At 31.3% G+C, this 57671-nt stretch carries 55 protein-coding genes, 4 tRNA genes, 1 rRNA gene and 1 other annotated feature (1 of these 61 running past the window's edge); of the genes, 30 read left to right on the top strand and 30 right to left on the bottom strand.

The annotated features are described in order from the left end of the window. From B8965_RS04520 to dnaA, 26 genes are all read right to left on the bottom strand, one after another. Positions 1 to 380: ribosomal RNA gene (locus B8965_RS04520) — 16S ribosomal RNA — on the bottom strand; the annotation flags it as partial. A gap of 450 nt (positions 381 to 830) precedes the next feature. Then, a complete protein-coding gene (locus B8965_RS04525; RefSeq protein WP_084052674.1) occupies positions 831 to 1298 on the bottom strand; it encodes a ferritin-like domain-containing protein in 468 nt (155 codons plus the stop codon). A gap of 247 nt (positions 1299 to 1545) precedes the next feature. Then, positions 1546 to 2007 carry a tRNA adenosine(34) deaminase TadA gene (tadA, locus tag B8965_RS04530; RefSeq protein WP_084052675.1) on the bottom strand — a complete coding sequence of 154 codons (462 nt, stop codon included), beginning with the start codon at positions 2005 to 2007 and terminating at the stop codon, positions 1546 to 1548. Between the two features lie 60 nt (positions 2008 to 2067). Then, a tRNA-Arg gene (locus B8965_RS04535) sits at positions 2068 to 2144 on the bottom strand. Between the two features lie 326 nt (positions 2145 to 2470). After that, on the bottom strand, positions 2471 to 3232 hold the full coding sequence (locus B8965_RS04540; RefSeq protein WP_084052676.1) for a sulfite exporter TauE/SafE family protein: 762 nt from the start codon (positions 3230 to 3232) through the stop codon (positions 2471 to 2473). 215 nt (positions 3233 to 3447) lie between these two features. After that, positions 3448 to 4626 (bottom strand): tryptophan synthase subunit beta, encoded by a 1179-nt coding sequence (gene trpB / locus B8965_RS04545; protein WP_084052677.1) that lies wholly within the window; start codon positions 4624 to 4626, stop codon positions 3448 to 3450. A 142-nt stretch (positions 4627 to 4768) separates the two neighbouring features. Beyond that, positions 4769 to 5446 carry a deoxyribose-phosphate aldolase gene (gene deoC / locus B8965_RS04550; protein WP_084052765.1) on the bottom strand — a complete coding sequence of 226 codons (678 nt, stop codon included), beginning with the start codon at positions 5444 to 5446 and terminating at the stop codon, positions 4769 to 4771. 61 nt (positions 5447 to 5507) lie between these two features. Next, positions 5508 to 6812 carry a pyrimidine-nucleoside phosphorylase gene (locus B8965_RS04555; protein WP_084052678.1) on the bottom strand — a complete coding sequence of 435 codons (1305 nt, stop codon included), beginning with the start codon at positions 6810 to 6812 and terminating at the stop codon, positions 5508 to 5510. Between the two features lie 67 nt (positions 6813 to 6879). Next, the gene (locus B8965_RS04560; RefSeq protein WP_207651166.1) at positions 6880 to 7362 is read right to left on the bottom strand and encodes a CBO0543 family protein; all 483 of its coding nucleotides are present in this window, start codon (positions 7360 to 7362) and stop codon (positions 6880 to 6882) included. Positions 7363 to 7405: 43 nt separating this feature from the next. Next, the gene (locus tag B8965_RS04565; protein WP_084052680.1) at positions 7406 to 8011 is read right to left on the bottom strand and encodes a hypothetical protein; all 606 of its coding nucleotides are present in this window, start codon (positions 8009 to 8011) and stop codon (positions 7406 to 7408) included. Between the two features lie 15 nt (positions 8012 to 8026). Next, positions 8027 to 9337 carry a hypothetical protein gene (locus B8965_RS04570; protein ID WP_084052681.1) on the bottom strand — a complete coding sequence of 437 codons (1311 nt, stop codon included), beginning with the start codon at positions 9335 to 9337 and terminating at the stop codon, positions 8027 to 8029. 181 nt (positions 9338 to 9518) lie between these two features. Beyond that, entirely contained in the window at positions 9519 to 9959 is a 441-nt protein-coding gene (locus B8965_RS04575; protein ID WP_084052682.1) for a universal stress protein, read from the bottom strand. 255 nt (positions 9960 to 10214) lie between these two features. Further along, a tRNA-Arg gene (locus B8965_RS04580) sits at positions 10215 to 10291 on the bottom strand. Between the two features lie 5 nt (positions 10292 to 10296). Then, positions 10297 to 10390: transfer RNA gene (locus B8965_RS04585), tRNA-Ser, on the bottom strand. 40 nt (positions 10391 to 10430) lie between these two features. Further along, a tRNA-Ser gene (locus tag B8965_RS04590) sits at positions 10431 to 10520 on the bottom strand. Positions 10521 to 10664: 144 nt separating this feature from the next. Then, positions 10665 to 11933: a serine--tRNA ligase gene (serS, locus tag B8965_RS04595; protein WP_084052683.1), complete on the bottom strand. Its 1269-nt coding sequence runs from the start codon at positions 11931 to 11933 to the stop codon at positions 10665 to 10667. 78 nt (positions 11934 to 12011) lie between these two features. Next, positions 12012 to 13592 carry a phosphoglycerate dehydrogenase gene (gene serA, locus B8965_RS04600; RefSeq protein WP_084052684.1) on the bottom strand — a complete coding sequence of 527 codons (1581 nt, stop codon included), beginning with the start codon at positions 13590 to 13592 and terminating at the stop codon, positions 12012 to 12014. Next, positions 13593 to 14753, bottom strand: coding sequence for a pyridoxal-phosphate-dependent aminotransferase family protein (locus B8965_RS04605; protein WP_084052685.1), 1161 nt, complete (start codon positions 14751 to 14753; stop codon positions 13593 to 13595). A 110-nt stretch (positions 14754 to 14863) separates the two neighbouring features. Continuing rightward, positions 14864 to 15084, bottom strand: a binding site (T-box leader). A 67-nt stretch (positions 15085 to 15151) separates the two neighbouring features. Next, positions 15152 to 15715 (bottom strand): pyridoxal 5'-phosphate synthase glutaminase subunit PdxT, encoded by a 564-nt coding sequence (gene pdxT, locus B8965_RS04610; protein ID WP_084052686.1) that lies wholly within the window; start codon positions 15713 to 15715, stop codon positions 15152 to 15154. Between the two features lie 116 nt (positions 15716 to 15831). Continuing rightward, positions 15832 to 17025, bottom strand: coding sequence for an acetate/propionate family kinase (locus tag B8965_RS04615; protein ID WP_084052687.1), 1194 nt, complete (start codon positions 17023 to 17025; stop codon positions 15832 to 15834). Positions 17026 to 17128: 103 nt separating this feature from the next. Beyond that, the gene (gyrA, locus tag B8965_RS04620; RefSeq protein ID WP_278336333.1) at positions 17129 to 19549 is read right to left on the bottom strand and encodes a DNA gyrase subunit A; all 2421 of its coding nucleotides are present in this window, start codon (positions 19547 to 19549) and stop codon (positions 17129 to 17131) included. Between the two features lie 88 nt (positions 19550 to 19637). Next, on the bottom strand, positions 19638 to 21563 hold the full coding sequence (gyrB, locus tag B8965_RS04625; RefSeq protein ID WP_084052688.1) for a DNA topoisomerase (ATP-hydrolyzing) subunit B: 1926 nt from the start codon (positions 21561 to 21563) through the stop codon (positions 19638 to 19640). 133 nt (positions 21564 to 21696) lie between these two features. Further along, positions 21697 to 21951 (bottom strand): extracellular matrix regulator RemB, encoded by a 255-nt coding sequence (gene remB / locus B8965_RS04630; protein ID WP_084052689.1) that lies wholly within the window; start codon positions 21949 to 21951, stop codon positions 21697 to 21699. A gap of 12 nt (positions 21952 to 21963) precedes the next feature. Continuing rightward, positions 21964 to 23085: a DNA replication/repair protein RecF gene (gene recF / locus B8965_RS04635; protein ID WP_159446269.1), complete on the bottom strand. Its 1122-nt coding sequence runs from the start codon at positions 23083 to 23085 to the stop codon at positions 21964 to 21966. A 23-nt stretch (positions 23086 to 23108) separates the two neighbouring features. Beyond that, entirely contained in the window at positions 23109 to 24218 is a 1110-nt protein-coding gene (gene dnaN, locus B8965_RS04640) for a DNA polymerase III subunit beta (protein ID WP_159446270.1), read from the bottom strand. Between the two features lie 335 nt (positions 24219 to 24553). After that, positions 24554 to 26062, bottom strand: coding sequence for a chromosomal replication initiator protein DnaA (dnaA, locus tag B8965_RS04645; RefSeq protein ID WP_084052692.1), 1509 nt, complete (start codon positions 26060 to 26062; stop codon positions 24554 to 24556). A gap of 423 nt (positions 26063 to 26485) precedes the next feature. Between dnaA and rpmH the strand changes: the two genes are divergently transcribed. The 14 genes from rpmH (at position 26486) to B8965_RS04715 (ending at position 37277) form a co-directional block, all read left to right on the top strand. After that, positions 26486 to 26620 (top strand): 50S ribosomal protein L34, encoded by a 135-nt coding sequence (rpmH, locus tag B8965_RS04650; RefSeq protein ID WP_084052693.1) that lies wholly within the window; start codon positions 26486 to 26488, stop codon positions 26618 to 26620. Positions 26621 to 26662: 42 nt separating this feature from the next. Beyond that, the gene (gene rnpA / locus B8965_RS04655) at positions 26663 to 27007 is read left to right on the top strand and encodes a ribonuclease P protein component (RefSeq protein WP_159446271.1); all 345 of its coding nucleotides are present in this window, start codon (positions 26663 to 26665) and stop codon (positions 27005 to 27007) included. Then, the gene (gene yidD / locus B8965_RS04660) at positions 26997 to 27221 is read left to right on the top strand and encodes a membrane protein insertion efficiency factor YidD (RefSeq protein ID WP_143334220.1); all 225 of its coding nucleotides are present in this window, start codon (positions 26997 to 26999) and stop codon (positions 27219 to 27221) included. Before rnpA ends, yidD begins: the two co-directional genes overlap by 11 nt. A gap of 13 nt (positions 27222 to 27234) precedes the next feature. Then, positions 27235 to 27930 carry a YidC/Oxa1 family membrane protein insertase gene (locus B8965_RS04665; protein WP_242941928.1) on the top strand — a complete coding sequence of 232 codons (696 nt, stop codon included), beginning with the start codon at positions 27235 to 27237 and terminating at the stop codon, positions 27928 to 27930. Beyond that, positions 27927 to 28556 carry an RNA-binding cell elongation regulator Jag/EloR gene (gene jag / locus B8965_RS04670; protein ID WP_084052697.1) on the top strand — a complete coding sequence of 210 codons (630 nt, stop codon included), beginning with the start codon at positions 27927 to 27929 and terminating at the stop codon, positions 28554 to 28556. The genes B8965_RS04665 and jag overlap by 4 nt, the downstream gene beginning before the upstream one ends. Before the next feature lie 145 nt (positions 28557 to 28701). Beyond that, positions 28702 to 29424, top strand: a complete 723-nt coding sequence (locus tag B8965_RS04675; protein WP_200805876.1) for a lysophospholipid acyltransferase family protein — start codon at positions 28702 to 28704, stop codon at positions 29422 to 29424. Positions 29425 to 29441: 17 nt separating this feature from the next. Beyond that, complete coding sequence (gene mnmE, locus B8965_RS04680; protein WP_084052698.1) at positions 29442 to 30818, top strand: tRNA uridine-5-carboxymethylaminomethyl(34) synthesis GTPase MnmE; 1377 nt, start codon at positions 29442 to 29444, stop codon at positions 30816 to 30818. Between the two features lie 10 nt (positions 30819 to 30828). Then, a complete protein-coding gene (gene mnmG, locus B8965_RS04685) occupies positions 30829 to 32712 on the top strand; it encodes a tRNA uridine-5-carboxymethylaminomethyl(34) synthesis enzyme MnmG (protein ID WP_084052699.1) in 1884 nt (627 codons plus the stop codon). A 4-nt stretch (positions 32713 to 32716) separates the two neighbouring features. Continuing rightward, entirely contained in the window at positions 32717 to 33433 is a 717-nt protein-coding gene (rsmG, locus tag B8965_RS04690) for a 16S rRNA (guanine(527)-N(7))-methyltransferase RsmG (RefSeq protein ID WP_084052700.1), read from the top strand. A gap of 70 nt (positions 33434 to 33503) precedes the next feature. Beyond that, complete coding sequence (noc, locus tag B8965_RS04695; protein ID WP_084052701.1) at positions 33504 to 34343, top strand: nucleoid occlusion protein; 840 nt, start codon at positions 33504 to 33506, stop codon at positions 34341 to 34343. Between the two features lie 210 nt (positions 34344 to 34553). Continuing rightward, positions 34554 to 35330 carry a ParA family protein gene (locus B8965_RS04700; protein WP_084052702.1) on the top strand — a complete coding sequence of 259 codons (777 nt, stop codon included), beginning with the start codon at positions 34554 to 34556 and terminating at the stop codon, positions 35328 to 35330. Continuing rightward, positions 35308 to 36183 carry a ParB/RepB/Spo0J family partition protein gene (locus tag B8965_RS04705; RefSeq protein WP_084052703.1) on the top strand — a complete coding sequence of 292 codons (876 nt, stop codon included), beginning with the start codon at positions 35308 to 35310 and terminating at the stop codon, positions 36181 to 36183. Before B8965_RS04700 ends, B8965_RS04705 begins: the two co-directional genes overlap by 23 nt. Positions 36184 to 36276: 93 nt before the next feature. Then, positions 36277 to 36975: a DUF554 domain-containing protein gene (locus B8965_RS04710; protein WP_084052704.1), complete on the top strand. Its 699-nt coding sequence runs from the start codon at positions 36277 to 36279 to the stop codon at positions 36973 to 36975. A 68-nt stretch (positions 36976 to 37043) separates the two neighbouring features. Next, positions 37044 to 37277: a YkuS family protein gene (locus B8965_RS04715; protein WP_084052705.1), complete on the top strand. Its 234-nt coding sequence runs from the start codon at positions 37044 to 37046 to the stop codon at positions 37275 to 37277. A gap of 171 nt (positions 37278 to 37448) precedes the next feature. Here the strand turns inward: B8965_RS04715 and yyaC are convergent, their stop codons facing one another. Next, entirely contained in the window at positions 37449 to 38039 is a 591-nt protein-coding gene (yyaC, locus tag B8965_RS04720) for a spore protease YyaC (RefSeq protein ID WP_084052706.1), read from the bottom strand. A gap of 251 nt (positions 38040 to 38290) precedes the next feature. Here yyaC and B8965_RS04725 point away from each other — a divergent pair, with 251 nt between their 5' ends. Beyond that, positions 38291 to 39232, top strand: coding sequence for a YkvI family membrane protein (locus B8965_RS04725; protein WP_084052707.1), 942 nt, complete (start codon positions 38291 to 38293; stop codon positions 39230 to 39232). Here B8965_RS04725 and B8965_RS04730 read toward each other — a convergent pair. Further along, positions 39209 to 40102 (bottom strand): LysR family transcriptional regulator, encoded by an 894-nt coding sequence (locus B8965_RS04730; RefSeq protein WP_084052708.1) that lies wholly within the window; start codon positions 40100 to 40102, stop codon positions 39209 to 39211. The two genes, B8965_RS04725 and B8965_RS04730, sit on opposite strands and share 24 nt — an antisense overlap. A gap of 288 nt (positions 40103 to 40390) precedes the next feature. On the opposite strand from B8965_RS04730, the gene B8965_RS04735 reads away from it, so the two are divergent. The 11 genes from B8965_RS04735 to B8965_RS04785 all read left to right on the top strand — a co-directional run bounded on the left by B8965_RS04735 (position 40391) and on the right by B8965_RS04785 (position 53206). Continuing rightward, the gene (locus tag B8965_RS04735) at positions 40391 to 41236 is read left to right on the top strand and encodes a fumarate hydratase (protein WP_084052709.1); all 846 of its coding nucleotides are present in this window, start codon (positions 40391 to 40393) and stop codon (positions 41234 to 41236) included. A gap of 15 nt (positions 41237 to 41251) precedes the next feature. Then, complete coding sequence (locus B8965_RS04740) at positions 41252 to 41812, top strand: Fe-S-containing hydro-lyase (protein ID WP_084052710.1); 561 nt, start codon at positions 41252 to 41254, stop codon at positions 41810 to 41812. Positions 41813 to 42205: 393 nt separating this feature from the next. Continuing rightward, a complete protein-coding gene (locus tag B8965_RS04745) occupies positions 42206 to 43912 on the top strand; it encodes an FAD-binding protein (RefSeq protein WP_242941929.1) in 1707 nt (568 codons plus the stop codon). Next, entirely contained in the window at positions 43913 to 44854 is a 942-nt protein-coding gene (locus B8965_RS04750) for a succinate dehydrogenase/fumarate reductase iron-sulfur subunit (protein WP_084052711.1), read from the top strand. Then, on the top strand, positions 44854 to 45726 hold the full coding sequence (locus tag B8965_RS04755; protein ID WP_084052712.1) for a CoB--CoM heterodisulfide reductase iron-sulfur subunit B family protein: 873 nt from the start codon (positions 44854 to 44856) through the stop codon (positions 45724 to 45726). The genes B8965_RS04750 and B8965_RS04755 overlap by 1 nt, the downstream gene beginning before the upstream one ends. Before the next feature lie 115 nt (positions 45727 to 45841). Continuing rightward, positions 45842 to 47977, top strand: a complete 2136-nt coding sequence (locus tag B8965_RS04760; protein WP_084052713.1) for an EAL domain-containing protein — start codon at positions 45842 to 45844, stop codon at positions 47975 to 47977. A 197-nt stretch (positions 47978 to 48174) separates the two neighbouring features. After that, complete coding sequence (locus B8965_RS04765; RefSeq protein ID WP_084052714.1) at positions 48175 to 49362, top strand: quaternary amine ABC transporter ATP-binding protein; 1188 nt, start codon at positions 48175 to 48177, stop codon at positions 49360 to 49362. Continuing rightward, on the top strand, positions 49362 to 50204 hold the full coding sequence (locus tag B8965_RS04770) for an ABC transporter permease (protein ID WP_084052715.1): 843 nt from the start codon (positions 49362 to 49364) through the stop codon (positions 50202 to 50204). Before B8965_RS04765 ends, B8965_RS04770 begins: the two co-directional genes overlap by 1 nt. A 16-nt stretch (positions 50205 to 50220) precedes the next feature. Next, positions 50221 to 51102 (top strand): glycine betaine ABC transporter substrate-binding protein, encoded by an 882-nt coding sequence (locus B8965_RS04775; RefSeq protein ID WP_084052716.1) that lies wholly within the window; start codon positions 50221 to 50223, stop codon positions 51100 to 51102. Between the two features lie 125 nt (positions 51103 to 51227). Continuing rightward, on the top strand, positions 51228 to 52091 hold the full coding sequence (locus tag B8965_RS04780; protein ID WP_084052717.1) for a glycine betaine ABC transporter substrate-binding protein: 864 nt from the start codon (positions 51228 to 51230) through the stop codon (positions 52089 to 52091). Between the two features lie 245 nt (positions 52092 to 52336). Further along, positions 52337 to 53206, top strand: coding sequence for a glycine betaine ABC transporter substrate-binding protein (locus B8965_RS04785; protein ID WP_084052718.1), 870 nt, complete (start codon positions 52337 to 52339; stop codon positions 53204 to 53206). Positions 53207 to 53391: 185 nt separating this feature from the next. Here the strand turns inward: B8965_RS04785 and B8965_RS12590 are convergent, their stop codons facing one another. Together B8965_RS12590 and B8965_RS04795 are read right to left on the bottom strand one after the other, a co-directional pair. Then, the gene (locus B8965_RS12590; protein WP_084052719.1) at positions 53392 to 53853 is read right to left on the bottom strand and encodes a hypothetical protein; all 462 of its coding nucleotides are present in this window, start codon (positions 53851 to 53853) and stop codon (positions 53392 to 53394) included. A gap of 4 nt (positions 53854 to 53857) precedes the next feature. Next, the gene (locus B8965_RS04795) at positions 53858 to 54223 is read right to left on the bottom strand and encodes a GntR family transcriptional regulator (RefSeq protein WP_084052720.1); all 366 of its coding nucleotides are present in this window, start codon (positions 54221 to 54223) and stop codon (positions 53858 to 53860) included. A 338-nt stretch (positions 54224 to 54561) separates the two neighbouring features. On the opposite strand from B8965_RS04795, the gene B8965_RS04800 reads away from it, so the two are divergent. The 4 genes in view from B8965_RS04800 to B8965_RS04815 are tightly spaced (at most 15 nt apart) and all read left to right on the top strand, a layout consistent with a single transcriptional unit that may run on beyond the window. Next, positions 54562 to 55299: a CvpA family protein gene (locus tag B8965_RS04800; RefSeq protein ID WP_084052721.1), complete on the top strand. Its 738-nt coding sequence runs from the start codon at positions 54562 to 54564 to the stop codon at positions 55297 to 55299. Between the two features lie 15 nt (positions 55300 to 55314). Beyond that, positions 55315 to 56274 (top strand): tRNA modification radical SAM protein MnmL/YtqA, encoded by a 960-nt coding sequence (gene mnmL / locus B8965_RS04805; protein ID WP_084052722.1) that lies wholly within the window; start codon positions 55315 to 55317, stop codon positions 56272 to 56274. Beyond that, complete coding sequence (locus B8965_RS04810; protein WP_084052723.1) at positions 56274 to 57170, top strand: HEAT repeat domain-containing protein; 897 nt, start codon at positions 56274 to 56276, stop codon at positions 57168 to 57170. Before mnmL ends, B8965_RS04810 begins: the two co-directional genes overlap by 1 nt. Before the next feature lie 6 nt (positions 57171 to 57176). Further along, positions 57177 to 57671: the 5' portion of a mechanosensitive ion channel family protein gene (locus B8965_RS04815; protein ID WP_084052724.1), read on the top strand. 396 nt of this gene lie beyond the right edge of the window; 495 of the gene's 891 nt are visible here — the first part of the coding sequence; it begins with the start codon at positions 57177 to 57179; the stop codon falls past the right edge of the window.

Consider the following 57671-nt stretch of genomic DNA (forward strand, 5'->3'; position numbering starts at 1 on the left):
TGCTGCCTCCCGGTAGGAGTCCTGGGCCGTGTCTCAGTCCCAGTGTGGCCGTTCACCCTCTCAGGCCGGCTACTGATCGTCGCCTTGGTGAGCCATTACCTCACCAACTAGCTAATCAGACGCGGGTCCATCCATAAGCGATAGCATTGTAAAGAGGCCATCTTTACTTAATCTACCATGCGGTAAATTAAGCTTATTCGGTATTAGCACCGGTTTCCCGGAGTTATCCCCAACTTATGGGCAGGTTACCCACGCGTTACTCACCCGTCCGCCACTAACTTTTAGTATTTAGTAAACTAAAAACTAAAAGTCCGTTCGACTTGCATGTGTTAGGCATGCCGCCAGCGTTCGTCCTGAGCCAGGATCAAACTCTCCATTAATATCCTGCAAGCTCAAAACCAACTTTTGGCTTTGTTATTTATCCGTTTGTTACTTGTGGTCTGTTTCTTTATAACTGTTTGATTTTCAAAGAACAACTTGTTTTGTGTCGCTTGTTGGCGACATTTAATATCTTACCACTTACAAATTTCTCTGTCAATATCTTTTTTTCGATATTGTTTTGTGCATTTTTTCTATGCCCACTTGGCACTCAAATAATATATCATGATTATCATATCCATGCAAGTACTTTTTATACATTTTAAATTATTATATTCTCAAAATAAAAAACCATAGATAAATTAGAATCATTGCATCCTCTAGATACAATTAAAACTAATCTTCTCTATGGTTACATTAGTAGTAACTTTATATACCTAATAAACTTAATTCACTTAATAAACCTAGTTTACTAAATAAGCTATTGTCTTCATTTAAACTTACATATAAAACTATATTTGTGCTCTTAGTCTCGCTAGTGTACGAATATGTGCATGTTCTTGGTTAATTAAATCATCAATTGTATTTTGATTATGATCAGTAACTACACGACGAAGCTCACTAAAGAATAAAATAGAATCCTTTTCAAAACTCATTGCTAAATCAATAGCTTCTCTAGGGCTAGAAACCTTCCCAGCTAAAGCTTTTACATCAGTATTTTTGATAAACACATGGCTATCAACTAATGCTTTCATGTATTCTTCAAATTCTCCTTCATAAGCTTCTGGAGTTTCAACATTACTTACACCTTCCATTAAAGCAGTGAAATCAACAATATGTTGTGCTTCAGCCTTTGCTAAACCAGTGAAAATTTCTTTCACTTTTGCATCTTCTGATAGTTCAGCCACCGTATTGTAAAATATTTCACCATTTTTTTCAACTTGTACTGCAAAGTTTAATACTTCTATTGCTTTAAACATCTTAACGCCTCCTTATTTTCTAACTTCATAATATTCATAGTTATATTATACTATACATGATATTTTATTTCCTCCCATATATTTCATAAATATGCGAATCATCAAGAAATAACTATCTAAAAAACTAATTTTAAGGATTATCTTGATTCATATTTATATTTCGATAACCTCATTCCTTCATTATTTAATTCCTTAATTGCTCCTTAAATAAAAAAACCACCTCAATTATGAGATGGAGCAAATTTATCTATTTCTTTTTTCGTTCTCTTAAAGTTTTGAAAAATCCCTTTATAAGATTTTCACATTCTTCTTTTTGTATACCTGCGATTATTCTAACCTGATGATTAAAACCAGGAAACTGTAATAAATTTATTTGGCTCCCTGCTGAACCAAATTTAGGCTCATCAGCTCCATACACTACAGTTTCTATTCTACTATTAATTAAAGCACCTGCGCACATAGGACAAGGTTCTATTGTTACATAAATCAAAGCTCCATTTAACCTCCATGTCCCTAACCCCTGACCGGCATTTCTTAAAGCCATAATTTCAGCATGAGCAGTTGCATCATTATTCGTTTCACATAAATTATGACCCCTGCCTATTATTTCTCCTTCTCTAACTATAACCGCTCCTATTGGAACTTCATTTTTTGCTAAAGCCTTTTTTGCTTCAATTAATGCTTCATTCATAAAATATTCATGATTCATATTATCACCACTTAAAAAGGCCTTACAAATTAATGTAAGACCTTAAGATTATTATAATAATGGTGTTCCCGGCGGGATTCGAACCCACGGCCTATCGCTTAGGAGGCGATCGCTCTATCCTGCTGAGCTACGGAAACACAACACTAAAATAATACTATACTTTAAATAATAATACTAGTATTTCTTCAAATTTTTTCAATTACCTATTCCCAAGTTTAAATACTTATCTTCTCAATATTAATATCCTTAAATAATTAATATTCTTAAATAATTAATATTCTTAAATAATTAATATCTTTATAATTAAATATTCTTATATGTTAATAATATAATATTTTACCCATGAATTAGCTTAAGATTTCAATATATTATCTTAAACACTTCTGAATAGATTAGTAATATCATAAATCCTTACCAATTTTCTTAATCTCTTAATTTCTTAGTCTCTTAGTTTCTTAGTCTCTTATAGAATATTCAACCACATCTTAATAGCCGAACCAGAAATTAATAACGCTAATAGTAATTTTAAGGTTTTTGCTGGTACTTTGTTACTAATCTTACTACCTAAGTTTGCTCCTGGGATAGCCCCTATAATTATTGCAAGCGATAAAAACCACATAATTTGCCCGGTTAAAACCTTTCCTGCAAATCCAGCTACAGCTGAAAAAAATACAATTCCCAGAGAACTACCAATTGTAACACGTAAAGGTATTTTTAAAATATATAACATAACTGGAACTAATAAAAATGATCCTCCAGCTCCAATTAATCCTGCTAAAATTCCTACTACAGCAGCGGATAAGACTGCTAAAGGTTTGTTAAATACTACTTCTTCTGAATTAACTTCTTTTTTAGGTATAAACATCATAATAGCAGCTATCAATGCAAGGCTGGCAAACACAATTTGTAATGTAGTTTCATCAACATACTTTGAACCCATTCCACCAATAAACGATGCAACAATGATACTTGATCCCATCCACATAACTAAATCCGTATTTACGGTTTTATTAGATTTATGGACAAGAGCTGCTGTACCCGTGGCAACTAAAACCTGTACTATTGAAATTGCCGCAGATTCTTGCATACTGAGACCCGTTAATCCAAACAATGGAGGTATAAAATAAAGCATTGGAACAATTATAATAGCTCCTCCTATACCTACTAAACCAGATATGAATGCACCTATAAACCCAATAAATAAAATGGTTATAAATAAATCCATATTTCTTAACCTCCCTTATACAATCTATTCTAAAAAAACACTACTTAAAATTTATAAAAAAATGATACCTTAAAGTCTAAGATATCATTTTTTATTAGGTCTTTTATTCTCTACTATTAAAGATATATTAAACAATCATTTTTAAGACTTTATCTATTCAAATTTCCTTCAATATTATAAAGGTTAATTTTAAATATTTACACTTTGAAAAATAATCATTTATTTAATATTTCAAATACCTGCTGTACATCTTTATCTCCCCTACCTGAGAGATTAACAATGATTATTTGATCTTTACTCATTGTAGGAGCTATCTTCATCGCATAACTAATCGCATGGGCACTTTCTAAGGCTGGTATGATTCCTTCTAATTTTGAAAGCTCCTTAAAAGCATCTAGTGCTTCCATATCAGTTGCTGTTACATATTCAGCCCTGCCACTTGCTTTTAAATAACTATGTTCTGGACCCACTCCAGGATAATCTAATCCAGCAGCTATACAATAAGTAGGTAAAGGTTCTCCCTTTTCATCAGCTAAAACATAACATTTGAAACCATGTAAGGTGCCTGGTGTCCCCATCGTCATGCTTGCCGCATGTTCACCTGTTTCTAAACCTTTTCCTGCTGGTTCAACTCCGATAATTTTTACACCTTTATCTTTTACAAAAGGAGAAAATAATCCTATCGCATTACTTCCACCACCTACACAAGCAATAATGCAATCAGGTAATCTTCCTTCCTTTTCTAAAATTTGTTCTTTAGCTTCTCGCCCAATTATGGATTGAAAGTATTTTACTATTTCAGGATAAGGATGTGGACCTACTGCAGACCCTAAAACATAATAAGTATTATCACTATTTGCAACTAAATCATTTAAGGCTTCATCCACAGCATCTTTTAAAGTTCTAGTTCCAGTTTTAACTGAAACTACTTTTGCTCCTAGTAATTCCATACGAAAAACATTTAAACTTTGACGCTTTGTGTCTACTTCACCCATGTAGATAACACATTCTAAACCAAAAAGGGCTGCTGCTGTTGCAGTTGCTACACCATGTTGACCTGCACCAGTTTCTGCAATAATCCGCTTAAAACCCATCTTTTTAGCTAATAATACTTGACCTAAAACATTATTAATCTTATGTGAACCTGTATGATTTAGTTCTTCTCTTTTTAAGTAAATTTTAGCTCCACCCAATTTTTCCGACAGCTTCTGTGCATAGTATAAAGGATTAGGGCGTCCCACATATTCTTTTAAATAATAATCTAACTCGCTGTGAAAATCATCATCTTCTTTACATGCATAAAATACTTCTTCTACCTTTTTTAATACTTCTTTCATTTCATTTGGGACAAAAGACCCCCCAAATTCTCCAAAAAAGCCTCTTTCTAAACTCATCTAAACTCAGCTCCTTCTATATTTATCTATTCTTTAGAGATTTCTATTCTTTCTTTAAATATTAAATTTAAGGACTAACTTTTAATATTTAAAGACTAGGTATATTATAGTCCAAAAATTAGCTAATTTTCAATACTTCTTACTAATTTTTTAAGACTTCTTTAATAATTTCAATACCCTTACTTGCACCAATCCTATTTGCTCCTGCTTTTATCATTCGGAAGGCATCTTCATAATTTTTGATACCTCCTGATGCTTTTACTCCTATTTCTGGGCCAACTGCTTTACGCATTAATTGAATATCTTCTGCTGTTGCTCCCCCACCAGAAAAACCTGTGGATGTTTTAACAAAATCTGCTCCAGCTTTAACGGCTAACCTACAAGCCCGTATTCTTTCTTCCTCGGTTAATAAGGCAGTTTCTATAATTACTTTTACAATTACCTGACCTTGGGCCTTTTTTACTACAGATTTTATATCTTCTAATACCAAAGTATCTTCTTTATCTTTTAAGGATCCAATATTAATAACCATATCAATTTCTTTTGCCCCATCTAGGATAGCTCGCTCAGCTTCAAATGCTTTTACTTCCGAATTTGTAGCTCCTAAAGGAAAACCAATAACCGTACACACTTTAACCTCAGTTCCTTTTAAAACATCGTGAGCAGTCTTTACCCAAGTTGGATTTACACACACAGAGGCAAAATTATATTTTAAGGCTTCTTTAGAAAGTTTGATAATATCTTCTCTTTGGGCATCAGGCTTTAATAAAGTATGATCAATCATTTTAGGCAAATTATTGTTTATAGCATCTTTATTCATTAAATCTTTATTCTTTAAACTATCACTCATCAAATATCCTCCTTTAAATTACGGTATGACCTTACTCTTTTATCACATCTATGATAAGAGGGGGAGGATTAACAGGTTTTAAATTAAAATTATAAGAATCATAAATCATATCAATTGCTTGATTTACATTTTCCTGATTACTATGTATAGTTGCTAATACTTCTCCTTTTTGCACCTGATCACCTATTTTTTTATGTAAGATAATTCCGACCGCTAAATCAATAATAGAATCTTTTGTTTTTCTACCTGCACCTAATATACTTGCTACAATACCTATTTTATCTGACTTAATTTCGTTAACATAACCTTTTTCTCTAGATTTTACTTCTGTTTGATATTTAGCCTCGGGTAACTTACTAGGATTATCGACAACCTGAGAATCTCCTCCTTGAGCGGTGATAAACGTTTTAAATTTTTCTAAGGCTTTTCCTGTATTAATAGCATCTTCTAGCATAGTATATGCTTCTTCTATATTTTGTGCTTTATTTGCCAAAATTAGCATCTGACTTCCTAAATTTAAACATAATTCATAAAGATCTTTGGGTCCCTTACCCTTTAAAGTATCAATAGCTTCTTTTACTTCTAAAGAATTTCCAATCGCATAACCTAAGGGTTGGTTCATATCTGAAATAACAGCAATAGTTTTACGTCCTACTTCATCACCTATTTCTACCATTGCGCGAGCTAGACTTTTAGCATCCTCTATATTTTTCATAAAAGCTCCACTACCAACCTTTACATCTAAAACAATAGCATCTGCCCCTGAGGCAATTTTTTTACTCATAATTGAGCTTGCTATTAAAGGAATTGAAGGAACCGTTGCTGTTACATCTCGTAGAGCATAGAACCTTTTATCCGCAGGGGTTAAATTTCCAGTTTGCCCCACAAGGGCTATTTTATTATTATTTATTAGTTCAATGAATTTTTCCTGCTCTAATTCAACATTAAAACCTGGAATAGATTCTAATTTGTCAATAGTTCCTCCAGTATGTCCTAGGCCCCTACCCGACATTTTTGCTACAGGTATTCCTAATGATGCTACTAAAGGAGCTAAAATTAAGGTAGTTGTATCTCCTACACCACCTGTGCTATGTTTATCTACTTTTATTCCTTCTATATCACTTAAATTAACCTGATCCCCAGTCTCCACCATAGCCATCGTAAAATGAGCTCTTTCTTTTTTAGTCATATCCTTAAAATAGACAGCCATTAAAAAAGCAGAAACTTGATAGTCTGGTATTTCTCCACTAGTAAAACCTTGGATGATAAAGTCAATTTCAGCCTTTGTTAACGAAAGGCCATCTCTTTTCTTTTCTATTAAATCAACCATTCTCATAAAAGATCATCCTTTAAAATAAGATTTACTATATAGTTTTCGCATTTTTTATTTAATTCCTGCTAGTTTAGGATAAATTTTCTTTTTCACTATAATGTCTAATAACGGCTATTACTCCTCTAATAAAGAGAAAACTCAAAGTTAAGCTAAAATAAGTAATATAGATATTCCAATTAAGATAATTAATTAAGTCGGTATTTCTTTCAAACCACCATTCTAAAAGGGTAATAGGTAGACTTAGTAAAAAAGCCTTTACAATAATCATGGGCACTTTATCATGATAGGTCATTTGATTAAATAATACTCCTAAAGTAGGATAGGCAAAAAAATCAAATAAAATAGCAGGTTTAAACACATGTGGTAAAAAACGCACAGGGTATTCGATTAATTTATACGTAATTACAAAACAATCTAAAATAGCTGCATTAAAAGCCCTAATAAAATAAATCAGCAGCCAATCTTTTAAAGGAGGCTTACGTAATAAAAATGCAAATAAACCTAGCGACAAAATTAAAAAAAACCAATTAATCATCATTTCCATATTATACATCTACCCTTTGTATATTATTATCATTCCTGAGTATCTTGAAATTTTATTTATCCTTTTGTTTTGCTAAAAATTCATCTCTAATCGTTCCGTACATATAAAAATCCACTAAACCTTCCAGCATCTCAGGCTGAAAGTAGTCTCGGTTAATGTTCTTCAATAATTTACAATTTGCCGTTAAAATAAAAATTTTTTCTTCATAAGGGTTACCAAATTTATCTAGATAATATTTATCTACGCATAAGCGAATTTCTTTCACCTCAGGGAAAGTATCTAGCACGGTATACAATAAAAACAAACTATTATCCCAAAGTATTTCCTCCAAGGATTGTTCTTTTTCTTGTCTATTTTTACAAATAAAGTTAACCTTTATACAATCCTTTTCAATTTCAGCACTTTTGACAATTTCTAAACTTTGTAATGCTTTTAAGCCACCTTCTAGCTTATAAGAATCTAAAATATCCTTATTTTTTTGCTGTTTTAATTCTTGCTTGGTTGAACACTCTTTAGGCAATTTGAATCCTGCCTTAGCATCTATTTTTTTAAAATTGTCGGGAACCTGATATAAAGCACCCGAACAACCAGTTAAACTAAAAAGCACTGTAATTAACAACAGGTTTATGATTATTTTAGCCCTACTTTTTGCTAACATTAGATCACCTTTTCATTATGTTAATAAACTTTGCAATTCCTCTTTATTTACTACACCTACATATGGAACATTTTTTTCCATAAATATTTTAGTCACATAATCATGTTGCTCTCTGCTATTAACCCTGGCAATGATTAATACTTCTCCTTCTACAGGATTACTTCCCTTGATAGGATCCCAGTTTAATTTTGCCCTTATCCAGCCTACTAGATAAGCATCGATAAGATAACCAATTAAAGCACCTAATAAAAAACCAGCTAAACCTATAGCAATAGGTCCTCCCGGAATTAAAGCCCCACCCCACATCGTACCAAAGAGCATTAATACTGTAGCTCCACAAATAGCCCCATTAAAATTACTTATGCCATCTGACTTACGAATACTATCGCCTGTTTCTCTTTTTTTATTGGTTAAACGATCTAAAAAGATAATTTCATGCTTATCAATTCCATGAATCTTAAATGAATTAATAATTAATTCCAAGCTAATGCTTTGTTTACTTTTGCCCACTAAAAAGGTAAAACTATTGTCCTTATTTTCTTGAGTAGTAGAGGAAGGTAAATTATCTAAGGACTTCCTTCCTTTTTTCTTGCCATAAGTATATCTTTGTTCTTCAATAATTAATTTATTAGTTTCAATAGTATGCACATAGCTATCCCAAATACAAAATCCCCAAATAGAAGGCAAAAAAAGTAACCACTCCCAATTGACATTTTGCAAATAAATTTCTTTCCCTAATACAAATTTTTGCACTAAATGACCAGTTTGAGAATAATAATTGATTGCGATACTCCAGCCTAATAAAATAAACCCTTTAATAATCTGGCCAATATATACATGTCCCATGCCCCCTAAAATTGTAGACAGAAAAACAGTAAAAAAGGGCTCACGTTGATTTAAGAAAGTCATCCCAAATAAGGAGTTATGCATTTTTTGAAAATAGCGATATTCTTGCGCCTCTTCTAGTTCACAGATTTTATTTTGTTCAATAGATAATAAATAAGAATCATAAATAGCAAAAATCCAGACTGCTATATAAAATAAACCCCACCGTTCATTAAACACATCATTGGCTTTATCAAAATTACCGATAAAAGTATAATAAATGGATAAGTTAATACGTGCCTTTAGATTAAGTAAAATTTCTCCAAACATAAATAAGAAACCTTTTAAATATGAACCTAAAGTTAAATGACCAAACCCTGGTAGTGCTGCTGACCACCATGCGATAGCCCATGGGTTAGTTCTATGTGAATATTTCACACCAAAGGCATCTATATACATTTTAGTATAACGAACATCCTCTTTTTTGATTTTATTTAACACAAGATCCCTCCCTAGTAAATATTATTTTCCAAATCACAATTAGTTATTCCACCATTTACTAGAGATAAGTTTTATCTATTAAAAAATGTTAAAAAGTAAAATTAATTTGCTTTAATTGTAGGCACAAAAAAAGGGTTATCCCAAATAAAGTTATTTTGAGACAACCCTTTTACTTTTACTATTATTTAGCTGGTGCTGATCTTACTACTAATACCGGAACCTTTGAGTGATGTACTACTTTATTAGTTACGCTACCAATTAGGAATCTCTTCGTTGCTGACATTCCATGTGTACACATGATAATAAAATCACACTCTTCTTTTTCCGCTATATCTAAAACCTTTGCTGCTGGATTTCCAAAAGCAGTTAAAGTAGTAATTTTAAGATCTAAACCTTCAAACATTTCTCTGGCCTTATCTAAAACTACATTTTTAACTTGATTGTCATATCCTTTAGCATTTTCTTTAATAGCTTCTTCTTCAATTAGCGTAAATGGAATTTCTGGATCCTGAACATTACAGATAACTATTTCAGCTCCATATTTTGAAGCTAAATCCTTTGCCATTTCAAAAGAACATAATTGTAAACCGTTATTATCAATTGGTAATAATATTTTATTCATATATTTTCCCCCTTTAAAATATTGTATTGTGCAGATATTTAGATATATTATTTATATATATTTCTCTATATTTTTTTATATCCCTTTTTTTAAAAATAATTTTTAAATAAAATATACTTAACTAAGCTATATCGTGCAATCTTATATTTTCATTATTTATCCTCTTTTAATGAAATGATATCTTATAATAAAATTAAATAAAAAAAGAGTATAAAACCTAAATATAGATTTTACACTCTTAAATATTTTACGTAATGGCGCGCCCGGCAGGATTCGAACCTGCGACCTTCAGATTCGTAGTCTGCTACTCTATCCAGCTGAGCCACGGGCGCACAAATGGCGGAGAGAGAGGGATTTGAACCCTCGATACGGGTTTAAGCCCATATAATCCCTTAGCAGGGGACCGCCTTCGGCCACTCGGCCATCTCTCCGTGTTTTGTAACTTATGAAATTAAATCAACAATAAATAAATGGCGGAGAGGGTGGGATTCGAACCCACGGAACCCGTAAAGGTTCAACGATTTTCAAGACCGCCTCCTTCAACCGCTCGGACACCCCTCCAAAACATTTAATTGTTGAATGCAAGATTAATATTACCATGAGATCATATAGCATGTCAACTATATTTTGAAAAGTTTTTTTAAATTTATTTATAAAAGGGTAAAAGGTAGCTTTAAATGTTAATTCTAAAGCTACCTTTTCTCACTATTTAATAAATTCTAACCCACCTAAATAAGGTCTTAATACTGTAGGTACTTTAATAGAACCATCTGCTTGCTGATAATTTTCCATAATAGCAGAGGTAGTACGACCTATAGCTACACCTGAGCCATTTAAGGTATGCACAAATCTAGGCTTTCCACCTTCACTTTTAAAACGGATATTAGCTCTTCTTGCTTGGAAATCTTCAAAATTACTACATGATGAAATTTCCCTATAACCATTAAAGCTTGGCATCCATACTTCTAAGTCATATGTTTTAGCTGCAGAAAAACCAATATCCCCCGTAGCTAAAGTCATTACACGATATGGTAATTCTAATAGCTGTAATATTTTTTCTGCATTTGCTGTTAGTTTTTCTAATTCTTCATAAGATTTATCAGGATGACTAAACTTTACTAATTCTACTTTATTAAACTGATGCTGACGAATTAAGCCTTTAGTATCCCTGCCATAAGCTCCTGCTTCTTTACGAAAACATGGGCTATATGCACAATATAAAAATGGCAGATCTTCTTCTTTTAAAATTTCTTCCCGATGATAATTTGTCACAGGTACTTCTGCAGTCGGAATTAAAAAATAATCAGTATCATTTAATTTAAATGCATCTTCTTCAAATTTAGGTAATTGTCCTGTTCCTTCCATGCTATGTCTATTCACCATAAAAGGAGGTAATATTTCACTGTAACCATGCTCAAGGGTATGAGTATCAAGCATAAAATTAATTAAAGCTCTTTCTAATCTTGCTCCTACACCTTTATAAAAGACAAAACGTGCTCCTGTAACCTTTGCTGCTCTTTCAAAATCTAATATGCCTAGATTTTCACCAATTTCCCAATGCGGTTTAGGTTCAAACGAAAATTCCGGTACATTTCCCCATTTTCTTTCTTCGCGGTTTGCACTTTCATCTGCTCCAACTGGTAAACTTTCATGAGGTATATTTGGTATGTACATTAAGAAATTGGTCATTTTTTCTTCAAGGGATCTTTCTTCTTCATCTAACGTTTTGATTTTTTCCCCGACAAGTCCCATTTCTTCGACCATGGCGCTCGCATCTTGTCCTTGTCTTTTTAAATTACCTATTTCTTTGGATACTGTATTACGCTGATTTTTTAGCTGTTCTACTTCAGTTAATAATTCTCTTCTTTTTTCATCTAAAGCTAAAAATTCCTGTAAATCAACATTCATTCCTCTTTTTTTTAAAGCTTCTTGTAATACTTCTGGATTAGATCTTACAAATTTTATATCTAACATAAAAATTGCCCTCCGATTTTTGCTATTCATTTTTCCTTAAAAGAAAGGGAGAAAAATCTCCCTTATCTAAAATATATTTTACAGGCAAACATAGCGAACGTCAAAGATACCTTCTGCTGTACACATAGCCTCTAAAGCTTCGGTTGGAACAGAGTGATCAATACTAATAATCATGATTGCTACCCCACCAATTTCTTTTCTTCCTACCTGCATTCCAGCAACGTTTACATCGTATTTTCCTAAGATATTACCAATATGACCAATCATACCTGGTTTGTCATTATGTGGAACGATTAACATATGTTTAGTAGGAGTAGTATCCATTGAGTAATTATCTAATTGTACAAGCTTTGCTTCCCCATTACTAAAGATAGTACCTGCTAAATTATGAACTACCCCGCTACCTTCAACTTCTAAAGTAATTAAGTTTGCATAGTTCTTTAATGATTCTGTTTTAATTTCTTCTACTTTAATTCCTCTATTTTTAGCCACAATAGGTGCATTTACATAGTTTACAGAATCAGCTAGTACTGGTCTTAATAAACCTTTTAAAATAGTATTTGTTAAAGTTGTTAAATCATACTTAGCTAAATTACCATTATAGTTAATTTTGATTTTTTCAATAGGTTTGTCCATTATTTGCGCGATGAATTTACCCAAAGTTTCTGAAAGACCAATATAAGGTCCTAATTCATTAATTAATTCTTGGCTAATGCTTGGAATATTAACAGCATTTTTAACTGGTTCACCTTTTAATACTTTTAAGACTTCTTCAGCTACGTCTTTAGCTACTGAAAATTGCGCTTCTTCAGTAGAAGCACCTAAATGTGGAGTAGCTATTACTTCTGGTAATTCTAATAATGGATTATCAATTGCTGGCTCTTTTAAAAATACGTCGATAGCGGCACCTTTTACTTTGCCTGCTTTAATTGCATCATAAAGAGCAGGTTCATCAATAATTCCACCACGAGCACAGTTTAATATTCTTACGCCATCTTTCATCATTGCAATTGTCTCAGCATTAATCATACCCATAGTTTCTTCAGTTTTTGGTAAATGAACGGTAATAAAATCACTTGCTGCAAATAATTCTTTTAAATCCATTACCTCTATATCTAATTCCACAGATCTTTCTTTATTAACATAAGGATCATATCCTACTACATTCATTTGAAAAGCTTTAGCTCTTTGAGCAACTTGACGACCAATTTTACCCAAACCTACTACACCTAATGTTTTATTTCTAAGTTCAACCCCAGTAAATGCTTTTCTATCCCATACCTTTTCTTGTAGTTTAAAATAAGCTTGTGGGATATTACGAGCTAGGGCAAGCATCATTCCTATAGTATGCTCAGTCGCGGCAATTGTATTACCATCTGGAGCATTTACAACTACTATTCCCTTTAAGGTAGCAGCATCTAAATCAATATTATCTACCCCTACCCCTGCTCTACCGATTACTTTTAAATTAGTAGCACTATCAATAATTGCTTTAGTTATTTTCGTTGCACTTCTTACTAAAATTGCATCATATTCTGGTGCTATTGCGATTATCTCTTCTTCAGTACTTTTATATTTATGCACAATCTCCATGGTAGGATCTTCATATAGTGCCTCTAAACCTTCTTGTTCAATTGGATCACATACTAATACTCTCATTTACATTTCCCCCTTTAAATTAAGTATAACCTCTTGAGCTGCCTTTACGCCTTGGCCTAACTCTAATTTGTATCCTAATTTATATAAAGCCATTTCTAAATCAGCTATAACTGTTAATAAATCAGTTTCTTGCACATATCCCATATGACCTATACGGAATATTTTCCCTTTCAACTCGTCTTGTCCACCTGCAAGTAAAACATTAAATTCATTTAGCATAATATTATTAATGTCTTTCCACGCAATATTTTCAGGAACCATTACTGCTGTTACTCCTGGAGAAGCACTTTGTTCATCTTTTACTAAAACATCTAAGCCCATAGCCTTTACAGCTTCTCTAATTATTTTTTTAAACTTTAATTGTTGCTTGAATTTTGATTCTAAACCTTGTTCTAAAATAATATCTAAGGCCTCTTTTAATCCTAAAATTAAATTAGTTGCTGGAGTAAATGGTGTTGTATCCTGGGCATAATTCTTTTTAGCAGCACGTAAATCAAAATAAAAGTTAAAGCTCGTGCAATTTTCATTTACTTTCCATGCTTTTTCACTAACAGTTATAAATGCAAGTCCTGGAGGAAGCATAAAAGCTTTTTGACTACCTGCAACAACTACATCAGCACCTATTTCATCTACTGGTAAATCTGCAACCGCCATTCCAGAAATACTATCCACAATTAACAGTGCTTCATGATCACCCATTGCTTGTTTAATTGCTTTAACATTATTTACAACTGCAGTTGAAGTTTCATTATGCTGTACAAAAACTGCTTTAATGTCCGGATTTTTAGCTAACATATTTTTAACGTCTTCAGGATTTGCAGATGTTCCTGCTTCATAATCTACTCTAATTACTTCAGCGCCTACTCTTTGATTAATCTTAACAAATCTATCTCCAAATTTACCATTAACCAAAACTAAGACCTTATCATCACGATTAATAAAATTAACTACTGCTGCTTCCATAGCTCCAGAACCAGATGAGGTTAAGATATAAACATCTTGCTCAGTTTGAAAAACCTTTTTTAAGTTATCAGCAACATCCTTGATAATTGCACTAAACTCCTTTGATCTATGTCCCATACTTGGAGCAGACATTGCCCGTAAAACTCTTGGCGGAACCATTGTTGGACCAGGAATTAATAATAATTGCTTTTCATACATAATTAATCTCTCCCTTAATTTTTAATTTTTACGAATGTTTTTTTATAATTAATGACTAAATGTACATATTTTATGTGTAAATTAAAGACAAAAAAACCCGTCCCAAAAAAAATAGGGACGAGTTATATACCCGCGTTGCCACCCTGATTAAATAATAGACATAGGTCTACTACTCCTCTCAGCTACACGATAACGGTCATGTAATCCGGTTGTATTCATCATACTCCACTCCAGGGCGGAAATTCCTTAAAATCCTAATTATTGGTTCGCACCATCCACCAATTCTCTGAAAAAGGTTTTTTAAGTACTTGTTCCCCTTCACCGTGTTTACTTATTTAGCTTAAAAGGATTTTACTATATATTTCTTGATGTTGTCAATAAATTATTAATAACTTTATTTAATAGCTATCTTTTATCATGTTTAGAAAATAACGATAAAATGTTTCTTCGTTTAAGGGAAAAAAAGAACAAGCTAGAAAATTACCTTGCCTTACCATAATAATCTTATCTTCCGTAGTACATAAAATACCCACATTAGGACTTAGTTCTTGCACAACAGGAGCATTGATAAATTTGGCTAAAAAAGGTTTATATCCAAGGGCACATATTTTTAATAATTTACTAAATTCTTTTCTTTTATAAAAAAACCCATTTTTTCTTACTTTTATATCCATGAAGCCCAAGGAAAATTCTTTGCTATTACTTATTTCTCGAGCTAAAATTAGCATACCAGCTCCTATACCTAAAATAGGTAAATCTTGTTTAGCCTTTTCATTTATTTTTTCTATAAGACCCTTTCTTTTTATAAATCTACTTAGAAAAACATTATCTTCCCCTACTATTATTAAACCTTGTATTTTCTCAAAATCAAGTGGATCTGATATTTTTAATATATTTCCCCCTAAATTTTCTATTAACTTTAAATCTACATAATGGAAATCACCTATTACTCCAATTATCATTTTTATCAATCCTAATTAGCATAATATTGGAAATTTGTTTATATATTATATTAATATTTTCTATAAAGTTTACAAAAAAAAGAAGATAATCATTAGAGATTATCTTCTTTCAATAATTATTTTGTAAGTTCTAAAGTATCACGAGCAATTACTATTTCTTCATTTGTTGGAATTACAAAAGTACGAACTCTAGCTCTTGCTTTAGATACGTCTTTTTCTTTTCCACGCATATTATTTTCTTCTTCATCCACTTCAATACCGAAGAATTCTAATCCTTTACAAATGCTTGCGCGCATTCCAGGAGCATTTTCTCCTACGCCTGCAGTAAATACAACCGCGTCAACTCCGCCAATTGCACCAATATATGCACCTATGTATTTTCTTACTACATAAGTAAAGTGATCTAAAGCAAGCTGTGCACGATGATTTCCTTCTTCTGCTGCTTTTTCAATATCTCTAAAGTCACTACTTACTCCAGAAATACCTAATACACCTGATTTTTTATTTAAAATTTCTAAAGCTTGGTCTATGTTGATATCTTCTTTACCCATTAATACTTGGATAACTGCCGGGTCAATATCTCCAGAACGAGTACCCATAGTTAAACCTTCTAATGGAGTAATACCCATGCTTGTTTCTATACATTTACCATTTTTAATTGCAGCTAGACTAGCACCATTACCTAAATGGCAAGAAACAATATTTACTTCTTCAACATTTTTTCCTAACATAAATGCTGCTCTTTCAGTGATATATTTATGAGAAGTACCATGGAAACCATATTTACGAATTTTATATTTTTCATAATATTCATATGGGATACTATAAATATAAGCATGTTCAGGAATAGTTTGGTGAAAAGCTGTATCAAATGTAGCTACTTGAGGTACATTTGGCATAATATTTTGGCAAGATTTAATTCCCATAATATTTGCTGGCATATGTAAAGGTCCTAAATCTATTAATTCTTCAATTGTTTTCATAGTTTCGTCAGTAATTAATACTGATTTATCAAAGTATTCTCCACCATGTAATACACGATGACCTACTGCATCAATTTCATCCATGCTTTTTACAACGCCATGTTTTTCATCTACTAAAGCATCTAAAACTAATTTAATAGCTACTTCATGGTTTTCCATTTTTTGCTCTACAATAAATTTATCTTTTCCCTCAGGTTTATGGGTTAAGATTGATCCATCCATACCAATTCTTTCTATAAGTCCAGAAGCTAAAACGCTCTCATCAACCATATTAATGAGTTGGTATTTTAAGGAAGAACTACCACAGTTTATAACAAAGACTTTCATTTACTTACCCCCTAAATAATTTTTCACTATTATATAATTTAACACAGTTATTACACTAGAACAAGTTTACAAATTAGATTAATTATAAAATTAACAGATTAATTTAATTAACAACTCTTGCAATAGCCATTACTTCATCATCTTCTCCGATATTCATCAAATGTACACCTTGAGTAGTTCTACTCATAGAAGAAACTTCACTTACTTTTAGTCTGATAATAATTCCTCTTTTAGAAATTAACATTATTTCTTCTTCATCTCTAACTATCTTAGTACCTACAAGGAGGCCATTTTTATCAGTTTTTCTCATGGTGATAATACCCTTACCACCTCTATTTTGACTACGATATTCACTTATAGGTGTTTTCTTTCCATAGCCATTATCAGAAACAACTAAGACAGAGCCACCTTCTCTTACTCTTTCCATACTAATAACAAAGTCATCCTGTAAGCTGATACCTTTTACTCCTCTAGTTGTTCTGCCCATTGCTCTTACATCTTCTTCATTAAATCTTATCGCCATCCCTTTACGAGTGCTAAGGATCATATCTTGGCTACCGTCAGTTAATTGAACTCCTACTAATTCATCATTATCATCTAAACTAATAGCAATAATTCCATCTTTCCTCTGAGAATCATATTGACTTAAATCAGTTTTCTTTACTATTCCATTACTAGTAGCAGCAATTAAATACCAATTTGGTGTATATGTTTTAATTGGAATAACAGCTGTGATTTTTTCATCACCTGTTATATTTAAGAGGTTTATAATTGCCATTCCTTTTGCCTGTCTACTTGATTCTGGTATTTCATATACTTTCTTTCTGTATACTTTACCTTTATTAGTAAAGAATAAAAGATAATGATGTGTAGTTGTAGTAAATAACATTTCTACAAAGTCTTCTTCTCTAGTGGTCATAGCCGTTATGCCTTTGCCACCTCTTCTTTGACTTTTGTAGTTATCCATCAGCATTCTTTTTACGTAACCATTATGGCTAATGGTTATAATTACATCTTCTTCAGCTATTAAATCTTCCATGTTTGCATTATCTTCATCTATGCCGATTTCAGATAAACGCTCGTCAGAATATTTACTTTTAATTAATGTAATTTCTTCTTTAATAATATTTAATACCATATTTTCATCGCTTAAAACACTTCTTAAATATTCTATTTTCTTAACTAATTCTGCATATTCTTCATCTAACTTTTCTCTTTCAAGACCAGTTAATCTTTGCAGTCTCATATCTAAAATAGCTTGAGCCTGTTTATCAGAAAGAACAAACTTATTAATTAAATTTTGTTTAGCTTCTTCTGCATTTTTAGAAGCCCTTATAGTTTTAATAACTTCATCGATATTATCTAAAGCAATTTTTAAACCCTCTATGATATGAGCCCTAGCTTCAGCTCGCTCTAAATCAAATTTAGTTCTACGTACAATTACATCTTTTTGATGCTCTAAATAATGGTATAAAACATCTTTTAAAGTTAAAACCTTTGGTGAACCATTTACAACTGCTAACATAATAATGCTAAAAGTATCTTGTAATTGCGTAAACTTATATAATTGATTTAAAATAACCTGAGGATTTGCATCTCTCCTTAATTCAACTACAATACGCATACCTGTACGATCAGATTCATCTCGTAAATCCGTAATACCATCTATCTTTTTATCGCGTACTAAATCTGCTATTTTTTCAATTAATCTAGCCTTATTTACTAAATATGGAATTTCAGTAACAACAATGCGTATCTTACTATTACTCATTGTTTCCATATGAGTTCTAGCTCTAACCTTTACAGATCCTCTACCGGTTGTATACGCTGATTTTATTCCTTCTCTTCCCATAATTACTGATCCTGTTGGGAAGTCTGGACCTTTAACATACTCACATAATTCTTCATTAGTAATTTCGGAATTATCAATTAAAGCAGTAACCCCATCAATTACTTCACCTAAATTATGAGGTGGTATATTAGTTGCCATCCCTACTGCAATACCCGATGACCCATTTACTAAAAGATTTGGGTAACGAGATGGTAAGACAACTGGTTCTTCTAAAGATTCATCATAGTTAGGAATATAATCAATTGTATTTTTTTCAATATCATTTAATAATTCTAGGGATAACTTTGTCATACGAACTTCTGTATAACGCATTGCTGCAGCTGAGTCACCATCGACAGAACCAAAGTTACCATGACCATCTACTAAAGGATAGCGGGTAGAAAATGTCTGAGCCATACGAACCATAGCATCATAAACTGCTGTATCACCATGCGGATGATACTTAGCTAAAACATCCCCAACAACGTGGGCAGACTTTTTATGAGGTTTGTCTGAAGTCATACCATTTTTGTACATTGAATATAAAATACGCCTATGCACAGGTTTTAAACCATCCCTAACATCAGGAAGGGCTCTACCTACAATTACACTCATTGCATAGTCAATATATGACTTTCTCATTTCATCTTCAATATCTATGGGTACTATCCGACCATGATTAAAGTTTTCCAAGCTTGTTTACTCCTTTCAAAACATCATTTTAAATCATCTTATATGCCAAAATATAAAACCCGGTTAACATAAAACCAGGTTTAAAATCTTATATATCTAAGTTTTTAACATACTTAGCATTTTCATGGATAAATTCCCGTCTCGGCTCTACTTTATCTCCCATTAGAATGGTGAATATTTCATCTGCCTTAATCGCATCCTCTAAATTTACCCTTAAAATAGTCCTAGTCTCAGGATCCATTGTCGTTTCCCACAATTGAGTTGGATTCATTTCCCCTAAACCTTTATACCGCTGAATAGAGCTATTGTCTCTACCTTTTTCTTTAAAATATTCTTCCATATCCTCATCATTATAAAAATATGTTTCTTCTTTTCTTTTCTTAACTTTATATAAAGGCGGTTGAGCTATATATACATACCCATGTTCAATTAAAGGTTTCATATACCTATAAAAGAAAGTAAGTAAAAGTGTCCGAATATGAGCTCCATCGACATCAGCATCTGTCATAATGATAACTTTATGATATCTTGCCTTTTCAATATTAAATTCAGTACTAATTCCTGTTCCCATAGCTGTAATCATTGCTCTAATTTCGTCATTTTTAAGAATCTTATCAAGTCTTGCTTTTTCTACATTTAATATTTTACCCTTTAAAGGTAAAATAGCTTGGAACTTTCTATCCCTACCTTGTTTAGCAGAACCACCTGCTGAGTCCCCTTCGACTATGTATACTTCGCAAAATGCAGGATCTTTATAAGAGCAATCGGCTAGCTTACCAGGAAGAGTAGTGCTTTCAAGGACACTTTTTCTTCTAGTTAATTCTCTTGCCTTTTTAGCTGCTTCCCTCGCTCTATATGCTCTTAGAGATTTTTCTACTATTTTCTTAGCAACCGATGGATTTTCTTCTAAGAAAAAGGTTGTTTCAGTACTCACGGCGTTATCCACGATTCCACGTACTTCACCATTACCTAATTTTGTTTTTGTTTGCCCTTCAAACTGAGGCTCTGGCAATTTTATACTAATAACAGCAGTAACACCTTCTCTAATATCTTCACCAGCTAAATTAGGATCATTTGATTTTAAAATATTATATTTTCTTGCATAATCATTAATTACCCTAGTTAAAGCTGTTTTAAACCCTGACTCATGTGTACCACCTTCATGAGTATTAATATTATTAGCATATGAAAGTATATTTTCACTATATCCATCGTTAAATTGAATAGCCATTTCCACAATAACATCATCTCTAGTAGTTTCAAAATAGACTACTTCTTCATGGATCAGGTCTTTATTTTTATTTAAATATCTTACAAAGTCCTTGATTCCACCATCGTGTACAAATGTTTCTTCTATATTATTTCGTTCATCCACCAAGGTAATGGTTAAACCTTTATTTAAAAATGATAATTCCCTTAATCGTTGAGCCAAAGTTTTAAAATCATAAATAAGATCATCAAAAATTTCTGAATCAGGTTTAAAGAATATTTTTGTCCCATTATTTGTAGAACTACCAATAACCTTTAATTCACTTACTGTTTTTCCCTTTTCATATCTTTGATGAAATATTTTACCCTCACGGCTAACTTCTACTTCCAAAAACTCAGACAGAGCATTAACAACAGAGACACCTACTCCGTGCAATCCTCCTGATACTTTATAACCATTTCCACCAAATTTTCCTCCAGCATGTAAAGTAGTTAACACTAGTTCCACCGCAGGTAATCCCATTTTAGGATGAATACCTACTGGTATTCCCCTACCTTCATCAAAGACAGTAATACTATTATCTTCATGAATAATAGCATGAATTTTATGCCCGAAACCTGCTAAAAATTCATCTATACTATTATCAATAACTTCGTAAACTAAATGATGTAAGCCTCTGCTACTAGTACTACCGATGTACATACCAGGTCTTTTCCGAACTGCTTCTAAACCTTCTAGTACTTGTATTTCATCAGCTGTATATTTTTTTATTTCATCTACCACTATATTACTCTCCTTTGTCATCTTGACTCTATAAAAACAGATTAAAATATCTTAATTTAATAGACCTAAGGACATGATAATCCTATAATAGGATACCATAAAATTCTTATGTCCACAATTTACTGTAAAATAAACATAAATAATGACCAATAATTTACTTTAATTCAAAAGCTTTATTAAATCTCTTATTTAAGGTTACTGAAGAAATTGGAGAAAGGTAAACAAACTTAGAGGTAATAATAAAAGTTTTTACTTTTTCGTCTGATCCAACTTGCTTAATCAAATTATCAAGGCTAGCTAGTTCTAAATATTCTTTAGTAGTCTTAGCCCTAGTAGTTGTATTTTTATCAAAAATTCCTATAATATCCTTTTTGGGGATAACTATATCCTCACCAATATGTAAAAACAAATTAAGACCTCCTTAGTTTTGCTTAATTTTACCTTTCTCAATTAAAAATATTTTACTCTTTTCTATCTTTTGATTAATCATTTCGATATTTGCTCCGGTAACAAAGGTTTGGATATTTTTTTCTTTAATTAAGTTTAATAGATATTCTCTCCTAGAATCATCTAATTCAGACATCACATCGTCTAATAATAATACGGGATATTCCCCATTTATTAAAAAAAATAATTGGATTTCAGCTAACTTTAAAGATAAAACTGCTGTTCTTTGTTGTCCTTGGGAACCATAATTTTTTAATTCTTGATTATTAATATAAAAAGTTAAATCATCTCTATGAGGTCCCATTAAACTACTTGCCCTTTTAATTTCTTCATGAGTAATTTCCTGTAAACTATTTCTAAAAACTGTTTCAATTTCTCCAAGATCCAAGGTTGCTCTTTTTAAAACTAAGGAACTATATGTGATATTTAGTGATTCTTTATCATTCGTAATTATTTTTTGAATTTTATTAGCTAAAGGGACTAATTTTTTCAAAAATTCCATTCTCTTTTGGATAATTCTGCTACCATAAGAAATTAATTGATTATCCCATAATTCCAAAAGATCTTTATTTTGTTTTTTAAACTTAATTTCTTTTAAAAGATTATTACGCTGAGTTAAGACCTTATAATAATTTTTAAGGTCATCATAATACAATCTATCTAATTGACTAATCTCTATATCAATATATCTCCTGCGCTCACTAGGTCCTTCTTTAATTATTTTTAAATCTTCTGGAGAAAAAATTATTACATGTAAATAACCAAATAAGCTAGATATTTTTTTATATTTTACACCATTAATTTTCAGTAATTTATTTTTTTTCTGATCATAATAAATATCAAGTTCATTACTTCTATTACTTCTTATCGTATTTATTTGTCCTTTTATCCGAAAAAAATCCTGCTTAAAATAAATTAACTCCTTATCCTTAGCCCCTCTAAATGTTTTACCAATGGCTAAATAATAAATGGCTTCGATAAGATTTGTTTTTCCTTGAGCATTATCTCCTACGATAAGATTAATATTTTCACTAAAATTAATATCTAAAGAAGTATAATTTCTATAATTTTCGAGAATTAGCTTATTTATTATCAAATCCTCTACACCCCAACATATATTTAGACAACTCTAATAGGCAATATAACATAAATGAAATTATCATGATTACCGGGCTTTACGATAGCGGGGCTTAAAGATCCAGTTAAATTAAAATCAAGATCTTCAGTATCCATAACTTTTAAAACGTCTAATAAATATTTAGCATTAAATGCAATTGTCATTGGTTCTCCTTCATCAAGTACCGATATCTTTTCTTCTACCTTACCCAATTCTGACTGTGATGTTACTTGTAAGGTTCCATTTTCGATATGTAGATTGATTACACTCGTACCATCTTTTTCATTACTAAATAAATTAGCACGTTCCACAGTATGCTGGAGACTTTTAGTTTTAATTTTTAGGAATGTTTTAGGATCGTTTGGAATAACCTGACGATAGTTAGGAAATTTACCATCGATCAATCTACTGATAATTTTTGTATCTTCTGTTTCAAAGCATATTTGTTTGGTATTGCCATTAATTTTTATTAATTCTTCTTCATCTTTTGTAATTCTATTTACTTCACTTAAGGTTTTTCCTGGAATAATAACATTGATTGCTTGATCATTTAAAACATTTACCTTTCCAGAACGAAGAGCTAAACGGTGAGTATCAGTTGTGATTATTTTTAAATGATCATTTTCTATTTCAAATAAAGCACCTGTAAAAATAGGCCTAGTATCATCGGAAGTAGTAGCAAAGATAGTTTGTTTAATCATGTTTTTTAAGACATTAGGATTTATTTCAAAGGCATAATCTCCTTCAAAATCAGGGATTAAAGGAAATTCATCTCCTGGCCATCCTTTTAAAACTACTTCTGAATCATCATATTTAATCTCTACCCCTGTTATTTCAGGGAGATAATTAATAGTGATTTTTGTATCTGGTAATTTACGAACTAATTCAGATAAATGTCTAGCTGGTAAAACTATTTCACCATCTTCAATTGCTTCTATAGGAACATGACATTCAATACCAATTTCTAAATCAGTAGCTGTAAAATATAAACGATTATTTTCTACTTTAAATTTAATTCCTGATAATGTTGGAATTGTATTTTTTGTAGAAATAGCTTTTTGAACTGTTTGAATTCCATATAAAAGATTCTCTTTTGAAATAGTTATTTTCAAATTTATCATCCTTTCAGAAAAAAGTGTGTATATATTTTATTAATCATCATAGATATATAAATATAGTAGTAATAGTAGTAGTAGCTGTGGAAATGTGGAAAAGCATCTTAAACTGAGTTATCAACAAGTTTAACTGATGTTCATAACCCTGTGGGCGAATTTCTGACTTTATCCACATATACACAGGAAAAATAATTATCCACATTGTTCTACATGATACTAACATATTATCAATAATCTTATCCACATTTAATCTTAAATATAGAAAAAAATAAAAAGCAAATTTGCAGAAAAAAAGTACTCAGGATAGATAAATTGTTTATCCTGAGTACTTTTTATTTACCTTGTAAATTATCTTTAATTTTCTTAATTGTTTCTTTAAGTCCATGTTCTGTTTTTATTTCGCTATTTATCTTGTCGTAAGAATGAATAACTGTAGTATGATCTCTGCCTCCAAATATTTCACCAATCTTAGGGAGAGATAAATCAGTTAATTCCCTACATAAATACATGGCAATTTGTCTTGGAAATACTACATTTTTTGTTCTTTTTTTAGCTTTTAAGTCTTCTACACGAATGGCGAAAGTACTAGCAACGACTTCTTGAATTAATTCTCCTGTAATTGGTCTTGGCTTATCTTCAGGAATTATATTTTTTAAAGCTTCAATTGCTAAATCTAAATCTACTTTTCTATTATTCAAAGAAGCATAAGCCATTATCCTTACTAATGCCCCTTCTAATTCTCTAATATTGGACTTAATTTTATCAGCCATATAAAGGGTCACATCATCAGGTACATCCATTTTTTCGATTTGAGCTTTTTTTCTTAAAATTGCAATTCTCGTTTCTAAATCAGGAGCCTGAATGTCTGTAATTAGCCCCCACTCAAATCTGGTACGTAATCTTTCTTCTAAAGTAGGTATTTCTTTAGGTGGTCGATCACTTGAAATAATTATTTGACGATTAGCTTCATGTAAAGCGTTAAATGTATGGAAAAACTCTTCTTGAGTTCTTTCTTTTTTGGCTAAAAATTGAATATCATCTATTAATAAAACATCAATATTACGGTATTTATTACGAAAATTAGCCGTTTTATCATCTTTTATTCCATCAATTAATTCATTAGTAAACTTTTCGCTAGTAACATAGACAACCTTAGCGTTTTTATTATTTTTTATTACATAATGGCCGATAGCATGCATTAAATGTGTTTTTCCTAGTCCTACACCACCATAAATAAATAAAGGATTATAGGCTTTAGCTACAGATTCGGCAACAGCCAAACTTGCAGCATGCGCAAATTTATTACTATTACCTACAACAAAAGTATCAAAGGTATATTTAGGATTTAAGTGTTTTTCTAATAATGTATCACTATCTGAATAGTCAGTTTGATAATTATGTTGGTAATTGTTTTGATGTTTTTTGTTTGGCTCAAATTTATTTTCATATTCCGAAATTTTGTCCATTTCCTGTTCTTCTCGCATTTGTTGAAGCCTTTGTGTTTCTTCTAATTGATCTAAATCATTTAAATTAGGATCTGGAGTGTTACTTAAATTTTCAGAAATGATATCAATTTCATTTTCTTTATTTGAAAAGGTTACAAAGTTAATTTTTACGGGATGTTCTAATATTTTCTCTAAATTATTTTTAATTAAGCCTATATAACTTTTTTCGAGCCAATCTTTTGCATATTCATTAGGTACCCTAATAATTAAGTAATCTTCATAATAGGCTACTAATTCGGTAGCCTTAAACCAGGTTTCAAAGCTTGGACGACTGATTTCACCTTCGATTTCAGCTAATGCTTTTTTCCATATATCTGATAGTTGAGTTTTAATCATTCTATACCTCCTAAAAAAAGCATAAATGTGTTTAGCCGGAGGCAACTCTGACCGTCCGTACTTGCATTTATTACTAAAAAAAAATTAGTCACCTCAAAAAGGTGATAAATTTTTGCAAAAAAAATATTATTTAGCTAGAATTAACAACTTATACACAGGTTTATCCACACTGTGTGGATAAAATGTTTATAAAATTGTGAACAAGCAAGTAAATAATATCAAAATATTTGAAAGTTATCAACATAAATAACTTTCTTAGGTTTATATTATCCACAATTTTTTAAAATATTAAAAATTAACTTATCCACATAGGTAAAAAATACTTAACTTGACCATGACTTTAAGATAATATATAATTTGTATGTTATCGTAGTGAATGTGTAAATTCATATAAAATAAGATTAACCTAAGGAGGTGTTTTAAATGAAAATGACTTACCAGCCAAAGAATAGAAAACATAAAAGAGTTCACGGATTCCGTAAAAGGATGAGTACTCCTACAGGTAGAAATGTTTTAAGAAGAAGAAGAGCTAAAGGTAGAAAAAGATTAAGTGCATAAAAGGCCCTCTGAGGCCTTTTTAAATTATAAGGGGATGATATCTTGCTTCCTAAATCCTATAGGTTAAGAAAAAATAACGATTTTAGAATTACCTATAAATATGGAAAGTCATTCTCTACGAAATATCTTGTACTATATATAAAAAAACATCATAAAGATGATAGTAGAGTAGGATTTTCTATTTCCAAGAAAATTGGGAAAGCAAATGAAAGAAACTACCTTAAAAGAAGACTTCGAGAGATTATGCGCAAAAAGCTACCGCGGGTTAAAAGTGGACATAATTTAATTTTTATAGCTAGAAAAGGTATTACAGGCATAGACTTTAATGAAATAGAGAAAAATGTTGAGTATTTACTTAATAAAGGAAAGCTCTTTAATGAAGAATAATTTCATAGTTATGGTAGTTGTTTTTATAGTTCGGTTATATCAAAAATTCATTTCTCCTTTAAAAGGGCCAACCTGTAGATTTATGCCAACTTGTTCTGAATATACTATCTTGGCTTTAAAGAAATATGGATTCTTTAAAGGGTCTTTTTTATCTATAAAAAGAATTTTAAAATGTCACCCATTTCATCCAGGTGGATACGATCCTTTAAAATAGTTACTACAAGGAGGTGAACCTGCGTAAAGCAGGGGATAATTTGTGGAATGGATTAGTTAATGGAGTAAAAAGTATAATTAATTTATTATATGGCTTTACTGATACCTTAGGGGTTCCAAGTTATGCTTTAGCTATAATTATTTTAACTGTTTTACTTAAACTCGCGTTATATCCTTTAACTGTAAAGCAAATGACGTCCATGAAAGGCATGCAAGAAATTCAACCTAAAGTGCAGGCTTTACAAAAGAAATATAAAAATGATAAAGAAAAGTTAAATAAGGCTGTCATGGAATTGTATCAAGAATATAATGTCAACCCAATAGCAGGTTGTTTACCAATGATAGTACAAATGCCTATATTAATTGCTCTTTTTACGGCTTTAAGAGATTTTGATTTTGTGCATGCAGCTCATGCTAGTTTTTTCTGGATTGATAGCTTATCAAACCCAGATCCATACTATATTTTACCTGTCCTTGTTGGTGTGGCAACATTCTTTCAGTCGAAACTTACTACTCCTCAAGGTGGTGCAAATCAACAAAATATGGCTTTAATGTTATATTTCATGCCAATATTTATTGGGTGGATTAGTATGAAGTTTCCAGCAGGTCTTGGTTTATATTGGGTAGTTTTTAATACTTTAGGAGTAGTTCAGCAACTAATTATCAATAAGAAACCGCTGGCTAAGAAGGGAGAAGTTAGTGGTAAATGAAAAGTATAGAGATTTCTGCTAAAACTGTAGAAGAAGCTATTGATCTTGCTTTGAATGAATTAAACTTAACAAAAGATGAAGTGAATATTGAAGTATTAGAGCAACCAAGTAAAGGGTTTTTTGGAATTATAGGAACTAAAAAAGCTGTAGTCAAAGTAGATGAAATCTATAATCCTACAAAAAAAGCTAAAGATTTTTTAATGCAAATTTTTGCTCCTATGAATTTAAATCCTAAAATTGAAATTGTCGAAGATAAAAGTAGTGTTACTTTTAATATAACTGGTGATGATCTAGGAATTTTAATTGGACGTAGGGGAGATACTCTTGATTCCTTACAATTCTTATTAAATTTAGTAATGAATAAAGATAATGAATCTAGAACTAAATATATAATAGATATTGAAGGTTATAGAAAGAAAAGAGAAGAAACATTATTGAATTTAGCCTTAAGGCTAGGGGATAAAGCTAAACGTACAGGAAGAAAAGTAATTTTAGAGCCTATGAATCCTCAAGAAAGAAGGATAATTCATATGACTTTACAAAATGATACTGAAATCGGTACGTATAGTGAAGGTGAAGAGCCTTACAGAAAGGTAGTAATTATACCAAAAATTAAACGCAACTAACCAGTGATCTTTGATTACTGGTTTTTTTTATTTAAATATTAGCTAAATTTTAAACAGAAATAATTATATATTAGATATAATTAAAAAGCTATTTTGTGGTCTTGAAATTTAGTATACAATGGATATAGTAAAATGGGGTGAGATAATGTTAATTATGAGAACTTTAATTTGGTTTTTGTATTTTTGGTTATTTTTAATTTTTAGTATTCCTTTACTCTTTACAGTCCGATTAATGGAAAAAAGAAATCAAATTTATGAAAAAGATGTTTTAGTAAATAAAATAGCCACGATATGGGCAAAATCTTTAATTAACCTAACAGGTAGTAGGGTAAAAGTTACAGGTACTGAATTAATACCAACGGATGGGCCAGTATTATTTGTTAGCAACCATCAAGGAAATTTTGATATTCCTTTATTATTAGCTGCAATTAGTAAGCCTAAGGGTTTTGTAGCAAAAATAGAGTTAAAAAAGATGCCTTTAGTTAATCGTTGGATGCAGGCTATTAATTGTGTTTTTATTAAAAGAAATCATCCGAAAGAAGCATTAAAGTCAATCAATGAAGGTATAGCTGTTTTACGCAAAGGCTATTCTTTAGTAGTATTTCCAGAAGGAACTAGAAGTAAGGGTAAAAATATGAATGAATTTAAATCAGCCAGTTTAAGATTAGCTACTAAATCAGGAGTACCTATAGTACCGATAACCATTAATGGATCATACAAAATTATGGAACAAAATAGCGGGTTAATAAGACCAGCAGATGTAGAAATAACTATCTCAGAACCAATTAATCCACAGGATTTTAAAAGTTATGATGCAAATGAACTTATGCACATGTTGAAAACTAAAATAGAAGAAAACTTAAGATAGAAATGAGGTAAAATATATTGATTAATGATACTATAGCAGCAATTATTACAGCTTATGGAAAAGCTAGTGTAGGTATCATAAGAATTAGTGGTTCAGATGCTTTAGAAATAGGAAATAAAATTTATAAAGGTCATAAAGATTTAAAAAGAGCCGAAAATCACACCATTAATTATGGCAAGGTTTATGATAATTATACTGATAAAATTATAGATGAGGCTTTATTTTTAGTAATGTTAGCTCCTAAAAGCTTCACCGGGGAAGATGTAATTGAAATCCAATGTCATGGCGGGGTAGTCGTGGTTAAAAAGATTTTAGAATTAGTGTTAAGAAATGGAGCTAGAATGGCTGATGCAGGAGAATTTTCTAAAAGGGCTTTTTTAAATGGAAAATTAGATTTAGCTCAAGCAGAAGCCATTATTGAAATAATAGAAGCCAAAACTGATAAGTCCTTAAGTTTAGCTGTAAATCAATTAGAAGGTAATTTATCTGCATTAATAAAAAAAGTAAGGGTTGATTTACTAAGTTTAATGGCCTTTATCGAAGCTGATATAGATTTTCCGGAAGAAGATATTGAAAGACTAACAATAGAGCAGCAATTAGAATTATTATTGGGTATTGAACATGAAATAACTAATATTTTAAAAACTGCAAAAGGTGGAAAGATAATTAGAGAAGGATTAAATATTGTCATTATCGGTAAGCCGAATGTTGGTAAATCAAGTTTATTAAATGCTTTAGTGAAAGAAAACAGGGCAATTGTGACGGATATACCTGGAACGACTAGGGATATAATTGAAGAATATATTAATTTAGGTGGAATACCGATAAAGGTTATAGATACAGCTGGAATTAGGGAAACTGAAGATATAGTTGAAAAATTAGGTGTAGATAAAGCTAAGGATTTAATAAATAGAGCTGATTTAGTTTTATTTGTCATAGATAGTGAAAGAAAAATAAGCGAAGAAGATAAAGACATTATAAGCCTATTACAGGATAAAGAAACAATTATGCTAGTAAATAAAGTAGATTTAGGGGTAAAGGATGAGTTTTTAAAAGAGCTTAAAGACCTTAGCCAAAAGCCTATTATTCAAATTTCAGCAAAAGAAAATATAGGGCTTGAAGATTTAGAAAAGAATATTATAGATTTATTTTTTGATGGCGATATCGAGTCTAATGATCAAGTCTTAGTAAGTAGTACAAGACATATCGATGCATTAGAAAGAGCAGACGATCATTTAAAAGGAGCAATTAATAGTATAGAAGCCCAGTTACCAGGGGACTTTATTACAATTGATGTTCAGGGAGCCTTTGAAAGTTTAGGTAAAGTAACGGGGGAAACGATTGAAGAAGATATTTTAGACCAAATATTTTCACAGTTTTGTATAGGAAAATGAGGAGGATGTTATGAGTTATATTGCAGATACCTATGACGTAATCGTAGTGGGAGCTGGACATGCAGGTTGTGAGGCTGCTCTAGCATCTAGTCGTCTTGGAATGAAAACAGTAGTATTTACATTAAATATTGATAATATTGCTTTAATGCCTTGCAATCCATCTGTAGGAGGACCAGCAAAGGGTCATTTAGTACGCGAAATAGATGCACTAGGTGGAGAAATGGGACTTAATTTAGATAAAACACTTATTCAAGTGCGAATGCTAAACACTTCTAAAGGGCCAGCTGTTCATGCTTTAAGGGCGCAGGCTGATAAAAGTTTATATCAACAAGAAATGACGCAAACCTTATTTAATCAAGAAAATTTAGATGTAAAACAAGCTTTAATTGAGGAATTAATAATCGAAGATAGTAAGGTATGTGGTGTTTTAACAGATACGGGAGCTATTTATAAAGCCAATGCTGTTATACTAACAACTGGTACGTATTTAAAGGGAAAAATATTTGTCGGTGAAATGAGTCGTTTAGCAGGCCCCCAGGGGAATATGCCTTCAATTAACTTAAGTAATAATTTAAAAGATTTAGGTTTTCAAATTGAGCGGTTTAAGACAGGTACACCATCTCGGATTGATAAAAATACCGTAGACTTTAGCAAAATGATTGAGCAACCAGGAGATGACCAAAATTTAAAATTCTCTTTTATGACAGATGAACCGTCGACAGTTAATTATTCTTGCTGGTTAACCTATACAAATGAAAAAACTCATAAAATTATCCAAGAAAATATCCATAGATCTCCTCTTTATGGAGGAGAAATTGAAGGAACCGGTGCAAGATATTGTCCTTCAATTGAAGATAAAGTAGTAAGATTTGCTGATAAACCTGCACATCAAATTTTTGTGGAGCCAGAAGGGGTAAATACTAATGAACTATATGTACAAGGATTAAGTTCTAGCTTGCCTGAAGATGTGCAAAAACAAATGCTAAGAACAGTAGAGGGATTAGAAAAAGCAGAAATTATTAGAATTGGTTATGCTATAGAATATGATATACTTGTGCCAACTCAATTAAAAACTACTTTAGAAACTAAAAAAATTGCAGGATTATATTCAGCTGGACAAATTAATGGTACCTCTGGTTATGAAGAAGCAGCAGGACAAGGATTAATGGCTGGAATTAATGCAGCTTTAAAAATTCAAGGCAAAGAGCCATTCACTCTTAAAAGATCAGATGCTTATATAGGTGTTTTAATTGATGACTTAATTATTAAAGGAACTAATGAACCTTACAGGCTGTTAACATCAAGAGCAGAGTATCGTTTATTACTTCGTCAAGATAATGCTGATTTAAGATTAACTCAAAAAGGACGAGAGGTCGGACTAGTAAAAGATGATCGTTATGAAAGATTTATGAGTAAAAAGGCTAAAATTGAAAGCGAATTAGAAAGATTAGCAACTATAACTGTGAGCTTTAAGGATGAAAAATTAATTGAAATTTTAGCTAAAAAGAATAGTACTAATATAGGATATTCTATCAAAGCGATTGATTTAATTAAAAGGCCAGAGATTAGTTATGTAGAGCTAGTCGAAGAAGGTATTTTAACAAGTGACTTAAACCAAGAAGAAAAAGAACAAATTGATGTTCAAATTAAGTATGAAGGATATATTAAAAAACAAATTACTCAAGTTGAGCGTTTTGAAAAGATGGAAAGTAAGAAAATACCGGAAAATATTGATTACGATGAAATTGGTGGCTTGCGTATCGAAGCAAGACAAAAGCTAATCCAAATTAGGCCTGAATCAGTAGGACAAGCATCAAGGATTTCAGGGGTTTCACCTGCTGATATTTCTGTCATTTTAATTTATTTAGAACAAAAGAGAAGAAAAAGGAGCTAGAAAATTGCAGGAAAAATTAAAAAGAATATTAACAGAGGAACAAATTGAGTTTACAGGGGAAAATATTATTAAATTAACTACTTTCATGGATTTATTACAAGAATGGAATAAAAAAATGAATTTAACTGCAATTGAAAGTGATGAAGAAATCATGTATAAACACTTTTTAGATTCACTTTTATGCCTAAAAGTATGGGATAAATGGGAAAATAAAAAGATTATTGATATTGGCACGGGTGCTGGTTTTCCAGGGATACCTTTAAAAATATTTGAAGATAGCATTAAAATTGATTTACTTGACTCTTTAAATAAAAGATTAGTATTTTTAGAAAATGTGATAGAAAATTTGAGTTTAACTAATGTAAATGTTATTCATGGAAGAGCAGAAGACTATGGCAAGGATATAGATTATAGGCAGGGTTATGATTTAGTTTTAGCTAGGGCTGTAGCTAATTTACCAATTCTCTTAGAATTTTGCTTGCCATTTGTAAAAGTAGGAGGACACTTTATAGCTTTAAAGGGTCCAGAGGTACAAGAAGAGTTAACTAATAGTGAAAAAGCTTTAGAAACCCTTGGTGGAAAATATGTTGATAGTAAAAGTTTTAGTTTAATGAACGGACAACATCAACGTAATATCATGATTTTTGAAAAAATATTTGATACACCTGATAAATATCCTCGCAAAGCAGGGATACCTAAAAAAAGACCTATTATTAAATAGTAATTTAATGGAGGATTTTAACGCTATTTAAAGAATATATACAAAGAAGTAAGAATAAGGGGTGTCCTTAATGAAAGATCATTTATCTAAGCTTTTTAACATAGGCAATGATACTAAAGATAATATAAAGGATATAGATTTAGAGTTAATACATCCTAATCCATATCAGCCGAGAAAGTTTTTTGAACAAAGACAATTAGAAGAATTAGCTGAATCAATTAAACAATATGGAGTCATGCAGCCAGTTGTTGTTCGAAAAGTAGGCACAAATTATGAATTAGTAGCAGGAGAAAGAAGAACAAGAGCTTCAAGATTAGCAGGGCTAAAAACTATTCCTGCTATAGTGAAAAACCTAACTGATAAAGAAACAGCTGAAATAGCTTTAATTGAAAACCTGCAAAGGGAAAATTTAAACTATTTTGAAGAAGCTGAAGGTTATAATAGATTGTTAAAAGAATTTGATTTAACCCAAGAAGAATTAGCTAAAAAGGTAAGTAAAAGTCAATCTACAGTTGCTAACAAGATAAGATTATTAAATTTAGATAAAGATGTTAGAGATTTGATAACCTTTGATGTAATTACAGAAAGACATGCAAGAGCCCTGCTTAAGTTAGAAGATCAAGAATCACAAAAAAAATTATTACAAGCAATTTATGAAAAAGGTTTAAATGTAAGACAAACCGATGAGTTAGTAGAAGTAATTTTAATTGACAGCGAGAAAAAGGAAAATGAAAAAGTAAAAAGAAAAGTTAAAAAAGTATATAAGGATATGAGAATTTTTCTTAATACAATACGTGATGCTGTAAATACAATTAAAGATGCAGGATTAGAAGCAGATATCAAGGAAGATGAAAACGAAGAATATTTTGAGGTTACGATTAAACTACCGAAAAATAATACTGCCAAATAAGGCAGTTTTTTTTCTAAGAAAAATGCATCCAAAAATGGCCTTCAAATTTGCCTTTAAATGACTTAAAATAAGACCTCCTTAATGATAACCCTAGCAGGAAAAAAAGGAATATTATAAGGAGAAATCCTGTACATTTTCATTTTTATAGTCAAAATACAGGAATTTATCAAAACAACTAGAAATTTTAACTTAAAAGATGAGGTGAGTAGGGTGGGGAGAACTATAGCCATAGCTAATCAAAAAGGCGGAGTAGCTAAAACAACAACTGCTGTAAATTTAAGTACAGGCATAGCTATGCTAGGCAAGAAGGTGTTATTAATTGATATAGACCCTCAAGGAAATGCAACTAGTGGACTAGGGGTTGATCGTAAGAATATTAATAAATGCATATATGATGTATTAGTAAATGGAGTATCTTTAGATAAAGTAGTTATACCAACTAATATTGATAATTTATCTGTTTTACCTTCTACTATCCAATTAGCTGGTGCAGAAGTAGAATTAGTTTCTGTTATCTCTAGAGAGGTGAGGTTAAAAAAGGCTATAGATAACATTAAAAAGGATTATGATTATATTTTTATTGATTGTCCACCTTCATTAGGTCTATTAACTCTTAATTCTTTAACTGCAGCAGATTCAATCTTAATACCTATCCAATGTGAGTACTATGCTTTAGAAGGTTTAAGTCAATTGATGAGTACAATCAAATTAGTGCGTAAACATCTTAATGAAGATTTAGATATTGAAGGTGTTGTAATGACTATGTTTGATGCTCGTACTAATTTGTCAAATCAAATTGTAGATGAAGTAAAAGAACACTTTAAAGAAAAGGTATTTGCAAGTATTATCCCCCGAAATGTAAGGTTAAGTGAAGCTCCTAGCTTTGGAAAACCAGGTATTATCTATGATCCTAAGTCTAAAGGCTCTGAAATGTACAAACAATTAGCTAAGGAAGTGGTTGAAAATGAGTACAAAAAGATTGGGTAAAGGATTGGGAGCCTTACTTTCCGACACTGATACAAGTAGAGAAGATATTGAAAACATTAAAAGAGGAAGTAGTGAATTAAAAATAAGTTCTATAAAACCAAATTCATTTCAACCTCGAAAGGTTTTTGATCCAGAGAAATTAAATGAATTAATGCTATCGATTAAAGAACATGGTGTAGTTCAACCTATTGTTGTCAGAACCATTGATCAAGGATATGAATTAGTAGTTGGCGAAAGAAGACTAAGAGCATGTAAAAAGTTAGGGTTTACACATATTCCTGCAATCATCAAAGATTATAATGATGAAAAAATGATGGAAGTTGCTTTAATAGAGAATATTCAAAGACATAATTTAAATCCAGTAGAAGAGGCAAATGCTTATAAATCTTTAATTGAAATATATAATTTTAGTCAAGAAGATTTAGCTAAAAAGGTGGGAAAATCTCGTCCCTATATCTCTAATTTTCTACGTTTATTAAATTTACCGGATAATATCCTTAATTTATTAGCAGAAAATAAAATAAGTGTAGGCCATGCTCGTTCACTATTATCTTTAGAAGACCCTAATAGTCAAATTGAAATTGTCCAAAGGATAATTGATGAGCAACTTTCAGTAAGACAAACAGAAAATATAATTAAAAAATTATTAAATAATGAACATAAAAAATCTGCAAAAAACACAAATGAACCTAGTTCTCCTATTATTAGTGATTTTCAAGATAAATTAAGAAGTAAATTTGGGACAAAAGTTTTAATTAAGGAAAAAGGAGATAATGGTAAAATAGAGATAGAATTTTATAATCAAAGCGACTTGCAAAGAATTTTAGAATTAATCTTAGATAGTGAATTTTAAGTGTTTCACGTGAAACACTTTTCTTATGTTTTAATTTTCTAATGTTTCACGTGAAACATTAAATTTTGGTTAAGGAAGGTAGGATAGTTTTTAATGTTAGGAACAATAGTGAATGTTTTGGCAATAATCTTAGGTTCTGTCATTGGACTTAATTTAAAAAAAGGAATGCCAGCAAGATTTAAAGAAGTAATCATGCAAGGAATTGGTTTAACAGTAATTTTAATAGGTTTAAAAATGTCCTTAAATGTTAATAACGAAATAATAGTAATTATAGCCTTAGTTTTAGGAGGTTTATTAGGAGAATACTTAAATATAGATTATCGTTTAAATCAATTTGGTGAACGCTTAAAAAGCATTATTGGTTCAAAAGATGGTGGATTTGTAAATGGGTTTGTTACAGCTAGTTTGATTTATTGTGTTGGAGCTATGGCCATTATGGGCTCGATTGAAAGTGGATTAAATGGAAATCATCAAATTTTATTTGCTAAATCCTCTTTAGATGGTATTTCAGCAATAGTTTTTAGCTCTACTTTAGGGATAGGTGTAATGTTTTCAGCACTTGCAGTTTTTATTTATCAAGGAATATTAACCCTTTTAGCAGTTGCTGTAAAAGATTTTTTAACTCAAGATATTATTACTTATATGAGTTGCGTGGGTGGATTATTAATAGTAGGTATAGGTTTTAATATTTTAGGAATCAAAGAATTTAAAGTAGCAAATTTATTACCAGCAGTTTTTATAGTCATTATTGTTGTTTATATCGGGATATATTTTTTTCCACAATATGTTTAAATTAGGAATGTATAAAAACAGCCTCTTTTCTTAATAATAAGAAGGTAGAAGAAAAGGAGTTGAGTGTGATGGATAAGACTATTGCAGTTGAAAGTAACTTACTCAGAGTAGGAAGATATTTAGAATGTAATGGATACGATATTGTTGATTTAGATAATATTAATAGAGCTGATATGGTAGTTATTTCAGGTGGTAGCAAGGATTTTTTAGGTCACCAAGATTCTATGACTGCTCGTCCTGTTATTGATGCTACTGGTTTATCAGTTCATGATGTTTTACTTCGTGTTAAATCGTATCACTAGGATTAACATAAATTACAAATAATTGGTATCTAAAGATTAGTGAAAAAATAAGTCACATTTCCTTTTCAAATATATAAAATAGCTAGCTTTGCTAGCTATTTTTTTTATGTATATTTAGAAGAAACAATCAATATATATACTAATAATGCTTTAATTTTAAACCAGCACTAATTAGTGCTGGTACTTAGATTCATATAGTTTAGCTATAACTTGAGAAATTTTATCTGCCATTTGCATGACAATACTTAATCTAGTATTTTGTAAAACTAAGTACTCCATAAATCCGCCTACATTTACTACCCCTGATATAGAAAGGTCTCCTACAGGAGGAAGATTTTTATTTACTGCAGCACCAGGTTTTATGGATCCTTGATTATATGCTACATAACCTATGCTATTTAGATTTCCTAAGCAAGCGTCTATAGCAATAATAAGAGGATTATTAAAAGTAGTATTAATTGATGAAAATACATCATTCATATTAGTAGCATGTACTGGATTATTTAAAGTACCATAAACAAATTGATTGTAGGGTTGTTTTTGTTTTAGCATCCATCCTACTAAGGGACCTAAACTGTCACCAGTTGATCTATCAGTTCCAATACAAACAGTGACTAGGGGCCTATTGGTATACGCATTTAAGTCCATAATTCTATCATTTAGAAATTGAGCACTTTGATCAATAAAATTATCACTTTCCATATGAAGACGGATTTTTTTCTCAGTTGTTTTAATATTTTTTGCAACAGTACTTTTTAACATAATACCTCCTTAAATCATTATTCTGAGGTTAGTATGTCCTAAATCTTAAATATAAAACTTTAAAAACATTAAATTTAAAGGTAAGAATATTATTAATACTCATAAATGAAAGAATATTATCAATAATTTAAATTAATTTATTTTATTAACAATTTTAAAACCGGAGGTGAAGTAATATAAAAAGTATTATCAAGGTTGCATTAACTTTTATTGGATCATTAATTGGAGCGGGTTTTGCTTCAGGTCAAGAAATGGTTAAGTTTTTTGTCTTATTTGGTGATAAAGGAATATGGGGGGCAATTTTAGGAGGTACCCTAATTTCCGTAGTAGGTGGATTTACTACACTTATAGTTAATAAGAATAACATAAGTAATTATGGTGATTTATTAAACTTTATGTTTCCAAAGAAAATAGCAAAGATTATGGATACAATTATTTTTATTTCGATATGGGTCAGTCTAGGAGTCATGTTTATAGGAAGTTCAAATATTTTATTAGAACAATTTGGGATACCAATTTACTTAGGTGTGGCAATTATAGCTATTACAATTTGTCTATTTTTATGGGTAGGAATAGAGGGCTTATTAAAGGCTAACTCAGTTTTAGTTCCTTTTCTTATTGTTTTAACTCTTTTTAATAGTTCATATTATTTGATTAATCCACTTCCTTGTCTGCATATGACTAATGGTCTCTTACCTAATTGGTGGATTTCAGGTATCTTGTACGCAACATTAAATATGCTTTTAGGAATAGTAATCATAACTTCTCTGAAAGAAGAAGATAAAAAAATTCCTCTGAGTGGAGGAATTTTAGGTGGTATAATTTTAGTATTATTATCATTATTAATTATTAAAAGTCTCTCATTATTACCAGATAGCATGCTATACACGGAAATGCCTTTGTTAACTCTAAGTTTAAGCATTAGTAAAATGGTGGGTATTTTATATATAGTAGGATTATTAGTAGCCATGTTAACAACAGCATTAGCTGATACTCATTCTATCTGCAAAAGGTTAGAAAGAAGATTTACATATCGTAGAAGTTTACCTTTAGTAATTGCTTCAACTTTTGTTTTTGTTCCTTTTAAATTTTCATTACTAGTAGGAATTTTATATCCTCTAATAGGTTATATCGGAATTCCTTTAGTTTTAGCAGTAATTTGGTACGGTTTAAAATCCCTTAAAGTCGGGTGATTCAGTATAATTTTTAATAAAGTCAATAAAAGATTTAGTGGCTTTTGATAAATATTTATCTTTGCGCCAAGCTAGTCCAATAGTAGTTTCGATGGTTTCGGTTAAAGGAACTGCGACAATATCTTTAGTATCCCTAGCAGCCATTTCTAATAAAAATGATATTCCAACGCCACTAGCTACTAAAGCTTTTATTGTTTCGATTTGATTTGAAGAAAAAATAACCCTAGGCTTTAATTTATGCTGATGGCACCTTTGCATAATAGCACGTCTATGAAAAGAATCATCTTTTAATAAAATAAAATCTTCATTTTCAAGTTCAGTAAAACAAACTTCTTTACAATTACATAGCCGATGGTCTTTCGAAACACATAACACAATATTAGTTTTAAATATTTCAATAGTATCTAATTGTTTTGAGTTTTTAGGCAAAATTATTAAACCTAAATCTAAATCACCTTTTTCAATTAACTGTCTAGCATTAATAGAACCTTCTTCATATACTTGTAAGTCTAAATTAGGATAATCCTTTGAAAATTTAGTAAACATATTAGGAAAAAAATGGGCCCCTATCATAGGAGGGAGTCCTAATTTTATTTGTCCTTTATCTAAACACTTTAAATCCCTGATTTCAAGCAAGGTATCATTAAGTTCAAAAAGAATTTTATCTATTCTATTTAAAAAAACCTTTCCTTCTTCTGTTAGATAAACTCTTTTTTTGTTACGGTCTAATAGTACGACCCCTAATTCTTCTTCTAATTTACGAATGGAATTAGTAACAGAGGGTTGTGATACATGGAGAGCTTCAGCAGCTTTGGTGAAATTTTTTAATTTACTAACCTTTTGAAAATATTCTAATTGTCTTAATTCCATGCAAATCACTCCAAAGAAATAGTTATTATTTATTATACTATAACTTTATAATATAATCATGTTATTTTAGCATATTTAAGGCAAATAACAAAAAATATAAATATGCAAGTTATTAAGATATTAATATATAAAATATTAAGGATACAAGCATATAATCAATAAAGATTAATTATATTAACTAAATATTTGAAAGATTAGATAATTTTCAATAAATTTATCCCAAATATAATTTATTTAGTTTACAATAGAAATATATACTTTTTTAATTAATGTAGAAGGGGTGGAGGCATGAAAGAAATATCCGTTAAAGAAGTCCAAAAAGAAGTTAAAAGATTATGTATGGAAGCAGCTTATAATTTACCAGAAGATGTCGAAAAATTAATTAGAGAAGGTAAAGAAAAAGAAGAGTCACCTTTTGGTAATTACTGTTTTGATAAAATAATTGAAAACTTTGAATTAGCCCGCAAGGATCAAGTTGCTATGTGTCAAGATACTGGTCTTGCAGTTATATTTGTAGAATTAGGTCAAGATGTACGTATAATTGATGGTGATTTAATAGTGGCAATTAATAATGGTGTAGCTGAAGGTTATACAGATGGTTATCTACGTAAATCAGTTGTAAATGAGCCTATTTTTGAAAGAAAAAATACAGGTAATAATACTCCAGCTGTTATTCATACAGAGCTAGTACCAGGAGATAAGCTTAAAATTCAGGTAGTTCCTAAAGGTGCAGGGAGCGAAAATATGGGTGCTTTAAAAATGTTAAAGCCAGCGCAAGGATTAGAAGGAGTAAAGGATTTTATTATCGAGTCTGTAACTAAAGCTGGTGGAAATCCTTGTCCTCCTATTATTGTTGGAGTAGGCGTAGGGGGTACAATGGAAAAATGCACTATTTTAGCTAAAAAGGCTTTGGCGAGAAAAGCAGGTGAACCTAATCCTGACCCACGTTATGCAGAACTCGAAAAAGAATTATTAGAGAAAATCAATAAATTAGGTATCGGGCCTCAAGGTTTTGGGGGAAGGGTTACAGCCCTTGCTGTACATATTGAATACTACCCAACTCATATAGCGACTTTGCCTGTTGCAGTAAATTTAAATTGTCATGCAGCAAGACATAAAGAAGTAATTTTTTAGGAAGGGGCGAAAATAATGAAGGAAATTAAGAAAATTACAATACCTTTTACTCTTGAACAAGCTAAAGGATTAAAAGCAGGGGATCAAGTAGCTATAACAGGTACAATTTATACAGCTAGAGATGCTGCACATAGAAATATGCTTAATGAATTAAAAGAACAAGGAAAATTACCAATAGAGATAGAGAATCAAGTTATCTATTATGTAGGACCAGCTCCAGCAAAACCAGGAAAGCCAATTGGTTCTTGTGGTCCAACTACTAGCTATAGAATGGATAGTTTTACACCAAGCTTATTAGATTTAGGGCTTAGAGGAATGATTGGTAAAGGTCCACGCGATAAAGATGTAGTTGATTCCATGATTAAAAATGGAGCTGTTTATTTTGCAGCTATTGGTGGGGGAGCAGCGTCAATTGCAAATTCAGTAAAAAAAGCTGAATTAATAGCTTATCCTGAACTAGGGCCCGAGGCACTTAGAAAATTAGAAGTTGAAGATTTTCCATGCGTCGTGGCTATTGATGCCGAGGGTAATAATTTATATGAATTAGGCGTTAAAGAATATCGGATAGAAGATTAAAATATAGTTAATAAGAATGATATTGGCTATAAGATTGAAAATTTCATAGAATTTAATAAAAGTGTATCTAGAGGGTGAAAAATTCCTGCCTACGGTACACTTTTTTTATTTTCTAAATAATATTCCTAGAGAAGATAACTACCTTTTGAGAATATACTTTTTAAGATATGTAGATACTATTAATATACAATAGGTTTTCTTCGGGAAAAATAATTTTTACAGGATTTAATTAATAGTAACCTTATACATTAAATATACTAATATAACTAAATGAAAGTATTAATTATCTAAAGCTACTGAGCTCATTCCTTTTAACTGATCGAGCATACTTAACGTAGATAATAATACTTTATAATTAATATTGTAAATTAAATTCAGAGTTGGGGTGATTAGGTGAAGTTTGATGTTGTCATTATTGGGGGTGGGGGTGCAGGAATGATGTCTGCCCTCGAGGCCAGTAAAAGCAAGGATTTAAGTGTAGCTATTTTTACTAAGACTTATCCTACAAGGTCTCATACAGGGGCGGCTCAAGGTGGTATTAATGCAAGTCTTGGTTTTCAAGATGAAAAGGATTCGGTAGATGAGCATTTTAGGGATACCGTTAAAGGCAGTGATTTTTTAGGTGATCAAGATGCTATTGAATTTTTTGTAAGTAAGGCACCTGAATGTATTTTAGAATTAGAATCATTAGGGTTACCTTTTTCTAGAGATGAAAAAGGGAGAATAGCCCAGCGTAACTTTGGGGGAGCATCGCATCCAAGAACATGTTATTCAGCAGATAAAACAGGTCATGTGATTTTACATAATCTTTTTGAACAATGCTTAAAAAATAATGTTCATTTTTTTAATGAATGGGCGCTCTTAGAAATCGTAACTGATAAAGATGAGCTTCAAGGTGTTATAGTTTTTGATATAAAAAGTGGGGAAATAAATTCCGTTAATTGTAAATCTTTAATTATTACAACAGGTGGTTTTGGTCGCATTTATTGGTCACGAACTACTAATGCTTATAATATGACAGGTGATGGAACAGCAATTTGTTTAGAAGCGGGCATTCCTATTAAGGATCCAGAATTTGTGCAATTTCATCCGACTGGATTAATTACGACCGGGGTATTGTTATCAGAGGCTTGTCGGGGTGAGGGTGGTTATTTAGTTAATAATCAAGGAGAAAGATTTATGGAAAAGTATGCACCTGAAAAAATGGAGCTAGCTCCAAGGGATTTAGTTTCCAGAAGTATTGAACAAGAAATTAAAGAAGGTAGAGGTTTTGGTGAAGGTTTAGCCTCTTATGTTCATTTAGACTTAAGACATTTAGGGAAGAAAAAAATACTAGAGAAATTGCCACAAGTTAGACAATTAGCTATTGAATTTGAAGGGGTAGATATGATAGATGAACCTGCCCCGATAAGGCCTAGTGGTCACTATGTGATGGGAGGAATTCATATTAGTGATTATCAAACTTGCGCTACTCCTATTGCGGGAATTCATGCTGCAGGAGAATGTGCTTGCGTGTCTGTTCATGGAGCTAATAGGCTTGGAGGTAATTCGCTAGCAGAGGCCGTAGTATTTGGAAAGTTTGCGGGAAAAGGGGCAGCACAAAGTGCTAAAAATAGAGAGCTTGGTCAGGAAGAATTAATTAAAGAAAAGAGAGCAAAATGGGAAAAAATGTTCACGGAAAAGACCACACAAACAAATGGTAAAAATTTATTTACTATAAGGGATAATTTAGCTCAAACCATGTGGAATAATGTTGGTATCTTTAGAAAAGAAGAAGAAATTGAAAAGGCTTTAAGTGAAATAAATCAGCTTTTAGATGACTATAAAGAAGCCCAAATAGGTGATGACAGTAAGAAATATAATATGGCCTTTATTACATATTTAGAGGTAGGTAATTTACTTAAATTAGCTAAAGCAATTACAATGGGTGCTCTTGCACGTAAAGAAAGCAGGGGTTCACATGCACGAATGGATTATCCAAAACGTGATGATGAAAATTTCTTAAAACATACCTTAGTTTATAAAAATGGTGAAGAGTATAAACTTGATTATTTACCAGTTAAAATAACCAAATATCAGCCTGAAGAAAGGAAATATTAAATGAAAAATATTATTTATAAAATCAGACGATATGATGGTGAAAAAGAATGGGATCAAGAATATAAAATTCCTTATGAAAAAGGAAAAACAGTTTTATGGGGCTTAATTAATATTAGAGAAACACAAGATAATACTTTAAATTTCACTTCGGCGTGTAGATCTGCTATCTGTGGTAGTTGTGGAGTAATTGTAAATGGAGTAGCAGTCCTTGCATGTAAAACTTCTATTGACGAATTTTTAAACACTTTCAAGACAGATACTTTATACATAGAACCCCTGAAAAATTTTAATATTGTACGAGATTTAGTGGTAGATTGGGATCCAAAGTTTGAGCGTTTAAAAGGTGTTAAGCCTTGGTTAGTGAAAAATAATAATGATAGCTCATCTCATGAGCAATCTGCAGTAGACTTTCTAAAAATATCTAATCCTACGGACTGTATTCTTTGCGGGATATGTGCATCAGAATGTGGTCAGTTATCAATTAATATTAAGGGATTTTTAGATCCTTTTATTTATTCTAAGGCTTATCGTTATATTGAAGACTCACGCGATGAAGAAGAAGGAGAACATCTTGATTATGCGCTTGATGTGGGCTTATGGAAATGTATTAAATGTATGCAGTGTATGGCAAAGTGCCCGAAAGCAGTTAAACCTGCTGATCATATTAGTGGATTAAGAAAAAAGAGTATGGATATGGGTTATCTTAAAAATACAGGAGCACGTCATGCATATGCATTTTTTAATGATATTAAACGAGATGGCAGGTTAAATGAAACTACATTACCGATTAAAACTGATGGACTTTTTTATAATATTAAAAGGGTACCTTTTGCCCTTCGTTTACTTAGAAAAGGAAAAATAAAAATAGCAATACCAAAGCCTGTGATAGGCATAGAAGGAGTAAAAAAAATTTATGAATTAGCACGCAAGGAGGGAAATTAATGAAATATGGTTTTTTCCCAGGCTGCACTTTAGAAGCAGCAGCTGAAGAATTAATGATATCTACAAAAAAGGTCGCCGAAGGATTAGGAATAGAATTAATTGAATTAGAAGGTTGGACCTGTTGCGGTGCTAGTCATAGTCAAGATGTCGATGAATTTTTATCCCTGTGTTTAAATGCACGAAATATCGCGCTCTGTGAAAAGTTAAATGCACCCTTATTATCTGTTTGCAATACTTGTACCTTAATGATCAGAAAGGCAAAAAAGCAATTAGATGAAGATGATGAAATTAAAGAAAAGGTTAATGAAATTTTAAATAAGGCGGACTTAAATTATGCTGGAACATCTACGGTTAGTCATTTATTATGGGTTTTAGTAAAAGATTATGGTATTGAAAGATTAAAGAAGAAAGTAGTTAGACCTTTAACTGGTTTAAAAGTAGCTAATTTTTATGGATGTCATATTTTAAGACCACAAGAAATAATGGGGTTTGAAAGTTTTTTAAATCCTGATTCTATGGAAATGATCGTTAATGCTATTGGCGCAGAAAATGTTTATTATGATCGTAGGCTTAGTTGTTGTGGGTTTCATGCTGTTTTTCCAGCTGAAGATGAAGTATTAAAAATAGCGGGGCTTGATTGCTTATCAGCTAAAAAGGCAGGGGCTGAGGTTATGGTAACCCCTTGTCCATTATGTCAAATGCAGCTGGATATGTATCAACCTGATAGTCAAACACTTTTCAAAGAAGATATTACAATGCCAATTTTACATTTGCCACAGTTGATTGGTTTAGCCCTTGGTTTTGAGCCAAAAGAGTTAGGAATTAAAAGACATGTAATAGATGCTTATAAAGTTTTACATAATCATATTTAAAAGGTAGAGGAATATATATAATTAATATAGAAATAAGATGTAAATCCATGTACAGCATAGGTTATGTGTGATAAAATTTTTGAAGTGGAATCATTTTTCGGAGAAAGGAAGCCATATGGATATTAAAAGTATTTGCAAAAAAAATCCAATTATTCTTGTAGTTGATGATTCTAAATATATGCGCACTGTCTTAAGACAGTTTTTGGAAAATAATAATTATGAGGTTATAGAGGCAGATGATGGTAAGGAAGCTTTGCTTAAATATCAAAACTTTAAACCTGATTTAATTTTAATGGATTATGTTATGCCTGGAATGGATGGTGTAACTGCTGTAAAGGAATTAAGAAAATTATTAGATTCGAATTTAGTTCCGGTTATTATGGTTACTAGTTTAGGAGATGAAAAGTCAGTTAATGATGCCTTTGAAGCAGGAGCGACTGATTATATTGGTAAACCCATTAACTTTGCGGTACTTAAACATAGAATCAATCGCTTAGTAAAAGCAAGGTTTACAGAATTATCTTTAATTAAAAGTGAAAAGTATGCACAATCTATCATTAAAAATGCCTTAGATGGAATTATTATGGTTGATATGTGTGGAAAGATTAAAGCCTTTAATCCTTCGGCTGAAAAGATATTTGACTATAAGTCAGCTGAAATGGTAGGCAAAGAAATTAAAGGTATTATTCCTAAGTTTTATTGTGATAAGTGTGGTGATTGCTTTTCAATAGAACAATACATAGATGGCAAACAAAAAAAGGGAATTAGCTGGGAAATAAACGGATTAAAAAAGGACGGAACCAGTATTCCTTTAGAACTTAGTGTAAGCAATTTTGATTTAGGTGATCAAATGTATTACGCAATAATTTTGCGTGATATTACAACTAAACAAAGGTATGAAAAAAAGATAAGATATCAAGCTTTTTATGATAATATAACAGGAATACCTAATCGTTTGTTACTTAAAGAAAGGCTGAGCCTAGAGGTTTCTCGTTGTAAAATATCTGAAGAAAAGTTAGCTGTAGTGTATTTAGATTTAGATCGGTTTAAATTAATAAATGATACTTTAGGTCACAATATTGGTGATGAATTATTAAAATTTGTAGCGCATAGATTAAAAGAGATTTTAAGTAAAAATGATACTATAGCTAGGATGGGTGGAGATGAATTTGCCATATTACTTCCTAGCATTGAAAGAGAAGAAGATGCAGCAAAGGTTGCTACAAGGGTTTTAGAGTCACTACGAGAACCTTTTGTGTTAAATGGGCATGAATTATTTATTACGGCAAGTATGGGGATAGCCTTTTGTCCATGTGATGGTGATGAAGTCGATAAGTTAATTAAAAATGCTGATATTGCTATGTATAGGGCTAAGGAAAAAGGTAAAAATAATTTTCAACTTTATACTATGTCGATGAATGATAAGGCGCTTGAACGTTTAGAAATGGAAGGTAGTTTACGTAGGGCCCTAGAAAATAAGGAATTTATTATTCATTATCAACCTAAAATTAATTCAGAAAGTAAGGATATTGTTGGTTTTGAAGCTTTAATTAGATGGCAACATCCAGAACTAGGATTAGTCCCTCCTGGTCAATTTATTCCACTTGCTGAAGAAACAGGTCTTATTTTAGGGATAGGTGATTGGGTATTAAGGGAAGCTTGCTTGCAAGCAAAACAATGGCAAGATGAAGGATTTACTAACTTACATGTCGCTGTAAACTTGTCTTCAAAACAATTTCAATTACAAAACTTAACCAATACAATTTCTAAAGCATTAGCTGAAACTGGACTTGAACCTAGATTTTTAGAGTTAGAAATAACTGAGTCCGTAGCTATGCAAGATGTGGAATATACTCTGAAGGTTATGCAGGATTTAAAGCAAATGGGTATTAAATTTTCTATTGACGATTTTGGAACTGGTTATTCTTCGCTCAGCTATTTAAAGAAATTCACAATTAATAAATTAAAAATAGATAGATCTTTTGTAAGTGAGATAGGATCTAAAAAAGATGATAGAGCTATAGCTTCTACTATTATTGCTTTAGCGAAAAGTCTTAATTTAGGAATAGTAGCTGAAGGAGTAGAAAACCAAAGTCAGTATGATTTTTTGAAAGACAGTAAGTGTGATGAAATGCAAGGGTATTTATTTGGGAAACCCATGCCACCATTGGAATTCAAAAGGCTATTAGATTCAAAACGAGAATTATTAGAACCAAATCAAACATTTTTAGAATCAAAACAAATATTATAATCAAGGCTCATGATTTTTAAAGAAATTTAAAAGTTATGAGCCTTTTTATGTTATATTTTTATTATTTTGGCATAATATAGATGATGGGGAGAAAAACATATACCATAAAAAACCTTGACAAAAATAGGTAGGTATAATAACATTAAACCCACACATCAGGGGTCGATATAAAGTTGTCGGGTGGAAGGAGGAGTTATATGATTCAGATTAAGGTTGAAAACTTATATAAAGTGTTTGGTAGTAATCCGCAAAGAGCTATCAAGTTAATAGAAGAAGGTATGGATAAGGATGAAATTTTAAACAAAACAGGTTTAGCTGTTGGAGTAGGGGGGGTTTCTTTTGAAGTTAATAAAGGAGAAATTCTTGTTATCATGGGATTATCAGGTAGTGGTAAATCTACTTTGATTAGATGTTTAAATAGATTAATAGAACCAACAGCGGGGAAAATATATGTAGATGATAAGGAAATATTAGGTTTAGATAGAAATCAGCTAAGAGATTTAAGAAGAAAGAAATTTGCAATGGTATTTCAAAAATTTGCACTATTTCCGCACAGAACTATTTTACAAAATGCTGAGTATGGTTTAGAGGTTCAAGGAATTGATGCAAATACCAGAAAAGAAAAAGCGAGAAATGCCCTTGAATTAGTTGGTTTAGGTGGTTGGGAAGATCGTTATCCTAACGAGTTAAGTGGAGGAATGCAGCAAAGGGTTGGTCTAGCAAGAGGTTTAGCTGTTGATCCGGACATTTTATTAATGGATGAGGCCTTTAGTGCTTTAGATCCACTAATTAAAAGAGAAATGCAAGATGAGCTAATATCACTTCAAAGTAAAGTACAAAAGACTATAGTTTTTATTACTCACGATTTAGATGAGGCAATAAAACTAGGAGATCGTATTATTTTAATGAAGGATGGCGTTGTAGTTCAAGAAGGAACGCCTGAGGATATTTTAACAAATCCAGCAGATGATTATGTTGAGAAATTTGTTGAAAATGTTGATAGATCAAAAATTTTAACAGCACAAGGTGTTATGAATAAAGTAGGGGTGGTTGCATATTCAAAGGACGGACCACGAACTGCTATGCGTAAAATGAAAGAAGAAGGTATCTCTAGTATTTTTGTTGTGAATTCTGAATACAAGGTTCAAGGTGTAGTTTTAGCAGAACAAGTAGCCCAAGCAATAAAAAATGGAGATAAGGATTTAGCTAATGTAATTGAAAAAAATATTGCCAAGGTTAGTCCTGATCTATCAGTAAATGAGTTATTCCCAATGATGACAGATATTCGATATCCTTTAGCTGTAGTAGATGAAACTGAAAAACTATTAGGTGTTGTCATTAGAGGATCAATCTTAGCAGGTTTAGCTGGAAGAGGTGATGAATAATGAAAATGCCCTTTTTACCCAAAATACCGATTGAAAAGGCTGTAGATAATTCAATTGATTGGTTAACTGACAACTTTTCATTTATTACAAAAGCAATTTCAGATTATGTAGAGATAGGAATTAAAGGTTTAGTAACAGGACTTGATTTTATTCCACCGTGGTTATTTATTATCATCGCTACATTTCTTGTATTTTATTTAACTAAAAATAAGGGATTAGGAAGTTTCACATTTTTAGGTCTCTTATTAATTTGGAATCTTGGTTTATGGGAAGCTACAATGTCAACAATAGCATTAGTGCTGTTTGCCACCTCGTTAGCCCTACTGATAGGAGTACCTCTAGGAATTTTAGCTGCACTTTTTGATTCCTTCTATAAAGTAGTAATGCCAATTCTAGACTTTATGCAGACTATGCCAGCATTTGTATATTTGATTCCAGCAATTCCGTTCTTTGGATTAGGTGTAGTATCAGCAGCATTTGCTACTGTGATTTTTGCAATGCCACCTTCTATAAGGTTAACATGTTTAGGTATTAGGCAGGTTCCTGAAGAATTAATAGAAGCATCAGAAGCATTTGGTTCTACTAGAATGCAAAAGTTGGTTAAATTACAAATACCAATTGCTACTCCTACTATCATGGCAGGAATTAACCAAACCATAATGTTATCTTTATCAATGGTTGTTATTGCAGCAATGATTGGTGCTAAAGGTTTAGGTGGAGAAGTTTGGACAGCCATTCAAAGATTTAAACCTGGTATGGGATTTGAAGCTGGACTTGGCGTTGTAATTATTGCGATTATTTTTGACCGTGTTACTCAAACTTTAGCAAAAAATAAAAAATAATTTTAAGGGGGATTCTATGAAAAAGTATTTAGTTTTAACACTTATTTTAATGTTGTCACTAACCTTAATAGTTGGATGTGGTAATTCAGGGAGTAATGAAGGTGGAGAATCAGGTGAAGCTTCAAAAAAAGTTGAGTTAGCTTATGTAGAATGGGCTACAGAAATTACAAGTAATAATGTTGTCAAAGTTGTATTAGAAGAAAAATTAGGTTATGATGTAGAACTTACTTCTGTAGGTGCAGCTGCAATGTTTCAGGCGGTAGCTATGGGAGATGTAGATGGAATAGTAGCTGCTTGGTTACCAACAACTCATAATAGTTATGTAGATAAAATTAAAGATGATGTTGAAGATTTAGGTGTTAATTTAGATGGTACTAGAATAGGTTTAGTAGTTCCTAAATATGTAGACATCGACTCTATAGAAGAGTTAAAAGCTAATGCAGATAAATTTGATGGTAAGATAATTGGTATCGAGCCAGGTGCTGGTATCATGGATAAAACTGAAATTGCTATCGAAGAATATGGTTTAGATAATTTTGAATTAGGAGAAGGAACAGGAGCAACAATGACTGCAGCCCTTGCAGACGCCCTTAAAAATGAAGAATGGGTAGTTGTAACTGGATGGAGCCCACATTGGAAGTTTGCTCGTTGGGATTTAAAATATTTAGAAGATCCTAAAAATATATATGGCGGAGAAGAACAAATCCATACTATTGTTAGAAAAGGTTTAAAAGAAGATATGCCAGAGGTTTATACTTTTCTAGATAAGTTTAATTGGACTCCAGAGGATATGGAAAAAGTTATGATCTGGAATGAAGAAGAAGGTGCTGATCCATATGAAAATGCAAAACGTTGGGTAGCAGAAAATGAAGATAAAGTAAATGCGTGGTTAGAATAATTAATTATCTACATGAAACAATCTTAAGTAGTTAGAATAAAAATTAATTTAAATATTTATAAAAAAAAAAGCCCGATTTCATATTAAATCGGGCTTTTTTTGTAAAAAACTAGAGGAGGGTAATTATGAAAAAATATTTAGTTTTATCACTGATTTTACTTCTTTCATTATCCTTAGTGGTAGGATGTAACAGTTCAGCTAGTAAGGATGATGAGAAGAAAATTGAACTTCTTTATGCGGAATGGGATTCTACAATAGCTAGTACTAATGTTTTAAAAGCAGTATTACAAGAAAAAATGGGATATGATGTTGAAATGACCTCTGTTAGTATAGCTGCGATATGGCAAGGAATTGCATCTGGTGATGGTGATGCAATGGCTGTAGCCTGGTTACCGACAAATCATGATAATTTTTATCAAGAATATAAGGATAAGGTTGAAGATTTAGGGGTTAACTTAGAAGGTACAAAGCAGGGTTTAGCTGTACCTGAATATGTAGATATTAATTCTATTGATGAATTAAATGCCAATTTTGATAAATTAGATGGTAAAATTATCGGAATTGAACCTGGTTCAGGCTTAATGACAAAAACTAAACAAGTAATGAAAGAGAATGACTTAGAGAATTTTGAATTAATGCAAGGTAGTGGAGCAACTATGGTAGCAGCGTTAGCAGATGCTATTAATAATAAGAAACCAATCGTTGTAACAGCTTGGTCTCCGCACTGGATGTTTGGACGTTGGGATTTAAAATATTTAGATGACCCGAAGGAAACTTTTGGTGGGGAAGAGCAAATTCATACAATTGTGAGAAAAGGATTACAAAAAGATCATCCGGAAGCTTACAAGTTTTTAGATAAATTTAACTGGACTCCAGAGGATATGCAAGAGGTAATGAACATGAACCAAAAAGAAGATGCTGATCCATACGAGAGTGCTAAGATTTGGATCTCAGAAAATGAAGATAAAGTAAATGCTTGGTTAGAGTAAAATATTAAATATTTACATGAATCAAGCTCAAACAATAATAAGGTGGTATGAATAAAATGCCTTCAGGAACTTTTAAAACTCACTATCGTTCAAACAGTTAAAAGTTCTTATCTTCAGACATTTTATTCCTTTATTTAAACTCGCTATGATTCATTTAAAATAATTAATATTTTAAATTTAAAAAGTCCGATTTATGCACAAAATGTACAAACCGGATTTTTTATCAAAATTTTTAGGGGGTATGTATGAAAAAATATTTAGGTTTAATATTAATATTAATTTTATCGTTGTCGTTGGTAGTAGGGTGTAATAGTTCAGCAAGTAAAGATGAAGAATCTAAAAAGGTTGAATTAGCGTATGTAGAGTGGACTACAGCAGTAGCTAGTAATAATGTGGTTAAAGTAGTCTTAGAAGAAAAACTAGGTTATGATGTAGAACTAACTTCGGTAACAGCACCCGCGATGTATCAATCTGTAGCTATGGGTGATGTTGATGGTCTTTTATGTAGTTGGGTACCAACTATGCAAGGTCATTATATAGATCAATTTGGTGATGATATGGTAGCTTTAGGTCCAAATTTAGAAGGAACTAAAGTAGGGTTAGTTGTTCCCGATTACGTAGAAATTGATTCTATAACAGAATTAAATGAAAATGCTGATAAATTTAATGGTCAAATAGTTGGAATGGATCCAGGGTCAGGGGTAGTGCATATAACAAAATCTAAGACATTAGATGGATATGGGTTAACTAATATTGAATTATTAGAAGGATCAGATGCAACCATGACAGCAGCATTAGGTGATGCTATTAAGAATAATGAATGGATAGCAATAACAGGTTGGAACCCACATTGGATGTTTGCTCGTTGGGATTTAAAATATTTAGACGATCCAAAAGGTTTTTATGGGGAAGCAGAAAGAGTAGAGACTTTTGTAAGAAAAGGTTTAAAAGAAGACATGCCAGAGGTTTATAACCTTTTAGATAAGTTCTATTGGACTTCAGAGGATATGGAACAGGTTATGATTTGGAATGAAGAAGAAGGTGCTGATCCATATAAAAATGCTAAACGCTGGGTCGAAGAAAATGAAGATAAGGTAAGTTCTTGGTTAGAGTAAAATATTAAATATTTATATATAGTATGCTCAGTCAGTTAAAAGGAATGAGCGTAGGTAGTTTTAGGAATGTACTGAACTCACTATCGTTCAAACAGCAGCTACATTCTTATCTAAAACTACCTACGCTCTTTTTATTTAATCTCGCTATGATTCATTTAAAATAATTAATATTTTAAAGCAGTATTTTATTCTAAATTAAGTCGCTTACTTAAAATAAAATTGGTTATTGCAAAATAGACTATACAGAAAATTGCTGTTATTATAATTCTATAAGTATTAGCTAGACTTATAAAGGAACCCATACCAAGTAGGTCAGGGGTAAGGTTAGGGATATCAGTAAAATATACTACTCCTGGAAACATACCTATAATTGTGGATAGCATTTCTTCAAGGATAATTAAACCAATGAATGCACCAAAAGAAGCTAAAATTTTATGTTTATTAAATAGCTGTCCAATAGCAATAGATGCATACACTATTAAGATTATAGAAGCTAGAATTAGAAGGGCTGCTATGATAATCTCAAAAGCTAAAAGGTATGTAGAAGCACCTATTTGTCCTCCTGTTATATTTAAGTTAATATTCTCTAGAGCTATTTTAGTGCCGAATTTTTTTGTAAGACCTTTACATTCTAAAATAGTATCCATTTTGTTATCTGTCCTTTACCATATTATTTATAATGGTTAAGATTTCATTTTCTTTAAAACCCATCATTTGCATATTATCTAAGAATTCTTTGATTTGTTCTTGAGCTAATTGAGTTCTGGCCTGTTCAATTATTTGGGCATCTTCAGTAATTGATCGACCACTAGTGCGGTGTGTAATTACAAATCCATCTTCTTCCAATTTAATCAGGGCTCTTTGCATAGTATTAGGATTTACTGCAGCTTCCCTGGCTAAATCTCGCACTGAAGGAAGTTTAGAACCCAATGGATATACCCCTGATAAAATTAATAGTTTAATGTGTTCTATCAGCTGGATGTATATAGGCCGATCAGATTTTAATTCCCACGGCATAAGATTACCCCCTCCTCTGTATTATTGTACTAAGAACTTAATACAATGATACATTATTTTTATTTGTTGTCAAGGCAAAATTAAAAAGAAGTATACCAAAGTTCTATCTTTGGCATACTTCTTTAATTTATTATTTTTATCATCTCAAGTGCCTAGGATGATTTATACCTAGTTACATTTTATCATTTTTTGCATTTAAGCTATATTTGTTAAGAAAATCTTCTAAAAAAAGAAGGAATTTACCTATAAATATGGAAGTATTTAGGTATATAATAATATTAAAAATGACAGCATAAATCTTGTTTGTGTTATAATATTAGCACAAATGGGGTGGTTTAATGAGGTTTAGCCTGATTGATGTTTTAATTATACTGATTTTATTTTCAGGTGCTTATAAAGGATATTATCGGGGTATGGTGGGTAGTGTATTTGGCTTAATTAAAACTATTTTAGCCTTGATTATTGCAAATAAATACAGTAAGCCTATTGTCGGATTCTTAGATGAAAGGTTTGGAATCATTGAAAAACTGTATAATCTACTACATGGTAAAATGCCTTTAGCTCTTGAAGGAATGACGATGCCTGTTGTGGGTAATGGCTCTGATATGATTTCTATATTTATTAATAGCATGATGCTACCAGAATGGATTAAGGAAAAGCTAAACATATTTGCACTAGGTTCTACCGAATTAGCAAAGGGCCTTGGAATTAGTAATATGGGAGATTTGCTAACGTATTTAATTGTTGTTACACTTATTAAGATAATAGTTTTTTTACTTTTATGGTCTTTTATTAGTAGCATTATTAGCTCTATTTCTTTGATGTTTACCAGGAAATTAGATAAATTATTTTTAGGAAAACTTAATCGTATAATTGGATTAGTGGTTGGTTTAGCTTTAAATTCACTTATCATATTAGTATTAGTTGGGATGCTAACAGCTTATACAGCAATTATCCCTGACATTGGTGATAATATTTTAGCAAAAATAGCGGGGAGCATTAATAAATCATTTTTAGTGCCCTATTACCAAGCAGGTTTTAAGTTACTTTTTAGCAAATTTATTAGTTTTATTTAAAGGAAGTTTTTGAAAATGATAAAACCAAGATATAGAATTTATTCAAAGCATTTACAGGAAAAATTTCAGCAAAGAGTTTATAAGTTATCAATCAATTTACCAGGAACTTGTCCTAATAGGGATGGAACTGTAGGTGTAGGTGGCTGTATATTTTGTGATGAGGAAGGCTCAGGATTTGAAGGTTTATCTAATTCTTTAAGTATCGGAGAGCAGATTAAAGAAAACAAGGAATTTTTCAAGAAAAGGTTTGGAGTTACAAAATTTATAGCTTATTTTCAAAGTTTTACTAACACTTATTTGCCTTTAGAAGAGTTTAAGAAAAATATGCTTGAGGCTACCTTAGATGAAGACGTAATTGGAATTTCAATTTCAACGCGTCCTGATTGTATTCATGATAGTTATTTGGATTTTTTAAAAGAGTTAAAAGAAGAAAAAAACATTAATATTAATATCGAATTAGGTCTACAAACTGTAAATTATCATACGTTAAAAAGAATAAATAGAGGTCATACTTTAGCGGAATTTATTGATGCAATATTAAGAATTAGGGCACGTGGATTTGAAAGTGTGGCTCATATTATTTTGAATTTACCTGGGGATACCATGGATGATGTTATTGAAAATGCTAAAATTATTTCATCTCTGGGTGTGGATTATGTAAAACTTCATTCTTTATATATTGTTAAAGATACTAAGCTCGGTAATATGTATGAAAATGGGGAACTTTCGCTTATATCTTTAGATGAATATATAGAAAGAGTGATTACCTTTATAGAGTATTTAGATCCTGAAATCATTATTCAAAGATTATTAGGTAAAGGACCTCAAAAGACCTTATTATTTTGTAACTGGGATACTAGTTGGTGGAAAATTAAAGACCGTATAGAATTAGAGTTATTTCAAAGGGATACTTATCAAGGCAAAAAATTTGATTATCTTAATGGAAAGGCACTAAAAGCAAAGTTGGTGAAATAATGAGTATTGCAAATAAATTAAAAAATATATTTGTCTTTAAAAATCCCTCTAAAAGTAGAGGGATTGATTATAATGAAAAAGAAAATATTACACAAGACTTCTATGTGCTGAAAAAAGCTTTAAATGAAAATAATAATTTACTTGAAGTTAATTGGGATAATTTAAAAGAAGAACAACAAAAACAAATGGTTATGGAAGTTTATCTTGAAAATTGGCGAGATTTAATTTATAAATATAATCAATACGATGAAAAAGAAAAAATCAAAATTATCGAAATGTTAGCATATATTCCTCATAAAGAGGTAGTTGATTTTTTAATTAATGAAATGAAATCAACTTCAGAAACGATTAGATTATCAGCAAGTTGTTCTTTACGAAAGCAGGATACCAGTTTAACCTTAGAACCTATGTTGTATGCCCTCACTCAGCCTAATCAGTGGTTACCTTCTAGGGTTTTAGATGTTTTAAAGGGTATGGGTTCTAGCTTAATTGATCCACTATTAGAAATGATTAAAAATTGCGACCCCCAAGTGCAAAGCGTTTTAGTGCAGATTTTAGGGGAAATCGGTGATAAGAGATGTTTAGGTGTATTTACAGAACTCGCAAAATCAACTGATGATACCTTGCGCCTAAGAATAGTAGAAGCTTTAAAGGTCTTAGCTTTAAAAGAAAGTTTTTTTATTTTGACTAATTTAGCCCAAGATGACAAATGGCAAATTAGAATGCATGCAGTAGAAGCTTTAGGTAATTTAGAGCTAGATGAAGTAGAAAAAGTTTTAAGGCAAAGATTAAAGGTAGAGGATGATTCTATCGTGCTGGAATACATACAAGAGTTTATAGAGAAAATTAATCAAGACAGTATGCCTGAAATTATTTCATGGGTAAGAGAAGGGTAGGATAGAGTGGAACAATATCTTGACAAAACATTAGAAGCACTTAATAAAATTGATTTATTGCTTATCATAATGACAACTTTAAAAATAATAGGTATTTTAGTAGCCACCCGTGTTGTTAATAAGCTAGGAGCCATTTTAATTGATCAATTATTTAAAGACCACTTTAATATTAATGAAAAAATGCAAATAACAACGAGAAGAGTAGATACTTTAAGTAAATTATTAAAGAATATACTTTCTTATTCTCTATATTTTATTGCTATTATCACCATTTTAGATATGTTTAATGTCCCAGTTAAGGCTATTCTAGGTGGAGCGGGAATTATTGGTGTTGCGATTGGTTTTGGAGCACAGAACCTAGTTAAAGATATAATCACTGGATTTTTCATAATTTTTGAAGATCAATATGCCGTGGGGGAATATGTAGATATTAATGGTAAAATTGGTACAGTTGAAGAAATTGGCCTAAGATTAACCAAAGTTAGGGATTGGGGTGGTCAA

This window comes from Desulfonispora thiosulfatigenes DSM 11270 (assembly GCF_900176035.1).
GTDB classification, from domain to species: Bacteria; Bacillota; Peptococcia; order Peptococcales; family Desulfonisporaceae; genus Desulfonispora; species Desulfonispora thiosulfatigenes.

Coding starts and splice junctions, on each gene's coding strand:
- yyaC (WP_084052706.1), bottom strand. CDS start 38,039: ATGTTAAAAAGTACTGTTGCAAAAAATATTAAAACAACTGAGAAAAAA.
- B8965_RS04715 (WP_084052705.1), top strand. CDS start 37,044: ATGGATAAGACTATTGCAGTTGAAAGTAACTTACTCAGAGTAGGAAGA.
- B8965_RS04575 (WP_084052682.1), bottom strand. CDS start 9,959: ATGAATAAAATATTATTACCAATTGATAATAACGGTTTACAATTATGT.
- mnmG (WP_084052699.1), top strand. CDS start 30,829: ATGAGTTATATTGCAGATACCTATGACGTAATCGTAGTGGGAGCTGGA.
- jag (WP_084052697.1), top strand. CDS start 27,927: ATGAAAAGTATAGAGATTTCTGCTAAAACTGTAGAAGAAGCTATTGAT.
- B8965_RS04705 (WP_084052703.1), top strand. CDS start 35,308: ATGAGTACAAAAAGATTGGGTAAAGGATTGGGAGCCTTACTTTCCGAC.
- B8965_RS04765 (WP_084052714.1), top strand. CDS start 48,175: ATGATTCAGATTAAGGTTGAAAACTTATATAAAGTGTTTGGTAGTAAT.
- B8965_RS04750 (WP_084052711.1), top strand. CDS start 43,913: ATGAAAAATATTATTTATAAAATCAGACGATATGATGGTGAAAAAGAA.
- B8965_RS04675 (WP_200805876.1), top strand. CDS start 28,702: ATGTTAATTATGAGAACTTTAATTTGGTTTTTGTATTTTTGGTTATTT.
- rpmH (WP_084052693.1), top strand. CDS start 26,486: ATGAAAATGACTTACCAGCCAAAGAATAGAAAACATAAAAGAGTTCAC.
- B8965_RS04730 (WP_084052708.1), bottom strand. CDS start 40,102: ATGGAATTAAGACAATTAGAATATTTTCAAAAGGTTAGTAAATTAAAA.
- B8965_RS04735 (WP_084052709.1), top strand. CDS start 40,391: ATGAAAGAAATATCCGTTAAAGAAGTCCAAAAAGAAGTTAAAAGATTA.
- B8965_RS04740 (WP_084052710.1), top strand. CDS start 41,252: ATGAAGGAAATTAAGAAAATTACAATACCTTTTACTCTTGAACAAGCT.
- B8965_RS04710 (WP_084052704.1), top strand. CDS start 36,277: ATGTTAGGAACAATAGTGAATGTTTTGGCAATAATCTTAGGTTCTGTC.
- B8965_RS04760 (WP_084052713.1), top strand. CDS start 45,842: ATGGATATTAAAAGTATTTGCAAAAAAAATCCAATTATTCTTGTAGTT.
- yidD (WP_143334220.1), top strand. CDS start 26,997: ATGAAGAATAATTTCATAGTTATGGTAGTTGTTTTTATAGTTCGGTTA.
- B8965_RS04725 (WP_084052707.1), top strand. CDS start 38,291: ATGGTTAAGTTTTTTGTCTTATTTGGTGATAAAGGAATATGGGGGGCA.
- tadA (WP_084052675.1), bottom strand. CDS start 2,007: ATGAATCATGAATATTTTATGAATGAAGCATTAATTGAAGCAAAAAAG.
- B8965_RS04775 (WP_084052716.1), top strand. CDS start 50,221: ATGAAAAAGTATTTAGTTTTAACACTTATTTTAATGTTGTCACTAACC.
- serS (WP_084052683.1), bottom strand. CDS start 11,933: ATGTTAGATATAAAATTTGTAAGATCTAATCCAGAAGTATTACAAGAA.
- pdxT (WP_084052686.1), bottom strand. CDS start 15,715: ATGATAATTGGAGTAATAGGTGATTTCCATTATGTAGATTTAAAGTTA.
- dnaA (WP_084052692.1), bottom strand. CDS start 26,062: ATGATTAAAACTCAACTATCAGATATATGGAAAAAAGCATTAGCTGAA.
- serA (WP_084052684.1), bottom strand. CDS start 13,592: ATGAGAGTATTAGTATGTGATCCAATTGAACAAGAAGGTTTAGAGGCA.
- B8965_RS04755 (WP_084052712.1), top strand. CDS start 44,854: ATGAAATATGGTTTTTTCCCAGGCTGCACTTTAGAAGCAGCAGCTGAA.
- B8965_RS04810 (WP_084052723.1), top strand. CDS start 56,274: ATGAGTATTGCAAATAAATTAAAAAATATATTTGTCTTTAAAAATCCC.
- B8965_RS04770 (WP_084052715.1), top strand. CDS start 49,362: ATGAAAATGCCCTTTTTACCCAAAATACCGATTGAAAAGGCTGTAGAT.
- gyrB (WP_084052688.1), bottom strand. CDS start 21,563: ATGACAAAGGAGAGTAATATAGTGGTAGATGAAATAAAAAAATATACA.
- trpB (WP_084052677.1), bottom strand. CDS start 4,626: ATGAGTTTAGAAAGAGGCTTTTTTGGAGAATTTGGGGGGTCTTTTGTC.
- B8965_RS04525 (WP_084052674.1), bottom strand. CDS start 1,298: ATGTTTAAAGCAATAGAAGTATTAAACTTTGCAGTACAAGTTGAAAAA.
- B8965_RS04540 (WP_084052676.1), bottom strand. CDS start 3,232: ATGGATTTATTTATAACCATTTTATTTATTGGGTTTATAGGTGCATTC.
- B8965_RS04785 (WP_084052718.1), top strand. CDS start 52,337: ATGAAAAAATATTTAGGTTTAATATTAATATTAATTTTATCGTTGTCG.
- B8965_RS04565 (WP_084052680.1), bottom strand. CDS start 8,011: ATGTTAGCAAAAAGTAGGGCTAAAATAATCATAAACCTGTTGTTAATT.
- mnmL (WP_084052722.1), top strand. CDS start 55,315: ATGATAAAACCAAGATATAGAATTTATTCAAAGCATTTACAGGAAAAA.
- B8965_RS04605 (WP_084052685.1), bottom strand. CDS start 14,753: ATGTATGAAAAGCAATTATTATTAATTCCTGGTCCAACAATGGTTCCG.
- deoC (WP_084052765.1), bottom strand. CDS start 5,446: ATGAATAAAGATGCTATAAACAATAATTTGCCTAAAATGATTGATCAT.
- B8965_RS04615 (WP_084052687.1), bottom strand. CDS start 17,025: ATGAAAGTCTTTGTTATAAACTGTGGTAGTTCTTCCTTAAAATACCAA.
- noc (WP_084052701.1), top strand. CDS start 33,504: ATGAAAGATCATTTATCTAAGCTTTTTAACATAGGCAATGATACTAAA.
- B8965_RS04780 (WP_084052717.1), top strand. CDS start 51,228: ATGAAAAAATATTTAGTTTTATCACTGATTTTACTTCTTTCATTATCC.
- B8965_RS12590 (WP_084052719.1), bottom strand. CDS start 53,853: ATGGATACTATTTTAGAATGTAAAGGTCTTACAAAAAAATTCGGCACT.
- B8965_RS04795 (WP_084052720.1), bottom strand. CDS start 54,223: ATGCCGTGGGAATTAAAATCTGATCGGCCTATATACATCCAGCTGATA.
- B8965_RS04555 (WP_084052678.1), bottom strand. CDS start 6,812: ATGAGAATGGTTGATTTAATAGAAAAGAAAAGAGATGGCCTTTCGTTA.
- B8965_RS04800 (WP_084052721.1), top strand. CDS start 54,562: ATGAGGTTTAGCCTGATTGATGTTTTAATTATACTGATTTTATTTTCA.
- B8965_RS04560 (WP_207651166.1), bottom strand. CDS start 7,362: ATGTATAATATGGAAATGATGATTAATTGGTTTTTTTTAATTTTGTCG.